Annotated in this window: 46 protein-coding genes and 4 tRNA genes (1 of these 50 cut by a window edge); 17 read left to right on the top strand and 33 right to left on the bottom strand. The window is 64.5% G+C overall.

Annotation, left to right across the window (positions count from 1 at the left end; translation table 11 throughout):
• Window positions 1–88: 88 nt before the first annotated feature.
• Window positions 89–1,396: a serine/threonine-protein kinase gene (locus ACNA0R_RS00515; protein ID WP_415823945.1), complete on the bottom strand. Its 1,308-nt coding sequence runs from the start codon at window positions 1,394–1,396 to the stop codon at window positions 89–91.
• A gap of 463 nt (window positions 1,397–1,859) precedes the next feature.
• On the opposite strand from ACNA0R_RS00515, the gene ACNA0R_RS00510 reads away from it, so the two are divergent.
• The 3 genes from ACNA0R_RS00510 (at window position 1,860) to ACNA0R_RS00500 (ending at window position 4,589) form a co-directional block, all read left to right on the top strand.
• Entirely contained in the window at window positions 1,860–2,258 is a 399-nt protein-coding gene (locus ACNA0R_RS00510; RefSeq protein WP_415823944.1) for a TssQ family T6SS-associated lipoprotein, read from the top strand.
• Window positions 2,259–2,276: 18 nt separating this feature from the next.
• Complete coding sequence (locus ACNA0R_RS00505; RefSeq protein WP_415823943.1) at window positions 2,277–2,738, top strand: MEKHLA domain-containing protein; 462 nt, start codon at window positions 2,277–2,279, stop codon at window positions 2,736–2,738.
• Window positions 2,739–2,960: 222 nt separating this feature from the next.
• Window positions 2,961–4,589, top strand: a complete 1,629-nt coding sequence (locus ACNA0R_RS00500; protein ID WP_415823942.1) for a hypothetical protein — start codon at window positions 2,961–2,963, stop codon at window positions 4,587–4,589.
• A gap of 171 nt (window positions 4,590–4,760) precedes the next feature.
• On the opposite strand, the gene rpoC is transcribed toward ACNA0R_RS00500, so the two are convergent.
• The 16 genes from rpoC to ACNA0R_RS00420 form a co-directional block, all read right to left on the bottom strand.
• Window positions 4,761–9,008 carry a DNA-directed RNA polymerase subunit beta' gene (gene rpoC, locus ACNA0R_RS00495; protein ID WP_415823941.1) on the bottom strand — a complete coding sequence of 1,416 codons (4,248 nt, stop codon included), beginning with the start codon at window positions 9,006–9,008 and terminating at the stop codon, window positions 4,761–4,763.
• Window positions 9,008–13,120 carry a DNA-directed RNA polymerase subunit beta gene (gene rpoB / locus ACNA0R_RS00490; protein WP_415823940.1) on the bottom strand — a complete coding sequence of 1,371 codons (4,113 nt, stop codon included), beginning with the start codon at window positions 13,118–13,120 and terminating at the stop codon, window positions 9,008–9,010. Before rpoB ends, rpoC begins: the two co-directional genes overlap by 1 nt.
• A 170-nt stretch (window positions 13,121–13,290) precedes the next feature.
• Window positions 13,291–13,674 (bottom strand): 50S ribosomal protein L7/L12, encoded by a 384-nt coding sequence (gene rplL / locus ACNA0R_RS00485; protein ID WP_415823939.1) that lies wholly within the window; start codon window positions 13,672–13,674, stop codon window positions 13,291–13,293.
• A 77-nt stretch (window positions 13,675–13,751) separates the two neighbouring features.
• Window positions 13,752–14,276 (bottom strand): 50S ribosomal protein L10, encoded by a 525-nt coding sequence (gene rplJ, locus ACNA0R_RS00480; protein ID WP_415823938.1) that lies wholly within the window; start codon window positions 14,274–14,276, stop codon window positions 13,752–13,754.
• Between the two features lie 310 nt (window positions 14,277–14,586).
• Window positions 14,587–15,291 (bottom strand): 50S ribosomal protein L1, encoded by a 705-nt coding sequence (gene rplA / locus ACNA0R_RS00475; protein ID WP_415823937.1) that lies wholly within the window; start codon window positions 15,289–15,291, stop codon window positions 14,587–14,589.
• A gap of 2 nt (window positions 15,292–15,293) precedes the next feature.
• Window positions 15,294–15,725 (bottom strand): 50S ribosomal protein L11, encoded by a 432-nt coding sequence (gene rplK, locus ACNA0R_RS00470; protein WP_066357453.1) that lies wholly within the window; start codon window positions 15,723–15,725, stop codon window positions 15,294–15,296.
• A gap of 76 nt (window positions 15,726–15,801) precedes the next feature.
• Entirely contained in the window at window positions 15,802–16,335 is a 534-nt protein-coding gene (gene nusG / locus ACNA0R_RS00465; RefSeq protein WP_086059100.1) for a transcription termination/antitermination protein NusG, read from the bottom strand.
• A 10-nt stretch (window positions 16,336–16,345) separates the two neighbouring features.
• Window positions 16,346–16,726, bottom strand: coding sequence for a preprotein translocase subunit SecE (gene secE / locus ACNA0R_RS00460; protein ID WP_415823936.1), 381 nt, complete (start codon window positions 16,724–16,726; stop codon window positions 16,346–16,348).
• 72 nt (window positions 16,727–16,798) lie between these two features.
• Window positions 16,799–16,874 (bottom strand) — tRNA-Trp (locus ACNA0R_RS00455).
• Between the two features lie 299 nt (window positions 16,875–17,173).
• Entirely contained in the window at window positions 17,174–18,364 is a 1,191-nt protein-coding gene (gene tuf / locus ACNA0R_RS00450) for an elongation factor Tu (RefSeq protein ID WP_066357411.1), read from the bottom strand.
• Window positions 18,365–18,415: 51 nt separating this feature from the next.
• Window positions 18,416–18,490: transfer RNA gene (locus ACNA0R_RS00445), tRNA-Thr, on the bottom strand.
• Between the two features lie 61 nt (window positions 18,491–18,551).
• Window positions 18,552–18,625: transfer RNA gene (locus ACNA0R_RS00440), tRNA-Gly, on the bottom strand.
• Window positions 18,626–18,885: 260 nt separating this feature from the next.
• Window positions 18,886–18,972 (bottom strand) — tRNA-Tyr (locus tag ACNA0R_RS00435).
• 88 nt (window positions 18,973–19,060) lie between these two features.
• A complete protein-coding gene (locus ACNA0R_RS00430) occupies window positions 19,061–20,251 on the bottom strand; it encodes an iron-containing alcohol dehydrogenase (protein WP_415823935.1) in 1,191 nt (396 codons plus the stop codon).
• A 68-nt stretch (window positions 20,252–20,319) separates the two neighbouring features.
• Entirely contained in the window at window positions 20,320–21,708 is a 1,389-nt protein-coding gene (locus ACNA0R_RS00425; RefSeq protein ID WP_415823934.1) for an aldehyde dehydrogenase family protein, read from the bottom strand.
• A gap of 18 nt (window positions 21,709–21,726) precedes the next feature.
• Complete coding sequence (locus ACNA0R_RS00420) at window positions 21,727–23,112, bottom strand: glutamine synthetase family protein (RefSeq protein WP_415823933.1); 1,386 nt, start codon at window positions 23,110–23,112, stop codon at window positions 21,727–21,729.
• 184 nt (window positions 23,113–23,296) lie between these two features.
• On the opposite strand from ACNA0R_RS00420, the gene ACNA0R_RS00415 reads away from it, so the two are divergent.
• Complete coding sequence (locus tag ACNA0R_RS00415) at window positions 23,297–24,082, top strand: DeoR/GlpR family DNA-binding transcription regulator (RefSeq protein WP_415823932.1); 786 nt, start codon at window positions 23,297–23,299, stop codon at window positions 24,080–24,082.
• A 13-nt stretch (window positions 24,083–24,095) separates the two neighbouring features.
• Here the strand turns inward: ACNA0R_RS00415 and ACNA0R_RS00410 are convergent, their stop codons facing one another.
• The 7 genes from ACNA0R_RS00410 to ACNA0R_RS00380 all read right to left on the bottom strand — a co-directional run bounded on the left by ACNA0R_RS00410 (window position 24,096) and on the right by ACNA0R_RS00380 (window position 31,969).
• Window positions 24,096–25,142, bottom strand: coding sequence for an asparaginase (locus ACNA0R_RS00410; RefSeq protein WP_415823931.1), 1,047 nt, complete (start codon window positions 25,140–25,142; stop codon window positions 24,096–24,098).
• Entirely contained in the window at window positions 25,135–26,052 is a 918-nt protein-coding gene (locus ACNA0R_RS00405; protein ID WP_415823930.1) for a ParB/RepB/Spo0J family partition protein, read from the bottom strand. Before ACNA0R_RS00405 ends, ACNA0R_RS00410 begins: the two co-directional genes overlap by 8 nt.
• 33 nt (window positions 26,053–26,085) lie before the next feature.
• Window positions 26,086–26,898 carry a GNAT family N-acetyltransferase gene (locus tag ACNA0R_RS00400; RefSeq protein WP_415823929.1) on the bottom strand — a complete coding sequence of 271 codons (813 nt, stop codon included), beginning with the start codon at window positions 26,896–26,898 and terminating at the stop codon, window positions 26,086–26,088.
• Window positions 26,899–26,902: 4 nt separating this feature from the next.
• Window positions 26,903–27,703 (bottom strand): ParA family protein, encoded by an 801-nt coding sequence (locus ACNA0R_RS00395; RefSeq protein ID WP_415823928.1) that lies wholly within the window; start codon window positions 27,701–27,703, stop codon window positions 26,903–26,905.
• The gene (gene rsmG, locus ACNA0R_RS00390; protein WP_415823927.1) at window positions 27,700–28,392 is read right to left on the bottom strand and encodes a 16S rRNA (guanine(527)-N(7))-methyltransferase RsmG; all 693 of its coding nucleotides are present in this window, start codon (window positions 28,390–28,392) and stop codon (window positions 27,700–27,702) included. The genes ACNA0R_RS00395 and rsmG overlap by 4 nt, the downstream gene beginning before the upstream one ends.
• Window positions 28,389–30,305 carry a tRNA uridine-5-carboxymethylaminomethyl(34) synthesis enzyme MnmG gene (mnmG, locus tag ACNA0R_RS00385; RefSeq protein WP_415823926.1) on the bottom strand — a complete coding sequence of 639 codons (1,917 nt, stop codon included), beginning with the start codon at window positions 30,303–30,305 and terminating at the stop codon, window positions 28,389–28,391. The genes rsmG and mnmG overlap by 4 nt, the downstream gene beginning before the upstream one ends.
• A gap of 1,457 nt (window positions 30,306–31,762) precedes the next feature.
• Window positions 31,763–31,969 carry a cold-shock protein gene (locus tag ACNA0R_RS00380; RefSeq protein ID WP_066357490.1) on the bottom strand — a complete coding sequence of 69 codons (207 nt, stop codon included), beginning with the start codon at window positions 31,967–31,969 and terminating at the stop codon, window positions 31,763–31,765.
• Between the two features lie 367 nt (window positions 31,970–32,336).
• Here ACNA0R_RS00380 and ACNA0R_RS00375 point away from each other — a divergent pair, with 367 nt between their 5' ends.
• Window positions 32,337–33,503, top strand: a complete 1,167-nt coding sequence (locus ACNA0R_RS00375) for a pyridoxal phosphate-dependent aminotransferase (protein WP_415823925.1) — start codon at window positions 32,337–32,339, stop codon at window positions 33,501–33,503.
• 1,173 nt (window positions 33,504–34,676) lie between these two features.
• Window positions 34,677–34,913 (top strand): hypothetical protein, encoded by a 237-nt coding sequence (locus ACNA0R_RS00370; RefSeq protein ID WP_415823924.1) that lies wholly within the window; start codon window positions 34,677–34,679, stop codon window positions 34,911–34,913.
• A gap of 32 nt (window positions 34,914–34,945) precedes the next feature.
• Here ACNA0R_RS00370 and ACNA0R_RS00365 read toward each other — a convergent pair whose 3' ends face one another.
• Window positions 34,946–35,404, bottom strand: a complete 459-nt coding sequence (locus ACNA0R_RS00365; RefSeq protein WP_415823922.1) for a MarR family winged helix-turn-helix transcriptional regulator — start codon at window positions 35,402–35,404, stop codon at window positions 34,946–34,948.
• A gap of 193 nt (window positions 35,405–35,597) precedes the next feature.
• Here ACNA0R_RS00365 and ACNA0R_RS00360 point away from each other — a divergent pair, with 193 nt between their 5' ends.
• A complete protein-coding gene (locus ACNA0R_RS00360; RefSeq protein WP_415823921.1) occupies window positions 35,598–36,971 on the top strand; it encodes an MATE family efflux transporter in 1,374 nt (457 codons plus the stop codon).
• A gap of 16 nt (window positions 36,972–36,987) precedes the next feature.
• Here the strand turns inward: ACNA0R_RS00360 and ACNA0R_RS00355 are convergent, their stop codons facing one another.
• Window positions 36,988–38,193, bottom strand: coding sequence for an MFS transporter (locus tag ACNA0R_RS00355; RefSeq protein WP_415823920.1), 1,206 nt, complete (start codon window positions 38,191–38,193; stop codon window positions 36,988–36,990).
• A gap of 77 nt (window positions 38,194–38,270) precedes the next feature.
• Here ACNA0R_RS00355 and ACNA0R_RS00350 point away from each other — a divergent pair, with 77 nt between their 5' ends.
• Window positions 38,271–39,257, top strand: coding sequence for an AraC family transcriptional regulator (locus ACNA0R_RS00350; RefSeq protein ID WP_415823919.1), 987 nt, complete (start codon window positions 38,271–38,273; stop codon window positions 39,255–39,257).
• 123 nt (window positions 39,258–39,380) lie between these two features.
• Window positions 39,381–40,109: a FimV/HubP family polar landmark protein gene (locus ACNA0R_RS00345; protein WP_415823918.1), complete on the top strand. Its 729-nt coding sequence runs from the start codon at window positions 39,381–39,383 to the stop codon at window positions 40,107–40,109.
• A 26-nt stretch (window positions 40,110–40,135) separates the two neighbouring features.
• Here ACNA0R_RS00345 and mnmE read toward each other — a convergent pair whose 3' ends face one another.
• A complete protein-coding gene (gene mnmE / locus ACNA0R_RS00340; RefSeq protein ID WP_415823917.1) occupies window positions 40,136–41,494 on the bottom strand; it encodes a tRNA uridine-5-carboxymethylaminomethyl(34) synthesis GTPase MnmE in 1,359 nt (452 codons plus the stop codon).
• 105 nt (window positions 41,495–41,599) lie between these two features.
• On the opposite strand from mnmE, the gene ACNA0R_RS00335 reads away from it, so the two are divergent.
• The 7 genes from ACNA0R_RS00335 (at window position 41,600) to ACNA0R_RS00305 (ending at window position 49,346) form a co-directional block, all read left to right on the top strand.
• The gene (locus ACNA0R_RS00335; protein WP_415823916.1) at window positions 41,600–43,201 is read left to right on the top strand and encodes an ABC transporter substrate-binding protein; all 1,602 of its coding nucleotides are present in this window, start codon (window positions 41,600–41,602) and stop codon (window positions 43,199–43,201) included.
• A 77-nt stretch (window positions 43,202–43,278) separates the two neighbouring features.
• On the top strand, window positions 43,279–44,253 hold the full coding sequence (locus ACNA0R_RS00330; RefSeq protein WP_415823915.1) for an ABC transporter permease: 975 nt from the start codon (window positions 43,279–43,281) through the stop codon (window positions 44,251–44,253).
• Window positions 44,250–45,182 (top strand): ABC transporter permease, encoded by a 933-nt coding sequence (locus ACNA0R_RS00325; protein WP_415823914.1) that lies wholly within the window; start codon window positions 44,250–44,252, stop codon window positions 45,180–45,182. The genes ACNA0R_RS00330 and ACNA0R_RS00325 overlap by 4 nt, the downstream gene beginning before the upstream one ends.
• Before the next feature lie 9 nt (window positions 45,183–45,191).
• On the top strand, window positions 45,192–46,223 hold the full coding sequence (locus ACNA0R_RS00320) for an ABC transporter ATP-binding protein (protein WP_415823913.1): 1,032 nt from the start codon (window positions 45,192–45,194) through the stop codon (window positions 46,221–46,223).
• Window positions 46,220–47,281 (top strand): ABC transporter ATP-binding protein, encoded by a 1,062-nt coding sequence (locus ACNA0R_RS00315; protein ID WP_415823912.1) that lies wholly within the window; start codon window positions 46,220–46,222, stop codon window positions 47,279–47,281. Before ACNA0R_RS00320 ends, ACNA0R_RS00315 begins: the two co-directional genes overlap by 4 nt.
• 5 nt (window positions 47,282–47,286) lie before the next feature.
• Entirely contained in the window at window positions 47,287–48,147 is an 861-nt protein-coding gene (locus ACNA0R_RS00310) for an N-formylglutamate amidohydrolase (protein ID WP_415823911.1), read from the top strand.
• On the top strand, window positions 48,144–49,346 hold the full coding sequence (locus ACNA0R_RS00305) for a M20 aminoacylase family protein (RefSeq protein ID WP_415823910.1): 1,203 nt from the start codon (window positions 48,144–48,146) through the stop codon (window positions 49,344–49,346). Before ACNA0R_RS00310 ends, ACNA0R_RS00305 begins: the two co-directional genes overlap by 4 nt.
• An 8-nt stretch (window positions 49,347–49,354) precedes the next feature.
• On the opposite strand, the gene ACNA0R_RS00300 is transcribed toward ACNA0R_RS00305, so the two are convergent.
• Window positions 49,355–49,858 (bottom strand): winged helix-turn-helix transcriptional regulator, encoded by a 504-nt coding sequence (locus ACNA0R_RS00300; RefSeq protein ID WP_415823909.1) that lies wholly within the window; start codon window positions 49,856–49,858, stop codon window positions 49,355–49,357.
• An 81-nt stretch (window positions 49,859–49,939) separates the two neighbouring features.
• Between ACNA0R_RS00300 and ACNA0R_RS00295 the strand changes: the two genes are divergently transcribed.
• Window positions 49,940–50,785, top strand: coding sequence for an SDR family oxidoreductase (locus ACNA0R_RS00295; protein ID WP_415823908.1), 846 nt, complete (start codon window positions 49,940–49,942; stop codon window positions 50,783–50,785).
• Between the two features lie 13 nt (window positions 50,786–50,798).
• Here the strand turns inward: ACNA0R_RS00295 and ACNA0R_RS00290 are convergent, their stop codons facing one another.
• From ACNA0R_RS00290 to yidC, 5 genes are all read right to left on the bottom strand, one after another.
• The gene (locus tag ACNA0R_RS00290; RefSeq protein WP_415823907.1) at window positions 50,799–51,956 is read right to left on the bottom strand and encodes an acyl-CoA dehydrogenase family protein; all 1,158 of its coding nucleotides are present in this window, start codon (window positions 51,954–51,956) and stop codon (window positions 50,799–50,801) included.
• A gap of 47 nt (window positions 51,957–52,003) precedes the next feature.
• A complete protein-coding gene (locus ACNA0R_RS00285) occupies window positions 52,004–54,082 on the bottom strand; it encodes an acetate--CoA ligase family protein (RefSeq protein ID WP_415823906.1) in 2,079 nt (692 codons plus the stop codon).
• A gap of 15 nt (window positions 54,083–54,097) precedes the next feature.
• On the bottom strand, window positions 54,098–55,453 hold the full coding sequence (locus tag ACNA0R_RS00280; RefSeq protein ID WP_415823905.1) for an MmgE/PrpD family protein: 1,356 nt from the start codon (window positions 55,451–55,453) through the stop codon (window positions 54,098–54,100).
• 177 nt (window positions 55,454–55,630) lie between these two features.
• Complete coding sequence (locus ACNA0R_RS00275) at window positions 55,631–56,515, bottom strand: LysR family transcriptional regulator (RefSeq protein ID WP_415823904.1); 885 nt, start codon at window positions 56,513–56,515, stop codon at window positions 55,631–55,633.
• A 22-nt stretch (window positions 56,516–56,537) separates the two neighbouring features.
• A protein-coding gene (gene yidC, locus ACNA0R_RS00270; RefSeq protein WP_415823903.1) for a membrane protein insertase YidC crosses the window boundary here: on the bottom strand, window positions 56,538–57,671 show its 3' portion. It continues 570 nt past the right edge of the window; the window shows 1,134 of its 1,704 coding nt (coding positions 571–1,704); its start codon lies off the right edge, out of view; its stop codon occupies window positions 56,538–56,540.

Here is a 57,671-nt window from a genome sequence, read left to right as displayed (position 1 = left end):
ATCAGTGAGCCCATGAATTTAGCGTAGTTTCGGGCGCCTGTCAAAAGCTTTCCAGGGAAAACCCCAGGGCCGGGCGCCGCGCCGCCGCCTACTGGAAAACATGCCGGATCGCGGCGGGCTGGCCGGGCTTCAGATCGAGCGACAACCGGTAAGGCGCCAGGTCGGCATTGCGCACCTCGACCGTATGCCGTCCGGCAGGCAGGTTCAAGGTTTTGACGGGCGGGCTGATGCCGCGCGAAACGCCATCGACGAAGATTTCGCCCCAGGGCTGTATGTCCACCTTGACCGCCACCGTCGGCGGCCTGGCCGGACGGACCGCCGGCGTGCCGGCTTCGGGCGACGCCGGACTGGTCGCGCCGGCGGACGCTGCCGACGTGCCCGGAACGGCAGGCAGCGAGGATCCCGCGCCGCCATCCGCGGCGTCGGTTGGCACGGACGCCGATTGCGCGCCAGCCGCGCGGCCCGCCTCGTCGCTGCCCGGACGGCCCGGGCCCTGCTGGCCGGTGCTCCCCGCGGGCGCGCCCTTGGCGGCATCGCTCGATCCCTGCGCGAATGGCGATGGCGCCGGGGTCGCGGAAGACGACCGCGACGACAGCACCACGGGCCCCGCCACCCGATCGCCGGCCCCTGGGGCAGGCCCTTCATCCCGGTTCAACCACGCCCACACGCCCGCGGCGACCAGGGCGCCGGCCAGGATGGCGGCCACACCACCCGCACCGCGCCGCCGGGCGCTGCCCTGACCCGCGGCGCCGGCGCCGCCGCCGGCCGGCCCGGCACCCGCGCCGCGCGCGTCCGTGGAGGCGTCTTCCTGGGTTTCGGGCACGCAGGAGACGCCCAGCATTCCGCACAGGTCCGCGACGGATTGCGGCCGCAGGGCCGGCGTCAGCGACAGGCCCTGGTCGATCACCGCCAGGAAGGCGGCGTCGTAGCCGCGCGGCGCGCGCTCGGTAAGGGGAACATATTGGTCGCTGGACCGGCGCGCCAGCGCGTGGGGCGGCTGCGATCCGCTGACCAGCGAGCACATGACCGCGCACAGCGCATAAACGTCGGTCCAAGGCCCGCAGGCCTGCACGGGGTCGGGGTCGAACTGCTCCACCGCGGCAAAGCAGGACGCCGGCTCCATCGATCCCGGGTGATCCGGATAGAGCGCGGGAACCATGAGATGGGCATAGCCGAATTCGTCCAGCCCGACGGTATGGACGGAGATGGCGCCATGCACCTTGCCTTGCCGGTGTGCCGCCATGAGTTCCGGTGCAATTTCCGAAATCACCCGGCCGATGCGCTTCTGCGGCACGCCGCCCGCCGAGGCGGCCGCGATCGCCGCCAGGGGTCTATACCCGAAAGGCTCGGGCGCGGGATGTTCCGCCCCGGGCATGAAGGCCGGCGATACAGACATCGTTTTGACTCCGAAACCCATCTCCCGCATCCCCCGCGGCCCGCCGAGCGCCGCGCTTCCATTGCTCTCGTACCTCGCCCACGAACTCCGCCGCCCGCGTTAAACCTTTGGTCGGGCGCGCCATCATTTGGATGAGGGAAGAAATGGATTGAATCATGAAGCAGCCAGGCTGGCACCATGGCGCGCGCGATTTGGCCCGCCGCATCGGGCGTTCCCGGGCGACCCATTAACATTCAATATCATCTTTTACTTTTGCCGCAGCAATCCGTGGCGCCGACGCACGGGGCGCGATCAGCAATGCGGCGGAAACGCCCACCTCAAGGCTGAGGTAAAAATGCCATTCATTCGTCCACCTGCTTGTTCTTTAGGCGGACCTCAAGACACAATATGTCGCGGTTTAAACATCCCGCGCGCGGCGCCCGGGCTATCGGGAGCCGCGAGTCCACCCGCATCAGGCTCCGACATGCATACCCTCGTTCGTTTATTGTTGACCGGCATGGCGGCAACGCTTGCCGCGTGTGCCGCCCCTTCCGCGCCTCCCCCGCCGCCGCCCGCCCCGAGCCAGGCAGCCATCGACGCCCTGGCGCAGGTGCGCGACCGCTACCAGGCAGGCGCCTACGGCGACGTCATCCGCACCGTGGCGACCTCCGACGTACTGGCGACGGCGCCCGCCGATATGCGCGTGGAATCGCTCAAACTGCAGGCGTTCAGCTACTGCGTGACAGGCTACCGCGCGCTGTGCGAGGATGACTTCAAGCGCATCCTGGAACTGGAACCGGCTTTCACGCTCGGTCCCGCGGAAATCGGGCACCCTCTCTGGGGCCCCGCCTTCCAGCGAGCCAAGGCCGCGCAAGGCGGCTGAAACCAGAAGGAATATGCAGTGGATTTGCCTTTGTACAAGGACCCGGCCTTTATCCAGCTATTGAGCGAAAGCCATGAACGGTTGCTGGGGCAGCCCTTGCTGCCCCAGCCCATGCAAGCCGTGGAAGCGGCGCACTGGCTATACGAAGAAGCGCCGTTCGCGGTGCTGGCGCACAACACCGATGCCGATCCGCGGTTCATTTACGGCAACAAGGCGGCGCAGCGCCGCTTCGAGTACAGCTGGGACGAACTCACCCGATTGCCTTCGCGGCTGTCGGCCGAAGCGCCGAATCGCGAAGAGCGTGAACGCTTTCTGGAACGGGTGCGGCGCGCCGGCTTCGAAAGCGGCTATCGCGGCATCCGCATCACCAAGACCGGCAAAAGGTTCCTGATCGAGCAGGCAACGCTTTGGGAATTGCGCGATGAGGCCGGTCAGGTCCATGGACAGGCTGTCGTGATTCCGCGCACCATGGATCTTTGAGCGCGGACGGAACTGATTCGCCGACACCGCGGCGCCGATCCGCACACGGAATATTCCCACGTACCGGCGGAAGGCGCGGCGGGGCTGGAAGCGCACCGCGCCGACAGACCCGCGCGGTGGGCCCACATAGACTCGGCCTGTTCCCAGCAACCTTCCGCCGATCCTGGCGACGCGTATCGCCGGCTGGATGCGGGCGGCATGGCGCCGCGGCGCATCCCGACGATGACAGACGTCCCAACCAAGAGTCGTGGCGCCGGTACCCCAGCGACACGCCAGCCCGCCCCTATCGGCAAGGTGGGCGACAAACGCTTTACCGCCCAACCCGAATCCGGACACCGTACCGCGGCGCTGACGGGCGCCAAGGCCAAGAGCGTCCTGGGTGGCGTTCGCCGGCTGCTGCGCACGGCAATGCACGGCTCTCTGCCGCGCGCCGGCAATCCGCTACGGCATGCACGCCTGAATTTGGATGCCGCCTACGAATGCCTCTTGAAGACGCTGTTGAGCGGCGCGGAACCGCATGGTCCGCGCATGGCCTTCGCCCTGGCGGAAACGCTCGCTACGGAAGCGGCCTACGTCGCCGCGGGCGGCCGCCTGGCCATGCCCAATTCGGCCTATCCCATGCCTGGTCCGCATGCGGACCAGGCGAGCGCGCCATATACGCCGCCGCTGGCGCCCTACGCGTTCACCGAACTGCTTCTTCTGCGCGAGTATCTCCCGCGCGTCGCCATGTCCGGCCCTGACCGGATAGCGCCCGGACCCTGCGGCCGCCTGACCATAGAGCGTAGCTGCGGCGCCGTCGACCGGGAAATTTCCGCGCGCGAGCAGCCTTTCGCGGCGGTGTTGCGGGTACTGGCGCAGGACGGCATATCCCCGGAAGACCTGGAAACGCCGCTGCGCAACCTGGCGACCGCCGTGAGCATGCGGGAACGGCGCGGTGAAAGTCCGATCCGCTTCCTGAGCGACCTGGCCGACAGCCGTGGCAACGCCGAACTGGAGAACGCCGCGGCGGCGCTGGCCTCGGCGCCGTTGCGCGTCGCATTCGACACGGCGTCCATTCCCGGCACGCAGGGCCGGCTGACCCTATCCGCCTACGACGGCGGCGTAAAAACCTGCGCCCGCGTCCTGAAGAACGCGCTGGATCAATGCATGCGCGCGCGGCTAATCATCCGCGCGCGCCTCATGCTCAAGCTGGGCGCCGATGAAAACCGCGCGGCCTCGGACACGCTGCGCGGCGTGTCCGACATGCTGTCGCAAGGCGTGGCCGCGATGAATGGCGACGCGCCATGGACGCGCAGCCAGCGCGATGCGCAGGTCACCACGCTGCTGGCGAAAGCCCTGGTCGGCGCGGACGGGCTGGATGTCCAGCGCTATGTGGCGGGGATGTCGGATACCACCCTGCGCGTCTTCGAACGCCACCTGCCGTTCCTGCCGGCGCCACGGCGCAAGGCCGTGCTGCAGATCATCGAGCACGAACGCCGCCAGCGCGGCGACGGCGATCCGGCCAACCGCGCCGGCGAAAGATCCGCCGGGCATCTGTTCTCCCGCACCATGGGCCGCGTCGGCATGCAGGCGACGCCCATACTGGCGCGGCTGTTCGCCCGCGTGCAGCTGGACCTGCGCCGCCAGGCCGCGACGGACAGCGTCGCGCCGGATCGTGATCCGCCGCCGTCCGCCGATGCACTGACCCGCATGTCATTCGACGTCACGGCCCGCACCAATGGCGACTACGAGGTTTCCGTGACGGCCAACCTGACGCCCCATCGCGGCGACGATCCCGTGTCGCTGATCTACAAAAGCCGCATCGCACCGGACTTCAAACCGTTGCACGGTTCGTTCCGCCAGACGCGCTGAGCACACGGCCAGGCGACACGGACAGGCGCGGCGAGGCATAAAAAAAGCCCCGGAGGGCAGGACGGATGTCCTTTCCTCCGGGGCTTTGTCGCGCCAGCGCGCAAAGTCGGCTTTGAAGCGGCCTGGAAGACGGCCCTGAAAGAGCCGCCTCGCTGCCGCCTCGCCGCGGCCTTACTCGCTGGCCGGCTCCTGGCCGCCTTCCGGCGCCACATCGCCTTCGCTGTCCGAACCGACGGTAACGGGCGCTTCCTCGAAAGGATTCGCCAGCTGGCGGGCCGCTTCGCGTTCCGCCGCTTCCAGCGCTTCCTTGTCCTTGCGGGCAAGGTGATACGCCAGGCCGGTACCCGCGGGAATCAGGCGACCCACGATGACGTTTTCCTTCAGGCCGCGCAGGTCGTCGCGCTTGCCCATGATGGCGGCTTCGGTCAGGACACGCGTGGTCTCCTGGAACGAGGCAGCCGAAATGAAGGAATCCGTGGACAACGAGGCCTTCGTGATACCCAGCAGGACGTTGTCGTAGCTGGCCGGACGCTTATCCTCGGCAACCACGCGATCGTTCTCGTTCAACAACTCGGAACGCTCGACCTGTTCGCCAGGGATGAACGCCGTATCGCCCGCATCGACGATGTTCACACGACGCAGCATCTGGCGAACGATCACCTCGATGTGCTTGTCGTTGATCTTCACGCCCTGCAGACGGTACACGTCCTGCACTTCGTCCACGATGTAGGTAGCCAGCTTCTCGATGCCCTGCAGGCGCAGGATGTCGTGCGGATCCGCCGGACCGTCGACGATCATTTCGCCCTTGTTCACCACCTGGCCGTCGTGCACAAGTACCTGCTTTTCCTTCGGAATCAGGAACTCGTGGCTGACGCCTTCCAGGTCGGTGATGACCAGACGCTGCTTGCCCTTGGTGTCCTTGCCGAACGAAACCGTACCCGTGACGTCGGCCAGCATGCCGGCATCCTTGGGCGAACGGGCTTCGAACAGCTCGGCCACGCGCGGCAGACCGCCGGTAATGTCGCGAGTCTTTTGCGATTCCTGCGGAATACGCGCGAGCACCTCGCCGACCGTCACCTGCTGGCCGTCGCGCACCGTGATCAGCGCGCCCACCGGGAACGAGATGTTCACCGAGTGATCGGTGCCGGCAATCTTGACCTCTTCGCCGGACTCGTTGACCAGCTTGATCTGCGGACGCATGACGATCTTGCCGCCGCGCGTCTTGGGCGTGATGACGACCAGCGTCGACAGGCCGGTGACTTCGTCCACCTGCTTGGCGACGGTAACGCCTTCCTCGATGTTCTCGAAGCGCACCTGGCCGGCATACTCCGACACGATAGGACGGGTCAGCGGATCCCAGCTTGCCAGGCGGGCGCCGGCCTTGACGGCTTCGCCGTCGCCGACCAGCACCGTGGCGCCGTAGGGAATCTTGTGGCGTTCGCGTTCACGGCCGTTGTCGTCATGGATGACGATTTCACCGGAGCGCGAGATCGCCACGCGTTCGCCCTTGGCGTTGGTGACGTAGCGCATCGTGCTGGCGAAGCCCACCGTACCGTTGGACTTGGTCTCCACCGCGCTGGCCAGGGCCGAACGGGAAGCCGCGCCACCGATGTGGAAGGTACGCATCGTAAGCTGCGTGCCCGGTTCGCCGATGGACTGCGCGGCGATGACACCGACCGCTTCGCCGACGTTGACCATATAGCCGCGGCCCAGGTCGCGGCCATAGCAATGCGCGCACAGGCCGTGACGCGTTTCGCAGGTCAGCGGCGTGCGGACCTTGACTTCGTCCACGCCGATGCGGTCGATCAGGTCGACCAGGTCTTCGTCCAGCAGCGTGCCAGCCTCGATCGCCGTTTCCTGCGTATCGGGATTGACGATATCGATCGCCGCCACACGGCCCAGGATGCGGTCGCGCAGCGGTTCGATGACTTCACCGCCTTCGACCAGCGCCTTCATCGAATAGCCCTGCGAGGTGCCGCAATCGTCTTCGATGATGACCAGATCCTGCGTCACGTCGACCAGACGACGGGTCAGGTAACCCGAGTTCGCGGTCTTCAGCGCCGTATCCGCCAGACCCTTACGCGCGCCGTGCGTCGAGATGAAGTACTGCAGCACGTTCAGGCCTTCACGGAAGTTCGCCGTGATGGGCGTTTCAATGATCGAGCCGTCCGGCTTGGCCATCAGGCCGCGCATGCCCGCCAGCTGGCGGATCTGGGCGGCCGAACCGCGGGCGCCGGAGTCGGCCATCATGTAGATGGAGTTGAAGGATTCCTGGCGCACTTCTTCGCCGTGACGGTTGATCACGGGCTCGGTGGCCAGTTGCTCCATCATCGCCTTGCCGACCTTGTCGCCGGCCTTGCCCCAGATGTCCACAACGTTGTTGTAGCGCTCCTGGGACGTGACCAGACCCGACGAGTACTGCTTGTCGATTTCCTTGACTTCACGGCTCGCCTCGCCAAGGATGCTTTCCTTGGCGGAGGGGATCAGCATGTCGTTCATGGCGATCGAGATGCCGCCGCGCGTGGCCAGGCGGAAGCCCGACTGCATCAGCTTGTCGGCGAAGATCACCGTGTCGCGCAGGCCGCAGCGACGGAACGACTGGTTGATCAGGCGCGAGATTTCCTTCTTCTTCAGGGCCTTGTTCAGGACCGTGAAGGGCAGGCCGCGCGGCAGGATTTCCGACAGCAGCGCACGGCCGACGGTGGTTTCGTAGCGACGGACCACGGGCTGCCATTCGCCCTGTTCGTCCTTGTCGAATTCCGTCAGGCGCACGGTGATGCGGCTTTGCAGCTCGACTTCGCCGTTGTCGTAGGCGCGCTGCACTTCGGCCACGTCGGTGAAGAAGATGCCTTCGCCGCGGCCGTTGATACGCTCGCGCGTCGTGTAGTACAGACCCAGCACGATATCCTGGGACGGCACGATGGACGGTTCGCCGTTGGCCGGGAACAGCACATTGTTGGACGCCAGCATCAGGGTGCGGGCTTCCAGCTGCGCTTCCAGCGACAACGGGACGTGCACGGCCATCTGGTCACCGTCGAAGTCGGCGTTGAACGCCGCGCAGACGAGCGGATGCAGCTGGATCGCCTTGCCTTCGATCAGCACCGGTTCGAAGGCCTGGATGCCCAGGCGGTGCAGCGTCGGCGCGCGGTTCAGCATCACCGGGTGTTCGCGGATGACCTCTTCGAGGATATCCCACACCACCGGTTCCTGGCTTTCGACCAGCTTCTTCGCCGCCTTGATGGTCGTGGCCAGACCCATCATTTCCAGACGGTTGAAGATGAAGGGCTTGAACAGCTCCAGCGCCATCAGCTTGGGCAGGCCGCACTGATGCAGCTTGAGCTGCGGACCCACCACGATGACCGAACGGCCCGAGTAGTCCACGCGCTTGCCCAGCAGGTTCTGACGGAAGCGGCCGCTCTTGCCCTTGATCATGTCGGCCAGGGACTTCAGCTGGCGCTTGTTGGCGCCCGTCATGGCCTTGCCGCGGCGGCCGTTGTCGAGCAGCGAGTCGACGGCTTCCTGCAGCATGCGCTTTTCGTTGCGCAGAATGATTTCGGGCGCCTTCAGTTCGAGCAGGCGCTTCAGGCGGTTGTTCCGGTTGATGACGCGGCGATACAGGTCATTCAGATCGGAGGTCGCGAAGCGGCCGCCGTCCAGCGGCACCAGCGGACGCAGGTCCGGCGGGAGCACGGGCAGCACTTCCATGACCATCCACTCGGGCTTGATGCCCGACTTCTGGAAGCCTTCCAGCACCTTCAGGCGCTTGGAGATCTTCTTGATCTTGGCTTCCGAACCGGTGGCCTTGAGCTCGCCGCGCAGCGTTTCCACTTCGCGGTCGATGTCGATGGTGCGCAGCAGTTCGCGCACGGCTTCCGCGCCCATCAGCGCGCGGAAGTCATCGCCGTACTCTTCGGTCTTGGCCAGGAAGTCGTCGTCCGACATGATCTGGCCGCGCTTGAGCGGGGTCATGCCCGGCTCGATCACGCACCAGGCTTCGAAGTACAGGACACGCTCGATATCGCGCAGCGTCATGTCCAGCACCATGCCCAGGCGCGACGGCAGGCTCTTCAGGAACCAGATGTGCGCGACGGGGCTGGCCAGTTCGATATGGCCCATGCGCTCGCGGCGCACCTTGGCGACGGTGACTTCAACGCCGCACTTTTCGCAGATCACGCCACGGTGCTTCAGGCGCTTGTACTTGCCGCACAGGCACTCGTAGTCCTTGATCGGCCCGAAGATCTTCGAGCAGAACAGGCCATCGCGTTCCGGCTTGAACGTGCGGTAGTTGATGGTTTCGGGCTTGCGGACTTCGCCGTAAGACCACGAACGGATTTTCTCGGGCGAGGCGATGCCGATCTTGATGGCATCGAACTGCTCGTCTTGCGAGACTTGCTTGAAAAGGTCGAGTAGCGCTTTCATTAGTTACGCTCCAAATCCATGTCCAGGGCCAGCGAGCGGATTTCCTTCACCAGCACGTTGAAGGATTCCGGCATACCGGCGTCGATGACGTGATCGCCCTTGACGATGTTCTCGTATACCTTGGTACGGCCCGTGATGTCGTCGGACTTGACCGTGAGCATTTCCTGCAGGGTGTAGGAAGCGCCGTAGGCTTCGAGGGCCCACACTTCCATTTCCCCGAAACGCTGGCCGCCGAACTGCGCCTTGCCGCCCAGCGGCTGCTGGGTAACGAGCGAGTACGGACCGGTCGAACGCGCATGCATCTTGTCGTCGACAAGGTGATGCAGCTTCAGGTAATGCATATAGCCAACGGTGACCGGACGCTCGAATTTCTCGCCGGTGCGGCCGTCGAACAGCCAGGCCTGCGTGCGGATATCGGTCAGCTGCATGCGCTGGGCCACCTCATCGGGGTAGGCCAGCTCCAGCATCTTGCCGATTTCCTCTTCGGTCGCGCCGTCGAACACCGGGGTCGCGAACGGCACGCCACGCTTGAGGTTGCGCGCCATTTCGATGACTTCGTCGTCCGTCAGGTCGGTGATGCGGGCACCGGTGCCGGTCGTGTTGTAGACCTTCTCCAGGTAGCCGCGCAGCGACTTGGCCTGCGCCGTGCGTTCGTCGCGCAGCAGCTCTTCGATGCGTTGGCCCACGCCCTTGGCGGCCCAGCCCAGATGCACTTCGAGCACCTGCCCGACGTTCATCCGCGAAGGCACGCCCAGCGGATTCAGCACGATGTCGACGGGAGTACCGTCGGCCATGTGCGGCATGTCCTCGACCGGGGTGATACGCGACACCACGCCCTTGTTGCCGTGACGGCCGGCCATCTTGTCGCCAGGCTGCAGGCGGCGCTTGACGGCCAGGTACACCTTGATCATCTTCAGCACGCCCGGCGGCAGTTCGTCGCCCTGCGTCAGCTTCTTGCGCTTTTCCTCGAAGGCCAGGTCGAACTGGTGACGCTTCTGCTCCAGCGATTCCTTGGCCTGTTCCAGCACCAGCGCATGCTGTTCGTCGGCCAGGCGGATATCGAACCACTGCCAGCGGTCCAGATCGGACAGATAGGCCTTGGTGATGGTCGCGCCCTTGGCCAGCTTGCGCGGGCCGCCGTTGACGGCCTTGTTCACCAGCATCTTTTCGATACGGTCGAACTGGTCGTTCTCGACGATGCGCAGCTGGTCGTTCAGGTCCTGGCGATAGCGGCGCAGTTCATCGTCGATGATGGACTGGGCGCGCTTGTCGCGCACGATGCCTTCACGCGTGAACACCTGCACGTCGATCACCGTGCCGGTCATGCCGGACGGCACGCGCAGCGAGGTGTCCTTAACGTCCGAAGCTTTTTCGCCGAAGATGGCGCGCAGCAGCTTTTCTTCCGGCGTCAGCTGGGTTTCGCCCTTGGGCGTGACCTTGCCGACCAGCACGTCGTCGGGGCCGACTTCGGCGCCGATGTAGGTGATGCCGGAGTCGTCCAGGCGGTTCAGCTGCGTTTCGGCCAGGTTGCTGATGTCGCGCGTGATTTCCTCGGGTCCCAGCTTGGTATCGCGGGCGACGACCGTCAGTTCCTCGATGTGGATCGAGGTATAGCGATCATCGGCGACGACCTTTTCGGAGATCAGGATCGAGTCTTCGAAGTTGTAGCCGTTCCAGGGCATGAACGCGATCAGCATGTTCTGGCCCAGGGCGAGTTCGCCCAGGTCCGTCGATGCGCCATCGGCCAGCACGTCGCCCTTGGCGACCTTGTCGCCGCGAGCCACGATGGGACGCTGGTTGATGTTCGTGTTCTGGTTCGAACGCGTGTACTTGATCAGGTTGTAGATGTCCACGCCGACTTCGCCGGCGACGTTTTCCTCATCATTGACGCGGATCACGATGCGGTCCGCATCGACGTGATCGACCACGCCGCCACGCAGCGCCTGCACGGTGGTGCCGGAGTCGACGGCCACGGTGCGTTCGATGCCGGTGCCGACCAGCGGCTTTTCCGGACGCAGGCAAGGCACGGCCTGGCGCTGCATGTTGGCGCCCATCAGCGCGCGGTTCGCGTCATCGTGCTCCAGGAACGGAATCAGCGATGCGGCGACCGACACGATCTGCGACGGGGCGACGTCCATGTAGTGCACGTTGGTCGGCGACGTCAGCATGGTTTCGCCGGCTTCACGGCAAGCCACCAGGTCGTCGACGAAACGGCCTTCATCGTCCAGCGCCGCGTTCGCCTGCGCGATCACGTAGTGGCTTTCCTCGATGGCCGACAGGTAGTCGATCTGGTCGCTGACCTTGCCGTCGATAACCTTGCGATACGGCGTTTCCAGGAAGCCGTATTCGTTCAGGCGGGCATACAGCGCCATGGAGTTGATCAGGCCGATGTTCGGGCCTTCCGGCGTTTCGATCGGGCAGACGCGGCCATAGTGCGTGGGATGCACGTCGCGCACTTCGAAGCCGGCGCGCTCGCGCGTCAGGCCGCCCGGGCCCAGTGCGGAAACACGACGCTTGTGCGTGATTTCCGACAGCGGGTTGGTCTGGTCCATGAACTGCGACAGCTGGCTCGAACCGAAGAACTCCTTGATGGCCGCGGAAATCGGCTTGGAGTTGATCAGGTCGTGCGGCATCAGGTTTTCGGTCTCGGCCTGGCCCAGGCGTTCCTTGACCGCGCGTTCCACGCGCACCAGGCCGGCGCGGAACTGGTTTTCCGCCAGTTCGCCGACGCAACGCACGCGGCGGTTGCCCAGGTGGTCGATATCGTCGATCTGGCCGCGGCCGTTACGCAGCTCGACCAGCACCTTGATGGTGGCGAGGATGTCCTCGTTGGTCAGCGTCATCGGACCGGTGATGTCGTCGCCGCGACCCAGGCGGCTGTTGACCTTCATGCGGCCCACGCGCGACAGATCGTAGGTTTCCTCGCTGTAGAACAGGCGCTGGAACAGCGCTTCGACGGCTTCTTCCGTGGGCGGTTCGCCGGGACGCATCATGCGGTAGATGGCCACGCGCGCCGCCATCTGGTCGGCGGTTTCGTCGGTGCGCAGGGTCTGCGAGATGTACGGGCCACGATCCAGGTCGTTGGTGTACAGCGTCTGGAATTCCTTGATGTTGGCGGCGCGCAGCGCGCTGAGCACGCTTTCCGTGATCTCGTCATTGGCGTGCGCGACGACCTCGCCGGTGTCGCCATCGACGATGTTCTTGGCCAGCACGCGGCCATACAGGAATTCTTCCGGCACGGAGATGCGTTCGATACCGCCGGCGGCCAGGTCGCGCAGGTGCTTGGCGTTGATGCGCTTGTCCTTTTCGACGATGACCTTGCCCGACTTGTCATTGATGTCGAAGCGGGCCATTTCGCCCTTCCAGCGCTCGGGAATGAATTCCATCATCGCGCCTTCGGGCTGCAGATCGAAGCGATCGAAGTCGAAGAACTCGCTGAGGATGCCTTCCGGCGTCATGCCGATGGCCTTCAGCAGGATGGTCACCGGCATCTTGCGGCGACGGTCCACGCGGAAGAACAGCACGTCCTTGGGGTCGAATTCGAAATCCAGCCAGGAACCACGGTAGGGAATCACACGGGCCGAGAACAGCAGCTTGCCCGAGCTGTGCGTCTTGCCGCGATCGTGTTCGAAGAACACGCCGGGCGAGCGGTGCAGCTGGGACACGATGACGCGTTCGGTACCGTTGATGACGAACGAACCGGTGCCCGTCATGAGCGGAATCTCGCCCATGTAGACTTCCTGTTCCTTCACTTCCTTGACCGTGGGCTTGCTGACTTCGCGATCGAGCAGGACGAGACGAACCTTCGCGCGCAGGGGCGACGCGTAGGTCAGGCCACGTTGCTGACATTCCTTGACATCGAACACCGGTTCGCCCAGCACATAGCTGACGAACTCCAGCCGCGCCATTCCGTTATGGCTGACGATGGGGAAGATCGACGAAAACGCCGCTTGTAAACCATCGTTGGCCCGCTGCGACGGAGGCGTATCCGCCTGCAGAAAAGTTAGGTAGGATTGAAGCTGTGTCGCCAGCAGAAAAGGAACGTTTTGCACGTCCTCACGCTTGGCGAAACTTTTGCGGATGCGCTTTTTTTCGGTGTACGAGTAAGGCATGAGCACTCCGACTCGAGGTTACTTGGGCCGTAAACCACGGCCCGGGGTGATACGACGCTGATACGACTCCAGGAAATCCCGCTGAACCCCACTGCCAACTAGGGTTTCCTGGAAACGCAAAAGCCCGGGGACGGCAAACTGCGCTGTCCCCGGGCAACTGGCAAAAGGTCTTACTTGACTTCGACCTTGGCGCCAGCTTCTTCCAGCTTCTTCTTCGCAGCTTCGGCGTCAGCCTTGGCGATGCCTTCCTTCACAGGCTTCGGCGCGCCGTCGACCAGGTCCTTCGCTTCCTTCAGGCCCAGGCCCGTCAGTTCGCGAACGGCCTTGATGACGCTGACCTTGTTCGCACCGGCTTCAGCCAGGATGACGGTGAACTCGGTCTGCTCTTCAGCAGCGGCGGCGCCGGCGCCACCAGCGGCGGGGGCAGCCACGGCCACGGCGGCGGCGGCAGCCGACACGCCAAACTTCTCTTCCATATCCTTGATCAGCTCGGACAGTTCGAGCACGGTCATGCCAGCGATGGCGTCAAGGATTTCAGCTTTGCTAAGTGCCATTTTTCAAGAACTCCAGATTTTGGTAATGCCAGGTTCGGTGTCGCTTCGTCGACAACGATTTTCCGTAAGGGCAGGCTTTAGGCCGCGGCCTTCTGATCGCGCACGGCGGCGAGGCCGCGAGCGAACTTGGTCGGAACTTCGTTGAGCGTACGTGCAAATTGCGCAATCGGGGCTTGCATGGTGCCCATCAACTTCGACAACAACTCGTCGCGCGAAGGCAGCGTGGCCAGAGCCTTGACGCCTTCCTGGTTCAACAGGTTGTTGGGCAGCGAGCCGCCCTTGATGACCAGCTTGTCGTTGGTCTTTGCGAAGTCGGAGAGCACCTTGGCCGGCGCGACCGGATCAGCGCTGATACCGTAGATCAGCGGACCGGTCAGCTGCTTGGACAGCGGCTCGAAAGCCGTGCCGTTCACAGCGCGACGAGCCAGCGTGTTCTTCAGAACACGCAGGTACACGCCCGATTGACGCGCAGTCTTGCGCAGTACGGTGACAGAGGCGACGTCCAGACCACGGTACTCGGCGATAACAATCGATTGCGCCTTGGCGACCTGCGCCGAGACTTCCTCGATTACCACCGCTTTCTCTTGGCGATTGAGACTCACGGTTTGAACACTCCATCAAAAGACGCTTCAGGCGGGGGGCCCGGAACGTCAACCGAATGCGGCGACCTGGTCGAGTTCTTATAAAGAAATCTTCCATGGGACGCCGTCTACGCTGGATCCGAACCATGCGGGCTTCGGGATTAAGCTCGTCGCCTGCGTTGGGGTTCTGCTTGCGCAGTACGCCATTGCACGGCGGCTTGCTCCAGCGGTCTTTGACAGCAACGTCCGGACGGATCCGGACGCAGCCCAAAGTTCTGTAATGCCTTTCCGGTCTCGGCCTTGTATGAAGGCCGGGTCCGGATGCCGGCTATCAGGCAGCCGGCGTGGTCAGCGAGGCGATTTCCACGCGCGCGCCGCCGCCCATCGTGGACGACACGGCCAGCTTGCGCAGATACACGCCCTTGGCGGCAGCGGGACGAGCCTTGTTCAAGGCGTCAACCAGGGCAGCCAGGTTGGTTTGCAGCTGTTCCACGCCGAAAGAGGCGCGGCCGATGGTGGCGTGGACGATACCCGCCTTGTCCGTACGGTATTGCACCTGGCCGGCCTTGGCGTTCTTCACCGCCGTCACGACGTCGGGCGTCACCGTGCCGACCTTGGGGTTCGGCATCAGGCCACGCGGACCCAGGATCTGGCCCAGGGCGCCGACGACGCGCATGGTGTCGGGCGAGGCGATGACCACGTCGAAATCCATCTGGCCACCCTTGATGCGCTCGGCCAGGTCTTCCAGGCCGACGATGTCGGCGCCGGCGGCCTTGGCGGCCTCGGCCTTGTCGCCTTGGGCGAACACGGCGACGCGCACGCTCTTGCCGGTACCGGCGGGCAGGACCACGGAGCCACGGACCAGTTGGTCGGACTTCTTGGGATCGATGCCCAGCTGCACGGCCACGTCGACGGATTCGTCAAACTTGGCGGTGGCGGTTTCCTTGATGAGGCTCAGCGCCTGGTCGACCGGGTACAGCTTGGTACGATCGATCTTTTCACGCAGGGCGGCGGCACGCTTGGACAGTTTTGCCATGATCAGATCCCCTCAACCGTGATGCCCATGCTGCGGGCGCTGCCGGCGATGGTGCGCACCGCGGCTTCCAGATCGCCCGCCGTCAGGTCGGGTTCCTTGGTCTTGGCGATTTCCTCGGCCTGGGCGCGCGTCAGCTTGCCCACCTTGTCGGTATGCGGCTTGGGCGAACCCTTCTGCACACCGGCCGCCTTCTTGATGAGGACCGTCGCGGGCGGGGTCTTCATGATGAAGGTGAAGCTCTTGTCCGCGAAGGCGGTGATCACCACCGGAATCGGCAGACCGGGCTCCATGCCCTGCGTCTTGGCGTTGAACGCCTTGCAGAATTCCATGATGTTCAGGCCGCGCTGACCCAGCGCCGGACCGATCGGGGGAGACGGGTTAGCCTTACCAGCCGGCACTTGCAGCTTGATAAAGCCGACGATCTTCTTCGCCATGCTTTGCTCCTTGCGGGTTCAAACGCCCGCGGTCAACACGGGCTCCCCGGGGGATTGAGGGTTGAAACAATAAAGGTCAGGTCTTTTCGACCTGACTGAAATCCAGTTCGACAGGCGTGGCGCGGCCAAAAATGGTCACCGACACGCGCACCTTGCTCTTTTCGTAATTGACTTCTTCGACATTGCCGTTGAAGTCCGCGAAGGGGCCTTCCTTCACGCGCACCATCTCGCCCACTTCGAACAGAATCTTGGGCCGCGGCTTTTCGACGCCTTCTTCCATCTGGGAAAGAATCTTTTCGACTTCTTTCTCGGAGATGGGCGAAGGACGATTGCCCGAGCCACCCAGGAAGCCGGTGACGCGATTGGTGTTCTTGACCAGATGCCAGGTTTCGTCCGTCAGGTCCATTTCCACCAGGACGTAGCCCGGGAAAATCCGACGTTCCGAAATCGACTTCTGGCCGCCTTTCATCTCGACGACTTCTTCGGACGGCACCAGAATGCGCCCGAAAGAGGTCTGCAGGCCGGCCCGCTCGATGCGTTCGAGCAGCGCCTTGTGCACGCTTTTTTCCATGCCGGAATAAACATGGACGACGTACCAACGTTTGCTCATGTGCCGTCCCTTATTTCCAGCCCAGCAGCAGGCCGTAAATGATCCACTCGATGCCCTTGTCGAGCACCCACATGAAGATGCCCATGATGGCCACGAAGGCGAAAACGATACCCGTCATCTGGGTCGTTTCCTTGCGCGTGGGCCATGAGACGCGCTTGACTTCGTTGTAGGACTCGCTGGCGAAGCTGAGGGTGCGACGCCCCGGCTCGCTGAACCAGGCAATGACGGCCGCCAGGATCAGGCCACCGACGAATACCCCGATGCGAGCGGCCATGGGCTGCGCGCTCAACACCGAGAACCCAACGATTCCAGCAATGATGACGAGTACCGCCAGGGCAAGCTTCAACCGATCGGCGGTACTGGTTACGGTTTCGACGCTGGTATTAGACATTTTGCGCAGCAAGCCCGCCGTAGATGCGCAGCTTGCAAAGATTTCCGGCAGGCTGGGGAGAGGAAGGCGGGCTGGCAGGGGCAGTAGGAATCGAACCTACAACCTTCGGTTTTGGAGACCGACGCTCTGCCAATTGAGCTATACCCCTCTAGTCACGCGCCACTGTAGACATCCGCACGATGGTGACGGTTGCAACACAGCCAGCTAGAGACCCTGACCTTCACTTCGCCGTCTGGCTTACCGGTTTAGCTTTACCGAATTCGATCTCTCGATTTCGACCTCGGGTTTGGCTTCGGTTTGGCTTGTTCAGCCAAAACAGACCGGCGAACCAAAAACGAAGGATGGAACCTTGCGGAACCATCCATAATACTACTTTTTTCGCTGGCGTGTCCAGCGAATTTTCGGGGCTGGGAACACGAGATGCTCCCGGCCCCGCGGCGTCGAGAATTACTTGATGATCTTGGCAACCACGCCGGCGCCCACGGTACGGCCGCCTTCGCGGATCGCGAAGCGCAGGCCTTCTTCCATGGCGATCGGCGCCAGCAGCGCGACCTTCATCGACACGTTGTCGCCCGGCAGGACCATTTCCTTGTCCTTGGGCAGCTCGATCGTGCCCGTCACGTCCGTCGTACGGAAGTAGAACTGCGGACGATAGCCGTTGAAGAACGGCGTGTGACGGCCACCTTCTTCCTTGGACAGGATGTACACCTCGGCGTCGAAATCCGTGTGCGGCGTGATCGAGCCCGGCTTGGCCAGCACCTGGCCACGCTCGACTTCCTCACGCTTGGTGCCGCGCAGCAGAATACCCACGTTGTCACCGGCCTGGCCCTGGTCCAGCAGCTTGCGGAACATTTCCACGCCCGTGCAGGTCGTCTTCAGCGTCGGCTTGATACCGACGATTTCGATTTCCTCGCCAACCTTGATCACGCCACGCTCGATACGGCCGGTCACCACCGTGCCGCGACCCGAGATCGAGAACACGTCTTCCACCGGCATCAGGAACGTACCGTCGACCGCGCGCTCCGGCGTCGGGATGTACGTGTCCAGCGCTTCGGCCAGCTTCAGAATCGCCTGCTCGCCCAGCTCGCCCTTGTCGCCTTCCAGCGCCAGCTTGGCCGAACCCTTCACGATCGGCGTATCGTCGCCCGGGAAGTCGTACTTCGACAGCAGCTCCCGAACTTCCATTTCCACCAGCTCCAGCAGCTCGGCGTCATCCACCATGTCCGCCTTGTTCAGGAACACGATGATGTACGGCACGCCCACCTGGCGGCTCAGCAGAATGTGTTCGCGCGTCTGCGGCATCGGGCCGTCGGCGGCCGACACCACCAGGATCGCACCGTCCATCTGCGCCGCGCCCGTGATCATGTTCTTCACATAGTCAGCGTGGCCCGGGCAGTCAACGTGCGCGTAGTGACGCGATTCCGTCTCGTATTCCACGTGCGCCGTGTTGATCGTGATACCGCGCGCCTTCTCTTCCGGCGCCGCGTCGATCTGGTCGTACGCCTTCGCTTCGCCGCCGAACTTGTTCGACAGCACCGTCGTGATCGCCGCCGTCAACGTCGTTTTGCCGTGGTCCACGTGACCGATCGTACCCACGTTCACGTGCGGCTTGGTACGTTCAAACTTGCCTTTTGCCATGGCTGACTCCTGACTGGATGTGCGGATCTGACTAAAGTGAAGACAAATGCGTGGTGCCCATGACGCGGATCGAACGCGTGACCTCTCCCTTACCAAGGGAGTGCTCTACCACTGAGCCACATGGGCGATAAAAACTGGTCCTGCAAATGCGCGGCCGAACTGCAAGAACCGCGCACCGTAAAAAACCTGGAGCGGGTGAAGGGAATCGAACCCTCGTCGTAAGCTTGGAAGGCTTCTGCTCTACCATTGAGCTACACCCGCGGCGTACCGTTTCCCAACCTGCTCCCCGCTGAAACACCAGACCGCCGCGACTTGCGCGCACCTGCCAGCCGATGTGTAACGACGCCCCCCAGACACTGCAAATCCAGGCAGACTTCGCCTGGATTTTCCGGAGCCGCCTGTATCGCCGGAGCCGACATCGGCTCTGGGCCAGGCACATGAGAATCGCGTTACACGCGCCGGGCTGACAACGCCCGACTGACTATCACAGGCGATTTGCCGATCCTTGATCGCGCGGTCTCTGGTGGAGGGGATTGGATTCGAACCAATGTAGGCGCAAGGCCAACAGATTTACAGTCTGCCCCCTTTAACCACTCGGGCACCCCTCCAGCGGAGAACTTGAAATTATGGTGACTTTCGGCGCGGGTGTCAAATCGCTCGCGGCAAGAAACGGGCCAGGATGCGGAAGGCGGGCCCTCATGCCGCCATGGGGGCGCCCTTCTCATCCAGGCGGCCGGCGACCGCCGCTCGAAACAGGGCGGCGTACTGGCCCGCGTCCAGGCGAACCGGATTGGTAGCGGCCGAAGGATCCGCCGCGGCCATGCGCCCCACCCGCTCCGCCTCGTGGTCGTCCAGCCCGATTTCGGACAGTGCGTGCGGGATGCCGAGGCGCTCCCGCAGCGAAAGGATCCAGGCCTGCACGCCTTCGGCCGATGCCGCCGGCAGTGCCAGATAGCGCGCCAGGGCGGCCAGCGGCGCGCGGATGGCATGGGCGTTGGCCTGGACGACGTACGGCATCAGGATCGCGTTGAGCAGCCCATGATGCGCGTCGTACAGCGCGCCCAGGGGATGGGCCAGGGCATGCATGGCGCCCAGGCCGCGCTGGAATGCGGTGGCGCCCATGCAGGAAGCCACCAGCATGTGGTGGCGCGCGGCGAGATCTTCACCATCGGCGACCGCGCGCGGCAGATGATGATGGATCAGGCGCATACCCTCCAGCGCGATGCCGGCGGCCATCGGGTGGTACATCGGCGAACAGTAGGCCTCCAGGCAATGGGACAAGGCGTCCATGCCGGTCGCCGCGGTCACCTTGGCAGGCAGCCCGGTCGTGAGCTCGGCGTCGAGGATGACCGCGCCGGGCATCATGCGGGGATGAAATATCAGGCGTTTGAGCCGGGCTTCCTCGTCCGTGATGACGGCGACGCGGCCTACTTCGGAACCCGTGCCCGCGGTCGTGGGCACGGCCACGACGGGCACCATGCCATCCACCTTGACGCGCTGGTAGTTGTCGCCTTCATCCTCGAAATCCCATAGCGGGCGGTCCTGTCCGGCCATCAGCGCGACGGCCTTGCCCGCATCCAGCGCCGAGCCGCCACCGAAAGCGATGACCCCGTCATGGCCGCCGCTACGGAACGCCTTCACCCCGGCGTCGACATTGCGTCCGGTGGGGTTGCCTTTGATGTCGTGGAACACGCCGCACCGCAGGCCCGCATCCGCACAGGCCGCGCGCACGCGCTCCAGCATGGGCAACGCGGCGATGCCAGGATCGGTGACGATCAGCGGGCTGCGCATGCCCAGCCCGGAACACAGCTGGGGCAACTCGGCGATACGTCCCGGGCCGGCCTTGATCGCCGTCGGGTAATTCCAGTTCACGTGGGGCAGATCCATGGTTGACCTCTCGTGCCGATGGCGCGCTCATGCGGGCATCGGCATATGGCGCGGGGAGTTGGCGCGCTTCAAAGCGCGCGCAGGTGAAACGATTTGGGTTGCGTCAATTGCTCATAGCCCAGCCGCGACAGCGACACGCCGCGGCCGCTGTCCTTGACGCCGGTCCAGGCCAGGCCGGGGTCCAGGTAATCGCAGCGATTCATGAAGATGGTGCCCGCCTGCACCTGCCGGCCGATGGCCACCGCGGCATCGCGATCGCGCGTGTATATCGCGGCGGTCAGCCCGTAATCGCTGTCATTCATCAACGCTACGGCGTCTTCGTCGCTGTCCACCGGCATGACGCCGACGACGGGGCCGAAGCATTCTTCGCGCATCACGCGCATCGTATGGTCGACGTCGGTCAGCACAGCGGGCGCGACATAAGCGGTGTCCTCGCGCGCGGCAGGGAAGTAGGCCGGATCGGCCACATTGCGTGCGCCCATGGCCAGCGCTTCGGCGATCACTTCGCGCACCGACGCCGCGGCGGACCGGCGCACGACCGGACCCAGCGTGGTTTCCGCCATGCGCGGATCGCCCAGTACATAGCGGTTCGTCAGATCGGCCGCCTGCTCGACAAAAGCCTGGTACAAGCGCCGCGCGACGTAGACGCGCTGTATGCCGCAACACGATTGCCCGGCATTGAAGAAAGCGCCATCGACCAGCGATTCCACGGCGGCTTCGATGTCGGCATCGCCGCGCACATAAGCGGCGTCATTGCCGCCGAGCTCCAGGCCCACGCCGATGAAGCGGCCACAGGCGCTCTCTTCCACCGCCCGGCCGCCGCGCACCGATCCCGTGAAGGACACGAAGCGGACGGCCGGCGCGCGCACCAGCCGCTGCGTGGTGTCGTGGTCGGCATGCACATACGCGAAGAGGCCTTCAGGCAGGTCCGCATGCGCAAAGGCCTGCTGCAACAGCTCCGCGCACAGCGGCGTCTGGTCGGAGTGCTTCAGCACCACCGCATTGCCCGCCATAAGGGCGGGAACGATGCTGTTGACGGCCGTGAGCAAGGGATAGTTCCAGGGCGCGATGGTCAGGGTCACGCCCAAAGGCTCACGGCGGATGAAGCGATCGTGTTCGGTGCCCGCCTCCGCGGCGATGGGTTGCAGGGCGTCCGCCGCGATGGCGATCATATGGCGGGCGCGCTGCGCGAAGCCGTCCACTTCCGACGGCGCATGTCGCGCGGGCCGGCCCATTTGCAAGGTAATCGCCTGCGCGATGTCCTGCCTGGCGACAAGGACGTGGTCGACGGCGGCGCTCAGCAGGCGCGCCCGTTCCGCCAGATCCGTATCGCGCCATCGTCTTTGCGCTGCCTGCGCATCTTGCAGGGTGCGCTGTATCTGGGATTCCGTGGCATAAGGCCTGCATACCACTTCGCGGCCGTCGATGGGGCTGATGGTGATAAGTTCGCTGGACATGCCTGCGGCTCCATGGGCCTAGATGATTTCGAAATACCGGGCAAGCTCCCAGTCCGTGACATGACGCCGGAACATGCGTTCTTCCCATTCGCGCGTGGCCGCGTAGTGCTCGACGAAGGCATCGCCGAAGCAGGCGCGCGCCGCCTCGGATTGCTTCAGCCGTTGCGCGGCTTCCCACAGCGTCGTGGGCAGCTTCAGCGCGTCGGGAAACTGCCGTTCATAAGCATTGCCCGTTACGGGCGCCTCGGCCTGCAATTGCAGTTCGACGCCGCGCAAGCCGGATGCGAGCGCCGCGGCCAGGGCCAGATACGGATTGGCGTCGGCCGCGCCGATACGTACTTCCACGCGCTGCGATTTGTCGCTGCCCGGAATCACGCGCAATGCCGTCGTGCGGTTTTCGATGCCCCAGGTCGCGTCCAGCGGCGCCCAGAATCCCGGTACCAAGCGCGAGTAGCTGTTGATGGTCGGCGCATACATCGCCATGAACTCCGGCAGATAGCGCTGCAGGCCCGCGACAAAGGCGCTTTGCGTGGCGCTCATGCCATGCGGATGCGTGCCATCGTGGAACGCCGACTTGCCGGTGACACGGTCACGCAGCGAAAGATGGATATGTCCGCTCTGCCCCGAATGATGATGCGACCACTTGGCCATGAACGTCGCCATCAGCCCGTTCTGCTGGGCCAGCGCCTTGGTGAAGGTCTTGAACAGAAAGCCCTTGTCCGCCGCGGCCGCCGCACGATCCACGGCGAGGGCGGCTTCCAGCACCCCCGGTCCTGTTTCCGTATGCAGGCCTTCGATGGGCATGTCCATGCGTTCGGACAGATCGAGCAACTGGCGATAGAAATCGCTGTTGACCGTGCTGCGGAGCATGGAATAGCCGAAGTTGCCCGGCGTCCAGGTCTGCAGGTCGCGATAACCTTTTTCACGCGCGGACTGCGGCGTTTCCCGGAACATGAAGAACTCGTATTCCAGCGCCGCATAGGGCTCATAGCCCATGTCTTCGGCGCGCTGGATGACCCGCTGCAGCAGTTGGCGTGGACAGACTTCCGCGGCGGATCCGGTGAAGTCCGCCAGAAACAGCAGCATGTCCTGTCCGGCGGGACCCTTTTCCAATGGCACCCGTCGGCAGCTTGCCGGATCGATGCGCATCTGGGCATCGGGATAGGCGGTATGCCACCCGGTGTAGCGGCCATTGTCGTAAAGCTGGTCGTCGACGTCCCAGCCGAACACGACATCGCAGAACGCCAGGCCGGAGTTCAGCGCCGACAGGAATTTTTCCTTGCGCAGATACTTGCCGAGCATGACGCCGTCGATGTCGGACAGGCCTACTTTGATGTGCGTCAGAGCGCTGGACTGGATCAGCCGCGCGGCATCGTCCGCGGTTCTTACCCCTTCTGCCTGCATGGTGCGACCATCCTTGGCTGAGTCAAAACCGTAAGCGTCGCGGCGCCGGCGTGGTACTTGTGTGGCCTTGTGTGAAGCTTTGTGTGTGGCCTTGTCCGTGCCTGTGAGCGGCCTGCGGCTCGCGCGCGTCTTGCAATCGAGTCTAGACACCTTGGCGCAAGTTTGCAAACATAGCCGCGGCGCAATGAAGCGGGTCATCATGTGGCAGGAAGAACGGTATCAGCGTATACGCAAAATGCTTGAAGCCATGCGCAGTGTGTCGACGGACCGCATCGTCGACGAACTGGGCGTATCGCGCGAAACCGTGCGGCGCGATCTGATCGCGCTGGAGGCCCTGGGCGCGCTGCGCCGTTCGCATGGCGGCGCGGTACTTCCGGAAGCCGGGCCGGCGGCCATGGGTACGCGTCCACCGGACGGCCGCCATGCGCGCAATATCGCCCGCGCGGCGGTCGCCAGGCTGTCCAACGACCTGACGGTATATATGGAGGCAGGCCTCATGGCGACGCATCTGGCCGACGCGCTGAGCGCCCTGCACGGCATTACGCTGATCACCAATTCCTTCGAGGCGGCCACGCGCGTCGCCACCAGCGACGAGCACGCGGCGCATGGCAACCGCGTATTCGTGCTGGGCGGCGCGGTACGCGCGCCACTGGCGGGGACGCAGGGGGATCGCGCTATCGCGGAAATCCACCGTTACACGGCCGACGCCGCCCTGCTCTTCCCTACCGGTTTCGATGCCCGCCATGGCGCCACCCATGCCGACCTGGCGCACGCCGAACTCGGACGCGCGATGGCGGCCAACGCCAGCCGCATCATGGTGATTGCGGACGACGCCAGCATCGCGGTCAACGCGCGGGCGTCCTATTGCGCGGCGGATCGCGTGGCCGTCCTGATCACGAATCGGAAATCCGAGGCCAAGGAAGGCTACGACATGCTTGCAGGCGCTGTCGGCAGCGTTGTGCTGGCGTGACGCTGTTCGGCCGTCAGGCGGTTTCGAAGCAGCGGCACAATGCCGCGCGGTCCATGCCGGACATCAGCGCCAGCGTCAGCAGGACGCGGGCTTTCTCGGGATTCAGGTCGCCCGCGGCAATGAAGCCCGAGGCGTCGTCGTTGACTTCGACATTGCGGGCCACGCGGCCACGCCGCGTACGAGACGCGCGTACGACCGCGACACCACGCGCGGCGGCCTTGGCCAGCGCCTGCAGTGCCGGTGCGTTGGCATTGCCGTCGCCCACGCCGGCCAGCACCAGACCCTGGTAGCGCTCGGCCATGAAGTCGATCAGGTCCGCCTGCATATCGGCATGCGCGTAGACGATGCCCACGCGCGGCCATAGTGCCGGTGCGGGCAAATCCGCGGCGCGCCAAGGCGCGTGTTCTTGCGGCGGGGTTGTATCCCGCAGGGACGTCATTTCCTGCGGAGACGCCGCGAGATCACGATGGAACCAGGGGCGGCCCGCCTGCATGACCCCGGCGGGCCCGCGATCCGGCGACGCGAACGCGGCCAGGCCGGCGGCCGCGACTTTCTGCACGCCGCGCGCTTCATGGATGTCTTCATTCATCACCACCAGCGCGCCGCGTCCGCGCGCCTGCTCGTGCCCGGCCAGGGTCACCGCGGCGTACAGATTGGCCGGGCCATCGGCGCCCAGCGCGGTCGCCGGACGCATGGCGCCGGTCAGCACGAGCGGTTTGCCCGGAGGAATGACGAGATCCAGAAAATACGCGGTTTCTTCAAGTGTGTCGGTGCCATGCGTGACCACGATGCCGTCGACCTCAGGATCGGCGCCCAGCGCGGCTATGCGCACCGCGAGCGCGTGCCAGACGGCGTGATTCATATCCTGGCTGCCCACGTTGGCGATCTGCTCGGCGCGCAGGTCGGCGATCCCGGCCAGGGCGGGCACGGCCGCCAATAAGGTAGCGATGTCGTAAGCCCCGGCAACGTAACCCACGCCCTGCTGCGGCGTTTGCGCGCCGGCGATGGTCCCGCCCGTGGCCAGCACCGCGATGACCGGTAGCCGCCCGCGATCAGGCATTGTCCAGGACCCCCGCCAGGCCCTGCTTTTCCAGCAGGGCGTTGAGATGATCCCAACCGTGGAAATCGATGACGATCTGGCCCCGCTCACGCGCGCCTATCTTCAGGCTGACGCGGGTACCCAGGAAGTCCGATATCGCTTCTTCCAGGCGGGCGACGTCGCGTGAATTGCCTACGTTCTTTTTGCGCGAGACGGGCTCGGATTCCTTTGCCGCCTTGGCAACGAGCTTCTCCGCGTCGCGCACGGACAACCGCTTGGCGATGACCTGGTTGGCGAGCTGTATCTGGGTCGCGCCGTCGACGGCCAGCAGCGCGCGCGCGTGGCCCATGTCGATATCGCCCGCCAGCAGCATGGTTTGCACCGCCGGCGCCAGGTTCAGCAGCCGCAGCAGGTTGCTGGTGGCGGAACGGGAGCGGCCGATGGACTGCGCGGCCTGCTCATGCGTCAGGCCGAACTCATCGAGCAGGCGCCGCACGCCCTGCGCTTCTTCCAGGGGGTTCAGGTCTTCGCGCTGGATGTTCTCGATCAGCGCCATGACCGCGGCGTTCTCGTCTGGCACCTCGCGCACCAGCACCGGAACTTCCTTCAGCCCCGCCAGTTGGGCCGCGCGAAAGCGCCGTTCACCGGCGATGATTTCATACTGGCCCATGGCGCCGTCGGTGAGCGGACGGACCAGGATGGGCTGCATGATGCCTTGCGTACGTATCGATTCCGCCAGCTCGTTCAGCGCGCCTTCATCCATGCGCGTGCGCGGCTGGTACTTGCCGGCACGCATCACCGTTACCGGCAGCACGTTGGGCGGTCCCTCCGCTTTCGGCGCGTTCTTGCCCAGCGTTTCTATGGCGGGCATGTCGGCGCCCAGCAAGGCGTCAAGTCCGCGCCCGAGTCCCTTTGGTTTTTTGGTGGCCATAACAAAATATTCCCAGCGTGCCGGTGGGGCCGCTCATGCGTGTTGATGCGTGCGGTACCAATACGTGTACCGGTCGGAGAAATCCAGCGATGCATAAAGCCGCCGCGCGGCAAAGTTACTTTGCTCGACCTGCAGATAGGCGCAGGCGGCGCCCGCGTCGCGAGCAACGTCGAACAGGCGATGCATGACCTGGCGTGCATAGCCGCGGCGCCGCATTCCTTCATCCACGGCCACGTCGAAGATTCCCGCCAGGTCGCCGTCAATGACCGCCATGCCGGTCGCCACGCAATGGCCGGCATCGTCGCGCGCCACCAGCCTGATGCAAGGCACCGCGATGGTGGCCAGACGACGCTGGTGTTCCGCCACATGTTCCGGCGCGGAACCGCGCAACGTCCCGGCGAGCTCCCCGAATTGGAAAGGGTCGGCCTGCTCGTATCGTAGCGTGCCCGGCGCGGCGGGGAACCGCTTCCCGCGCAGGGTGGCAACCATGACGACGTTCTCGCCGTATCGGTGCAATCCCCGCGCGCCCAGCTGCTCATCCAGGGTGGGGTCGAGGCTGGCGGACGTCAGCCGGAATATCAGCGGCAGCGACGCGCGCCGGTACAGATCGGCGCAGTACGCAAGCTTCTCTTCCAGGTCGCGATGCGGCGCGGCGATGACGTTGATGCTGCGCGCGCGCTTGGCGGCCGAAGGCGCCCATCGCACCAGCCAGCCATCGTAGAGCATTTGCTCGCGCACGGCCGTGGCGTTCAGCGCCGCTTCCTCTATGCGCAGCGCCAAGGCATCGAGGGTGTCGCGCGCCTTTGTGCTGGATTCGGATAACGGAATGGCGGCAGCATCGCGCACGGCTTCAATCCACCAAGGCCTGCACGCGCTCGATCATCTCCGCGCCGAAGGATATATAAGCCTGCGCGCCCCGCGAGGTCCGGTCGTACACGACACCGGGCATGCCATAACTGGGCGCTTCGGCAAGCCGCACGTTACGCGGCACCACCGTCGTGAAGACCTTGTCGCCGAAGTGCGCCTCAAGCTGCGCGGAAACCTGCTGCTGCAGTGTCATGCGCGGATCGAACATCACGCGCAGCAAGCCGATAACGCGCAGCTGCGGGTTGATGTTGCGGTGTACGCGCTTGATCGTGTTCACCAGATCGGACAGCCCTTCCAGGGCGAAGTACTCGCACTGCATCGGAATGATGACGCCGTGCGCGGCGGCAAGGCCGTTCAACGTAAGCAGCGATAAGGTGGGCGGGCAGTCGATCAGGATGAAGTCGTATTCCAGGGCCACCGTGTCCAGCGCGTTCCTGAGCTGGCGTTCGCGTTCTTCCATTTGCACCAGGTCGATCTCGGCGCCGGCCAGTTCGCGATTGGCGGGAAGTACGTCATAGCCGCCTACTTCGGACCGCACGCGCGCGTCGGCGATGGTCGTGTCGCCGATCAGCACCTCGTACAGATTCGATTGCAGTCCCGCCTTGTCGATGCCGCTGCCCATGGTAGCGTTGCCCTGCGGATCCAGGTCGACCAGCAATACGCGCTTGCCATGCGTGGCCAGGCCCGCCGCCAGATTGATGGCCGTGGTCGTCTTGCCGACACCGCCCTTCTGGTTCGCGATGCAGAAGACTCGGGCGGTTTTACTGGGCTCAGTTTGGTTCATGGATTTCCTTGACTACCTGCGCCAGCGCGGCGCATCCATATCAGGCATCGTTGCGCGTCGAGTTCGGGAACAGAAACCGGGTCGATACGAGTGACACGCCATTCCTGCTCGGCCTGCAACCGGTCGATTTCCTCATCCGGGACTTTCCCTTTCAGGGCCAGCAGGGTACCACCGGTGGCGACATGCTGTCCCGCAAGGCGTGCGAAGTCCTGCAGCGAGGCAAAAGCGCGCGACGTGACGACATCGCAGGCCCCTGGCGGCAACTGTTCCACCCTTTGGTGCAGGGTGGCCAGGTTGGGCAGCGCCAGCGCTCCGGACACCTGCCGGACGAAGGCGGTCTTTTTCTCAACCGCGTCGATGCAGGTGATCCGCCAGTCAGGCCGCATAATGGCCAGGACCACGCCGGGCAGGCCGGCGCCCGAGCCTACGTCGTACAGCTTGCCGTCCGCCGGCATCGCGCTGTCCAGCGGCGCGACCACCGCAAGGCTGTCGAAGATATGCTGCACCAGCATCTGCCCGGGGTCTCTGACCGCGGTCAGGTTGTAGGTGCGATTCCACCGCTGCAGCAATTGCAGATAGCCCAGCAGCTTGGCCGCCTGCTCGTCCGTGATCGCAAGGCCTAGCGCCGCGCAGGCCTGCCGAAGCCTGGCGTCGTACGCTGCCTGCGTCGATACCTGCGCCGGCGTCATGCGGCGCGTTTGCGCGAGCCGTAGTGCAGGCGCTTCAGATGGATAAGCAGCAGGGAAATGGCGGCGGGCGTGACACCGGAGATCCGTGCGGCCTGCCCTATGGTTTCCGGCCGGTGCGTCTTGAGCTTCTGCCGTACCTCGAACGACAGGCTCAGCACGGCGTCATAGTCGAGATCGTCCGGCAAGCGCTGCGCTTCGTGCGCCATGTGCTTCTGCACCTCGTCCTGCTGGCGGGCGATGTAGCCGGCATACTTCACCTGGATCTCTACCTGCTGGGCAGCGTCCTCATCCGCGAGTCCCGGTCCCGCCACCGGCGATCCATCGGGCAGCGTGGCCGTCATGAGACTTCGATAGTTCACGGTCGGACGCTTGAGCAGGTCTGATAGTGAGTACTCACGTTCGATCTGTTGTCCCAGGAGAGGCTCGGCCACTTCAGGCGGCAAACTTCTCGGCGTTACCCAGGTCGAGCGCAGCCGTTGAACCTCCGCTTCCACCGCGCCGCGTTTCCGCTGGAAAGCGTCCCAGCGAGCATCATCCACCAGGCCAAGCCTGCGGCCTGTTTCGGTCAAACGCATGTCCGCATTGTCCTCGCGCAAGCTGAGCCGATACTCGGCGCGCGAGGTGAACATGCGATAGGGTTCCGTGACGCCTCGGGTGATCAAGTCATCGACCAGCACGCCGAGATATGCCTCGTCGCGGCGGGGCGTCCATCCTTCCTTATCCTGTGCCGCCAGTGCGGCGTTCAGCCCGGCCAACAGGCCTTGGGCGGCCGCCTCTTCATATCCCGTGGTGCCGTTGATCTGGCCGGCGAAGTAAAGGCCCGCGATCGCCCGGGTTTCCAGAGTCGACTTCAATCCCCGGGGATCGAAGTAGTCATATTCGATCGCATAGCCGGGCCGCAGAATATGCGCGTTCTCCAACCCGGGCAGGGAATGGATCAATTCCAGCTGCACATCGAAAGGCAAGCTGGTGGACACACCGTTCGGGTAAACCTCGTGGGTATCCAGGCCTTCGGGCTCCAGGAAGACCTGGTGCGACGCCTTGTCGGCAAAACGATGAATCTTGTCTTCGATCGACGGGCAGTAACGAGGCCCGATGCCTTCGATCACGCCGCTGTACATGGGCGACCGGTCCAATCCGCCGCGAATGATGTCGTGTGTCCGCGCATTGGTATGGGTAATCCAGCAAGGCAGCTGCCGTGGATGCATCGCCGCCGAACCCATGAAGGAAAACACCGGGATGGGGTCGAGGTCTCCCGGCTGTTCCTCCAGGATGCTGTAGTCGATGGATCGCCCGTCGATACGGGGAGGCGTACCGGTCTTCAAACGGCCTTGGGGCAGCTTCAGTTCTTTCAGGCGTTGGCCCAGGGTAGTCGCCGGCGGATCACCCGCACGGCCGGCCGTGTAGTTCTGCAACCCGACATGGATCAGCCCGTTCAGGAACGTCCCGGCAGTCAGGACCACCTTGCGCGCGCGAAACCTCAGGCCGATCTGCGTCACGGCGCCAACCACGCGGTCGCCTTCCACCATCAGGTCATCGACGGCCTGCTGGAACAGCCAGAGGTTGGGCTGATTTTCCAGCCGCGAGCGGATAGCCCTGCGATAGAGGACACGATCCGCCTGGGCCCGTGTCGCCCGGACTGCCGGACCTTTGGAACCATTGAGAATACGGAACTGGATCCCCGCTTCGTCCGTGGCCAAGGCCATGGCACCGCCCAGGGCGTCGATTTCCTTTACCAAGTGCCCCTTGCCGATGCCGCCGATCGACGGATTGCAGGACATCTGGCCCAGGGTCTCGATATTGTGGGTCAGCAGGAGCGTCTTAGCGCCGATGCGGGCCGATGCCAATGCAGCTTCCGTGCCGGCGTGCCCACCACCCACCACTATGACGTCGAACTCGCGGGGATAATCCATGGTACTGATCAGGAGAAAGAGCTTTTAAGGCGCAATTATAGAGGCTGACGATGCTGCGAGTGTTTCACGTGAAACCTCCAGGGCAATCATAGTCATCGAGTGAGAACCGCCATGTTTCACGTGAAACAAGCCCCTCGGCCTTCCCGTTGCTGGGCGCACAGCAAACAACTCCGGAGCGCGCGACCAATGTAGAGACGCCCGCGGATGTTGCCGGTCAGCCGCCGACCTGCCGGAGCCGGCCGTTATAGGCCCGGGCATAATCGCTTGGCGAGGACTCCCTCTCGCGCGTATGAGAGCGCGCTCCCTTCACACCGAACGCGCCGCGCCCCGGGGCGCGGCGCCAATGAATGGATTCCCGACCAAGCGGGCGGCGTACTTGGCCGTTGGGATAGCCAAAAGGTATAGCAAACCCGAAACCGATGTTCCACGTGGAACATCGAGGCGATGCATGCCCGTGATCCAGGCAGTTCCACACGGTAGCAACGTTGACGCTCCGTCCGGGCATCTTTGTATTAGTGTAGGTACTTGGAGATGTCGACCGGCGAACCTGGATCACGGCGACTACAATCCCGCTACCTTGCGGCTCGGTCCATTGCGAGCTAAAGCAGTGCGCGAACCAAGAATATCGTCCAGCTGCAATGTTGGACCGGCACGGCAACACGTACGCCTTCGCCAGCCACGCCCCGTTTGGCGACCTGGGGAACCTGGAACGTTTAGCCGATGAACCCGCCAGCGGTTCACCGCACCGGATTTCTATTGCACGAGACGGATCGGCGTAGATGTTCCACGTGAAACGTAGGCCGGAATTCCTAGGCCATCAGAAGCAGGGTCTATCCAACCGGAACATACCGAGGAGCAGTGCATGCGCTGTAGCGCCACGGCCGAATCCGGCGGCCGTCCCCCCCCGCTCCAACCAGGAAACTCGGCCGCCAGAGCAGTGACCCTCGCGAATTGAAAAGGCGGGGCCACATCCCTCGGCTTACGAGCTATCCACAGATGTACCCACAAGGCGGCGACTCGTCGGGGCGAAATAGCGGAACTGGGGATAGTTTTGTGAACAACAACTGACGGATGGCTCGATGGTCGCGCGGCGCGACCAGCGCACTCGGCAAAAGACGCGCCAAAACTACAAAAAGGGCCGAAAAAAGGGGCGCGTATCTACAACGCGATATAAAAACTACCAGGAGCCGGCGAATTTGGCCGCAAGAAGGCGCTCACACTTATCCCCGCCAGGGAGCCGCTCCCTGTGTATAACTTATCTCCTGACTGGATAAACGGGGGCGCTCTTCAGGCCCAGGAGGCGCCGCCCGCGCCTCCACGGAGAACCTATCCTCAATTTATCCACAGGGTTATTCACGGCACAAAAACATAACGCCCCAGAAGCCGGTGGGCTACCAGGGCGATAAAAGGCCGGCGAGGCCGGCACCGCAAAGCAGGTCTAATAAAAATGGGTACTACTACAGCGGACGGATGTCGGCGGCTTGAGGACCTTTGGGGCCGTCCTTGACTTCGAACTCCACGTCCTGGCCTTCGTTCAAGCTGCGATAGCCGCGTCCCTGGATTGCCGAAAAATGCGCGAAGACGTCGACGCCGCCGGCGTCGGGGGTGATGAACCCATAGCCCTTGTCAGCGTTGAACCACTTCACTTTGCCCTTCTGAACCATTTCTATAACGTCCTATAAAAACACAATGCTGTGCGCAGATGTGATTCAAGGACGCTGACGCGAACGTGTTACGACCATCGGGGTCGCGCAGAACCCGTCCATGACGGGCCGGGCTGCAGCGAAACGAGACAGACACTCGACTTGAATACAACGGCGAGTCGAGCATACTCAGCCGTTACGACAGGGACAAATAGTTGTTTACCCCTATGTCGTTTTTTTTTAACTTGGCTCACAAGTTTCTGAGTTTGGCGCCCATGTAACACGCGGCCCGCTGACCGGGGCCGCACCACCCTATGCCGCCGGCGGTGGCTGGTGGGATACTTCCACACCTTGCGTACCCTCCCAACTTCTTACAGCCGCACCCACCATGATCCGTTCGAAGCTGCCCGACATTGGCACCACCATATTCACCGTGATGAGCCGTCTGGCGATAGAGCACAAGGCGATCAACCTGGGACAGGGGTTCCCGGATTTCAACCCCGACCCTGCCCTGCTGGACCTGGTGTCCAAGGCCATGGCCGACGGGCACAACCAATACCCCTATATGCCCGGGGTCGCGCCTCTGCGCCAGGCGATCGCCGAAAAGACCCAAAACCTCTACGGCCATGCCTATGATCCAGAGACCGAAATCACGGTCACCAGCGGGGCCACGGAGGCCTTGATGGCCACCATACTGGCCGCGGTGAACACCGGCGACGAAGTGGTGGTGATAGAGCCGTGCTACGACTCCTATTTGCCGGGGATCCGGCTGGCCGGCGGTACTGCCGTGCCGGTGCCGCTACGTGCTCCGACATCAGATGACCCCTACTACCGCATCGATTGGCAGCGGGTGCGCGACGCCATCACGCCCAAGACCCGTCTGCTCATGTTGAACTTTCCGCACAACCCCACCGGCGCGGTCCTCCAGGACACCGACCTGGACGCGCTGGAAGCCATTGTGCGTGAAACCGGTGTGCTGCTGGTGTCCGACGAGGTCTATGAACACATCGTGTTCGATGGCCACGAACACGCCAGCCTGTCGCGGCGACCTTTACTTGCCGAACATGCCTTCGTGATCTCTTCGTTCGGCAAGACGTATCACACGACTGGCTGGAAACTGGGCTACTGTTGCGCGCCGCGTCACCTGACCGCGGAGCTGCGCAAAGTCCACCAATTCATGGTGTTCACGGTCCCCTCGCCCATGCAATTCGCCTATGCGGAATACATGCGGGACCCGCAACCCTATCTTCAGTTGCCGGCCTTCTACCAAGCCAAGCGGGATCGCCTGCGTGCCGGGCTGGCGCGGACGCGTTTCCGGCCGCTGCCCAGTCCGGGCACCTTCTTCATGATGGCCGACTACAGCGCGATATCGGATCTCCCCGAGGCTGAATTCGCCCGCTGGCTGACTACCGAGCACGGCGTGGCGGTAATTCCCATCTCGGCCTTCTACCAAAGCCCTGACGCGCCGGAATCGAATCACAAGCTGATTCGATTCTGCTTTGCCAAGCGCGATGAAACGCTCGACCAGGCGCTGGAGCGATTGCAGACGGTCTGACCCACCCCTTTCGGGTGAATAGCGTACGCGTCGTACAAACCAGGCAGCCCGTAGGGCTGCCTTTTTTATTTCCGCTGCCCGACCTTTGTCCTGGTGGACCGTGAGGGTCCTTCCATGGGGCTATAGCGGGAGCCGCGGTTCTGATGTGAGTATGGGCGCCATCTCTTTTTCTCTTCTTTTCTTTTATATAAAAAGAATGGTGGTGATGGGTGTCTGTGGATAACTGGACAACTTCCGATTCCTGAACGCCATCAGGCATTTACGCGCGTTTTACGGTGTGCGGTAACGATGTTCTGTGACAAGGCCAAAGTTGAACAACTTTGACGTCGCCAATAAATAGTGCCTTTGTTCGTAGGCCATCCACACCGTGTACACAGGGCGGCTTCATAGCTGTTATGCACAGCCGGGCGCGTCCGTGAGCGCGAGGGGCGCCGATACATCGCGGCTAGCACGGGCAGGACCGCGTCCCTCACCAGCCGTTGCCACACGCCATCTTGGGCACCCGAGCCGGGAAAGGAAGCTCGCCAAGGCTGCGCGGGTGTAGGACCAGGGTCGGGGCCACGCCGTCGCGACGTGAACGCGTTGGGAGCCGTCTGTAGGGCTCCAGGGCCTGGTTTCGTGTCGGACCTCAATCGGGCGACACACACGCGGGTTGCAAAGGTTCCGTCCAGGGCGGAAGCGAAGCGCCGCGTACCGCGCTGGAGAAGGAAGAATGTTTTCATATCTTTTGTTCTATATATAAAGACTAATAATGATGGGTGTCTGTGGATAACTGCACAACCCATGGAAAACCTTGCGCCGGCAAAGACTTACAGCGTTTTTTTTCTGTGCAGGAGTTCTGTTTGGCGGCAGGGGAAAACATGAGCAACTTTCTGGATGCGTCCCCAGCCGCTGCTTGTGCCCAAATGATCCACATCGTTTGCACACGCGTTCTCCATAGAGGCTATCCACAAGGGCGGCAACGTGGCCTGACCATCCCCATTTATTAGGGACAAAAGAAAGCCGACGGCCCCTCTTCGACGAGGAAACGGGAGGGGCCAGCGCCATTAATAATGGCTATGGGATAGAGTTTCCTGATTTAAGGGTTTACCCTAGTCAGCCATTGCGCAAGAATCTTCACATCCCAGCGGCCATGGGCCGCGGCTCCTCAGGGAGCTTCCTTCGGAGAATGTCATGAAGAAGATCTTTGCGTTTTCGCTCTTTGTCGCCCTGGCGTTGGCGGGCGGCGTGGCGCAGGCGGACGGCGGCGATTCAGGCGCCGAGCCAGGACAAATCCTGCTGGCGGACGGTGATGGTTCCAACGACGCGGGGCAGACGATGCTCGCCGCGGGCGACGATTCCAGCACCCCTGCGCAAACCTCGCTCGCCGGCGGCGATGGATCCGACGATCAGCCCATCCAATTTGCCTGACCTGAACTACGGCGTCCCGCCTAGCCTGGCGATCAGGCTCGGTTGAATGCGTCGGCGAACTCGTCCGAGAAAATATCGGCGAGCGCAACCCGCAGCGCCGCGGCGCGTTCCGCGCCGTAAGCGGTTTCGAACCGGTTCTGCGCCTGGCGCCAAAGCCGCGTGGATTCGGCCAATTTACGTCGCCCTTCCGTGGTCAACCGCACGCGACGGCTGCGGCCGTCACGTTCGTCGCGGATCTGCACCAGATAACCGTCGCGTTCCAGCGGCTTCAGGTTATGGGCCAGGGCCGAACGATCCAGCACCATCGCATGCGCCAACTCCGTCATGGTGGGCGTGCCGGCGCGATCCACATGAAGCAGGATCGATCGCTGGGACACTTTCAGCCCGCAGGGCGCGAGCACGCTGTCATAGAGCTGCGTCACCCGACGCGTCGCCTTGCGCAAGGCGGCGCCGTTGCAAACGCCAGGATCTTTGGAATCTGGTTTAGGCATAACGGTAATAAACGGAACGCGCCGCGTTGCGACGACCGCGCCGGTGGCTACGCGTACGTCTATTCTATTCCCGCTTTATCGCGATAGCGGAAGCACCGGCACGGTCTCTTTGACCTTATCGGCATATGCAAGTAAATTGCGGAAGTAGTTGCATATGCCAGTATAGGTTCACCATCGCCGTCGCCGTGCACACATGACATCCGCTACTTCCAGCACGACCATTCCAGCCGCGAATCCTCGCCTGCAGGCCATGTTGCACGCGCCGGTCGCCGCGACGCTGATACGCCTGAGCTGGCCGAATATGTTGATGATGCTGGCCCAGTCGTCGACCGGCTTGATAGAAACCTGGTTCCTGGCAAAGCTGGGAACCAACGTGCTGGCAGGCGTCGCCGTGGTCGTGCCGGTGCTAATGCTGATGCAGAACATGTCGCAGGGCGCGATGGGCGGCGGGATATCTTCCGCGATCGCCCGCGCACTGGGAGCGGGTCGGCGGGACGATGCCAATCACCTGGTGCGGCACGCCCTGGCGCTGAACGGGGGCATCGGCCTGGTGTTTACATTGCTGCTGCTGGTATTCGGCAGGCAGCTGTATCACCTGCTCGGCGCGGAAGGGCCCGCGCTGGACGCCGCCACCGCATACGGCCATGTGGTGTTCGCGGGCCTGCCCTTGATGTGGATGATGAACGCACTGGCAAGCGCGATACGGGGCACGGGCAATATGCTGGTGCCGGGTGCCGTGATCTGTGGCGGCGCGGTCCTGCTGATCCCACTTTCACCGTGTTTGATATTCGGCCTCGGTCCCCTGCCCCCGCTGGGCGTGGTCGGCGGCGCATGGGCGCTGGTGGCGTACTATGCCGCGGGCATGCTGATCCTGGGCGCTTATTGTGTGAGCGGCCGCAACGCCGCAAGACTGGTCCGCGGCGCCCTGCATTGGCGCATGATGCGCGGCATTCTTGCGGTCGGCGGCTACGCCTGCCTGAATCCCGTACTGACTAACGCCATTATCGCGATAACCGGCGCGCTGGTTGGCGCCTACGGCGGCACGGCGGCATTGGCGGGCTATGCAACCGCCGCGCGTCTGGAATATCTGTTGATGCCACTTGCTTTCGGATTGGGCGCGCCGATGGTGGCCATGGTCGGCTCGAATATCGGCGCGGGGCAAAAGGAAAGGGCCAGACATATCGCGCTGGCCGGCGGCGCCATGGCGTTCGCGCTGGCGGAGATTGTCGGCTTGCTGGCCGCTGCCTTCCCCTATGCGTGGCTGCGCCTGTTCGGCACTGACGCCCGTTTGCTGGAGGCGGGCGCGGCCTACCTGCGACTGGTAGGGCCCTTCTACGGTTTCTTCGCGCTGGGATTTTCGCTGTATTTCGCGTCGCAGGGCGCGGGCAAACTGAAATGGCCGTTGACCGCGGGCGGGCTGCGTCTGGTCCTGTATGTGGGCGTGGGCGGCGCGGTGCTCGCGCTGACCCGGTCGCTGACGGCCTTTTACATCCTGGGTGCCACTGCCATGGTGACCTATGGACTGGTGGTGGTCTGGTCGGTGGCCGCGCGTACCTGGTTTCGCTAGCCTGGGCCGCTCGCCGTCAAGCGGCGGCGGCGACCGTGCGCGGTCGCAGTCCCAGGAGCACGAGCAGTGTGGCCGATAGCAGGGCCAGGCCGCTACTGGTAAAGACGCCCAGCGCGCCCGTCATATCGAAGACGGCGCCGCCCGCCGCCGCGCCCAGCGTGATCGCCAACTGCACGGCCGCCACGATCAATCCGCCGGCGCTTTCAGCTTCGTCGGGCACGCGCTGCGTGATCCAGGTGGACCAGCCCACCGGCACCGTGCCGAAGGCGAAGCCCCAGAGCGCCACCATGGCGGAATCCAGGAAAGGCGAGCTGCCCAGGGCCGCCAGGGCGAGGCCCAGCCCGCCCATCAGCAGCGGCATAAGCGCCAGCGTCAGTCGCAGATTGCGCTCCAGCATGAAGCCCGCCGCCGAGGTGCCGACGAAGTTGGCCACGCCAAAGCCGAGCAGAATCGCCGACAGGCCATTGACGCCGACTCCGGTGACGGTTTCCAGGAACGGCCGCAAGTAGGTAAAGAAGGCGAAATGCCCCGTGAACACCAGAATAACGGCCAGCATACCCATACCGATGCCGGGTCGCTTCAGTACCTCGACCAGTGTGCCCAGCCGGGTGTGCCCCGACGGCGCCATGCGCGGCAGCGTCGCCACCTGCCACACCAGCGCCAGTACGCCGAGCGCGGTGGCGACCAGGAATACGTTGCGCCAGCCGATGAGGCCGCCCAGGTAGCTGCCGACCGGCGCGGCGGCCACGGTGGCGGCCGATACGCCGCTGAACATCACGGACAGCGCGCGCGGGATCAAGGCCACCGGGACCAGGCGCATCGCCGTTGCCGCCGACATGGTCCAGAAGCCGCCGATGGCGACACCCAGCAGCACCCGCCCGAACAGCAGGGTGGTCAAGCTAGACGCGCAGGCCACGAACAGGTTGGAGACGATCAGCAGCACCGAAAATGCCAGGAGTACGTAGCGGCGATCGATGCGGCGCGTGACGGTGGCGATGAGCAGGCTGGTGACCAGCGCCACCGCGGCCGTCGCGGTGACTGCCTGGCCGGCCATGCCTTCGGTGACGCGCAGGTCCGCGGCCATGGGGGTCAGCAGGCTGGCGGGCAGGAACTCCGCCGTGACCAGGCCGAATACCCCCAGGGTCATGGAGAACAAGGCCTGCCATGCCGGCTTGGCCGGCGCGCTGTCTGTTCCCAGGGTCCTTACTTCACCTGCATGCATGTCGGTTTCCCACGTACTTTTCAACGGTATGCAGAATAAGCTAGAGTTTCCGGACGATCCATGTCATGGAATCCGGAATGTTTGATCAAGAATCCGAGACGGCCGCGCAACCGCGCACCGAGTCCGCCAGCCCGGGCGATGTCGTCAGCGAACTGCTGCTGGGCATGCGCCTGTATGGCGTCCAGTATCGTCGCATGCAGTTCACGCCGCCTTTTGGCGTCCAGTTCGCGGCCGCCGCGGGGCGCGCTCAATTCCACTTTATCGCCCGCGGTTCCGCTTACCTGCGCACCGATAGCGGGATGCTGCATCGCCTGAAGGCGGGTGATGCCGTGCTGTTGCCGCACGGGCGCACCCATGAACTGCTATCCGAGCCGGCGCGCGCCACGCGCGACATTGCCAGCTTCGATACCCTGAAGCTGTGCGAAACCGTATGCGCGGTCCTGGCCAATGGCGAGACCTGCGATCACGCCAACGATGCGCTGGTCTTCAGCGGCTGCATGGCCTTCGACCTGGGAGGCATGCATACGCTGGTGGCTTCGATGCCGGAGATCATGCGCGTCGATACGCTGCTGGACCGCTATCCTGAAATCCTGCCCATGCTGGAAGCGATGGCGCGCGAATCGTGCGAGGAACGCGCGGGCTATGCGGGCATCCTGGCGCGGCTGGCGGATGTGGTCGCGGCCTTTATCGTGCGTGGCTGGGTCGAATGCGGCTGCGGCGACGCCAAGGGCTGGGTGGAAGCGTTGCGCGATCCGCGGCTGGGCCGCGCGATCGTGGCCATGCATCGCGAGCCCGGCCGCGATTGGACGGTGGCGGAGCTGGCGCAACGCATGGGGAGTTCGCGGTCGGTGTTCGCCGAACGTTTTCTGGCGGTCACCGGTATGACGCCGCTGCGCTACCTGACCGAGCTGCGCATGCGGCTGGCCGCGCAATGGCTGCGCGATGGCCGCATGTCCATCGAAGGGGCGGCGTATGAGCTGGGCTACGGCTCACAGGCGGCATTCAGCCGCGCGTTCAAGCGCATCGTCGGCCATACGCCCGGTGCGGCGCGCGGCGCGGGATGAATGGTCAATGGGGTCGGGCGCTGTCGGAATTGATGTCATAGGCGGACGGATGCCACGCAACCCGCGCTACGGATGCGGTACTGATGCACCGCATTTCCAACGACCTTTAATGGAGCCGTCGCCATGAATATCTCCCCGAACCAGACCCAGGCCGCCTTGGCACCCATGCAGCCCGTTCCCTCGGGCGAACAATCGAATCGTGTGGCAAGAACGACCGACGCCACGGTGGCGACGCATATCGCTTCGACGTCGCCGCTGCGGATCACGGTCGCCGCCGGCGATACGGTGTTCGGTTTGGCGCAACGCTACCGCGACACGCTGGGCGCGGGCATCTGCCAGATCGCCGCGGCCGTGTGGCGGCAGAATCCGCATGCGTTTCACCAGAACGATATGAACCGCCTGAAGGAAGGCGTGCATGTCCAACTGCCCGATGCCGACACCATACGCGCGATTCCCGCACTGGAAGCGGCGGAAATATGCGCCGCCCACATCGATCCCCAGCAGCAGCGGCGCCACGGTACCGTCGGTATGGCCATCCGGGAAAGCTTCGAAGATCAACGCAAGTTGCAAGCAGGCGATGTCGAACTGGTGTACTTCCGCGATACCTTGGGGCAGATCGCCAATCGTCTCGATGTCGCGGATGCAACGCTGCATCAAAAGCTGGTGGCCATCGCCAATGCCAATCCGGATGCCTTGCGCAACGGCAATATGAACGACCTGAAGACCGGCGTGTTGCTGCGCATGCCCAGCGCCGATCAAGTACTCGGCACAGATCACGCGCAGGCGAAAAACATTGTTCTGACGCAGTGGCAGGACTTCAAGCAATATACGGATCCGGCCAGGAAGTGCTGATTCGCCTGGTTCGGGGCAGGCTCGCATCACTTGCCGATGCAGAAGCGCGAAAAGATTTCGCCCAGCAGATCGTCGCTGGTGAATTCGCCGGTGATGGATGACAGGCTCTCGTGCGCCAGCCTCAGTTCTTCCGCGAACAAATCCAATACCCGGTCGTCCATCGCGGCGTGCGACGCCGCGATGGATAGATGTTCTTCGGCCTGGTTCAGCGCGCGCAGATGGCGTTCGCGCGCGAGCCAGGGTGATTCGGCGCCGGGGTTCCAGCCCGCGATGTCGAGCAACGCCTGGCGCAGTGTGTCCAGGCCCGCGCCGGTGCGGGCCGAGATGTGTAGCGCGGTACCGCTGACCGGCGCCGCTTCGATCAGATCGATCTTGTTCACGACCTTCAGCACCGGCGTTCCCGCCGGCAGCCTTGCCGCGATTCCCGCATCCAAGGCTTCTTCAGCGCCCGCTGTTGCATCCAGCAGATGCAGGATGACATCGGCGCGTTCGATCTCCTTCCATGTGCGCTGGATGCCTATGCTTTCCACCGGATCGTCCGTTTCGCGCAGACCGGCAGTGTCCACGATGTGAAGCGGCACGCCGTCCAGATGGATTTCCTGCACCACTTTGTCGCGCGTGGTGCCGGCGATGGGTGTGACGATGGCGACTTCATCGCCGGCGAGTGCGTTCAATAGACTGGATTTGCCCACATTGGGCCGGCCGGCCAACACCACGTGCAAGCCTTCGCGCAGGATCACGCCCTGGCGCGTCTGCGCGATGATGGCGCGCAGGTCGGCGGACAGGGCGTCCAGCATGGGCCTGGCCTGATACTTTTCCAGGAAGTCGATTTCTTCTTCGGGAAAATCCAGCGTGGCTTCCACCAGCATGCGCAGGTGGACGATGCGGTCCGCCAAGGCGTTTACCTTTTCGGAAAACACGCCGGACAGCGAAGCCATCGCGCCGCGCGCCGCGGCGTCGGAGGTGGCTTCGATCAGGTCCGCCACGGCCTCCGCCTGCGCCAGATCGATACGGCCATTCAGAAAGGCCCGCTGAGTGAACTCGCCGGGCTCGGCGATGCGCAAGCCCATATCGCGGCCGCTGTCCAGGCACAGCTGCAGCACGCGCCGCAGCACGGCGGGGCCGCCGTGTCCTTGCAGTTCCAGGACGTCTTCGCCCGTATAGGAATGCGGCGCCGGAAAGAACAGCGCGATGCCTTCATCCAGCGTCTCGCCCGCCGCGTTCTTGAAGGGCAGCAGGTGCGCATGGCGGGGCGTCAATTCGCGCTGAAAAAGGCGACGCACCAAGTCGGCGAGCGATGCACCGGAAATGCGCACGATGCCCACGCCACCTCTGCCGGGTGCCGTGGCGATCGCCGCTATGGGCACTGAAGGTATGAGGGACATATACGCGGATCGGCTAGGCAATAAGGGAATATAACCGTTGCGCGAGGCATCTTTGCTGGGTATGTTGCGCCGTGGAGTTCAAGTACAAATGATCAGGAGCTATTTATGTCTCGTTGGTTTACCCGCGCCGTCGCCGGAGGTTTTACCGCCATGGCGATCGCACTCGGCGCGCACGGCAGCGCCGTGGCCAGGGACCTGGTGATCGGTCTGAAGACCGAACCCAGCTCACTCGACCCTCAATATCACTCGTTGACGCCGAACACGCAGATCGCGTTGACCATTTTCGATCCGCTGGTGGCGGCCGACAATCAGCTCAAGCCGCGCCCGGCGCTGGCCGAATCGTGGACGGTGGATGGCAATGTATGGACGTTCAAGCTGCGTCCCAATGTGAAGTTCTCCGACGGCACGCCGTTCACCGCGGACGATGTGGTGTTCACCTTCGATCGCGTGCCCAAGGTGCCGAACAGTCCCTCGCCCTTCACGCTGTATTTGAAGGATGTCGCCAAGACCGAAGCCGTCGATCCCCTGACGGTGCGCATCACCACCAAGGGCCCTTCGCCGCTGCTGCTACCCAACCTGGGCCAGCTGCCCATCCTGTCGAAGAAGGCCGCATCGGGTGCCGCGCCGGAAGGCAAGACGACCACCGAACTGAATTCAGGCGACGGCCTGATCGGCACGGGTCCCTACAAATTCGTGTCGTGGAAACGCGGCGCGGAGCTTGTGCTGGCTCGCAACGATAACTATTGGGGCAAGAAGCCGGTGTGGGACAAGGTCGTCTACAAGCCCATGACCAACGCGGCCAGCCGCGTGGCGGCGCTGCTGGCGGGCGACGTGGACATGATCGAGGATCCTCCCACCGACGACCTGCCCAAGCTGAAGTCGGACAAGAACCTGTACGTACAGCAAACGCCGTCGGTGCGCGTGATGTACATCGCCATGGATCAGTTCAATGAAGTCAGTCCCGGCATCACGGATGCCGAAGGCAAGCCGCTGGCCAAGAACCCGCTGAAGGACAAGCGCGTGCGTGAAGCACTGTCGCTGGCCATCGACCGCAAGGCCATCGAAGACCGCGTGATGGGCGGCGTCGCCAAGCCGGCGGGCAACCTGCTGCCTTATCCGATGTTCGGTGCGTCCAAGACCTATGCCGAGGCACCCAAGGCCGATGTCAACAAGGCCAAGAAGCTGCTGGCGGACGCCGGCTACGCGCAGGGTTTCAACATCACGCTGGGCGCGCCGTCGGGCCGCTATATCAACGACTCCAAGGTAGCGCAAGCCATTGCATCCATGTGGAGCCGCATCGGCGTCAAGACCAATGTGGAAGCCTCGGCGCCGCCGGTGTTCTTCAAGAACCGCGACTCGTACAAGTACAGCGCCTATCTGGCGGGCTGGTCGGTGACCAGCGGCGAGATGTCCAACGCGCTGGGTTCGCTGGCGGTGACGTCGGATCCGTCCAAGGGCCTGGGCACGACCAACCGGGGCCGCTATTCGAACCCCGAGATGGACAAGCTCTACATGGAAGCCGCGACCACCATGGACGACGCCAAGCGCGCCCAATTGCTGTCCAAGGCCGCCGACCTGGTGATGGCCGACTACGGTCTGCTGCCCATCCATTTCGAGCTGTCCGTGTGGGCGATGAAGAAGGACATACGCTACGCGGGGCGTTCCGACCAGATGACCGAAGCACAGGATGTCACGCTGAAGCAATAGCAGCCGGCAAGCGCGTCCGCGGCGCGGGCGCGCGGCCCTACTTTTGGGGAGGCATGGCATAGCGGCAGGAGAATTGTTTGTTAGCGACCATCATCCGCAGGCTGCTGCAGACCGTCGTCGTCATGCTCGTCATGTCGGCGCTGGTATTCGGCGGCATTTATCTGGTCGGCGATCCGGTATCCATGATGGCCAGTCCGGATGCCACCGAAATCGAACGCGCGGCCATACGCCAATCGCTGGGGCTGGACCAGCCGCTGTGGCATCAGTATCTGATCTTCGTCGGCAAGGCGATCCACGGCGATTTCGGCAATAGCTTTCTGACCGGCGAACCCGCCATGCGGCTGATCCTGGACCGCATGCCGGCCACCATGGAGCTGGCGGTAGTGGCGATGCTGATGTCGCTGCTGATCGGCATACCGCTGGGCATACGCGCCGGGCTCAAGCCCAATGCGGCCGGCTCGCGCGCCATCATGACGGGGTCGGTGCTGGGCTTTTCCCTGCCCAATTTCTGGGTCGGCCTGATGCTGATCATGATCTTCGCGGTGACGCTGGGATGGCTGCCGGCCAGTGGACGTGGTCCTACGGTGTCATTGGGCGGATTGCGCCTGAGTGTGTTGACGCCGGGCGGCTGGGCCAACCTGATCCTGCCGGCCGCGACCATTGCGCTGGCCAAGTGCGCGACCATCATACGGATCACGCGGGCCGCCACGCGCGAAGCGCTGCCCATGGACTACATCAAGTTCGCGCGCGCCAAGGGCCTGTCGGAATCGCGCGTCATGCGCGTGCATCTGCTGAAGAACATCCTGATCCCCATCGTGACGGTCGCGGGACTGGAATTCGGCCAGGTGGTGGCCTTCGCGGTGGTGACCGAATCGGTGTTCTCCTGGCCCGGCATGGGCAAGCTGCTGATCGATTCCATCATCAACCTGGACCGCCCCGTAGTGGTGGCCTATTTGCTGCTTATCGTGTTTTTCCTGGTCATGCTGAACCTGGTAGTGGACATCATCTACACCGTTCTGGACCCGCGCGTACGATTGGACGGAAGACGATGACGACAACGACGACCCCTCAAGGCACCGGCGCGCCCGCGACGCCGGCCGCCAAGGAAGCCGGACCCTGGCGCCGCTTCGCGGAAGACTTTTTCGCCAGCAAACTGGCCACGCTGGGCCTGGTGATCCTGGTGGCCCTGATATTGGCGGTCGTGCTGGCGCCGTGGATCGCGCCGCAGAACCCCTACGATATTGGCAACCTGGACATCATGGATTCCAAGCTGCCGCCGCTGAGCGAAAACGGCGCCGGCGATATGCGGTATTGGATGGGCACCGACGGCCAGGCGCGCGATATGTTGTCGGCCATCCTGTACGGCCTGCGCACCAGTTTGATGGTGGGCTGTATCTCGGTGTTCTTCGCCTTTGTCATCGGCGCCACGGTGGGGCTGGTGGCGGCGTATTTCGGCGGCCGCGTCGATGCGCTGCTGATGCGCATCGCCGATATCCAGCTGTCCTTTCCGTCCATCCTGGTGGCGCTGATCCTGCTGTCCATATTGGGCACGGGCGTGGACAAGGTCATCATCGCGCTGATCGTCGTGCAATGGGCCTACTTCGCGCGTACGGCGCGCGGCGCGGCCCTGGTCGAACGCGGCAAGGAATACGTGGAGGCCGCGCGCTGCATGTCGCTGGGGTCGTGGCGCATCCTGCGGCGGCATCTGCTGCCGAACTGCATGCCGCCGCTGATCGTGGTCGCCACCATCGACCTGGCCCACGCCATCGCGCTGGAAGCCACCTTGTCCTTCCTGGGCGTGGGCGTGCCGGTGACCGAGCCGTCGCTGGGCATGCTGATCTCCAATGGCTTCGAGTTCCTGATGTCCGGCCGCTACTGGATATCGTTTTTCCCAGGCGTGGCGCTGGCCATCGCGATCATCGCCATCAATCTGGTCGGCGATCATCTGCGCGACGTGCTGAACCCGCGCAACGCGAACTAGGGAGCATCGATGACGACGACGATGAACGAGCGCCCGCTGGCGGCTATCGACGGCGCACGCGATGCTTCGGCGCCGGTGCTGGACGTCGCGGGACTGCGCACGTACTTCTACACCCGCGCCGGCGTGGTCAAGGCGGTCGACGGTGTGGACCTGCGGTTGGGCCAGGGCGAGATCCTGGGCCTGGTCGGCGAATCGGGCTCGGGCAAGAGCATTACCGGCTTTTCATTGATCGGCCTGATCGATGAGCCGGGGCGCATTGTGGATGGATCGATACGCTTCGACGGCCGCGAACTGCGCGGCGCGCCGCCCGCGCAGATGCGTGCGCTGCGCGGCAACGATATCGCGATGATCTTTCAGGATCCGATGATGACGCTGAACCCGGTCCTGCGCGTCGACACGCAGATGATCGAGGCTATCCAGGCGCATCGCAAAATGGATCGCGCGGCGGCGCGCACGCGTGCGCGCGACGTTCTTGCCATGGTCGGCATACCCTCGCCGGAAGAACGGCTGCGCGCCTATCCGCACCAGCTATCGGGCGGCATGCGTCAGCGCGTGGCCATCGCCATCGCGTTGCTCAACGCGCCGCGCGTGATCATCGCCGACGAACCCACCACCGCGCTGGACGTGACCATACAGGGGCAGATCCTGTATGAGGTACAGAAGCTCTGCCGCGAGACCGGCACGGCGCTGCTGTGGATCACGCATGACCTGGCCGTGGTCTCCGGCCTGGCGGACCGCATCGCGGTCATGTACGCGGGCCGTGTGGTGGAAACAGGCTCCACGGCCGACGTCATCGGCCGTCCGCTGCATCCTTATACCCACGGCTTGATGATGTCCATCCCGACGCCGGAAACCCGCGGGCATGATCTGGCGTCCATACCCGGCATGACGCCGTCGCTGCTTAAACTGCCGCAAGGCTGTGCCTTTCGCACGCGCTGTCCGCGCGCCACCGATATTTGTCTGCAGGAGCCGCAGTCCGTGGAATGGCGGCCCGCGCATTGGGTGCGCTGCTGGCATGCCGGCGAAGCGGAGGCGCGATGAGTAATCAATCCACACCCATCCTTTCGCTGCGCGACGCCGAGATGCGTTTCGTGCAGCCAGTCGATCTGGCCGGCCGCATCGCCAATCTGTTCGGCGCGGGCCTGCGCAAGACCGTGGTGCACGCCGTGGCCGGCGTCGACCTGGACGTGATGCCGGGTGAAGTGATCGGCGTGGTCGGCGAATCCGGTTGCGGCAAGTCGACGCTGGGCCGCATGATCAGCGGCATCCTGCCGCCCACGTCGGGCAGCATCGCCTATGCCGGCAAGCCGGTGGCGTCGATGGACGACAAGCAGCGTCGCGCGTACGAGCTTGGCGTGCAGATGATCTTCCAGGACCCCTATGCGTCGCTGAATCCACGCATGCGCGTGGAAGAGATCATCGGCGAGGCCCCCATGGTGCACGGCCTGGTCGGCCGCCGCGACCGCAAGGCCTACGTCGCCGAGTTGATGCGCCAGGTGGGTCTGGATCCCGCCTACGCGCAACGCTATCCGCACCAGTTTTCCGGCGGCCAGCGGCAGCGTATCGGTATCGCGCGAGCGCTGGCGCTCAAGCCCAAGGTGATCGTCTGCGATGAAGCCGTGGCCGCGCTGGACGTATCCATCCAGGCCCAGGTGCTGAATCTGTTCGCGCAGCTGCGACGCGAGCTGGACCTGACGTACCTGTTCATCAGCCACAACCTGGGCGTGGTGGGACATATATCCGACCGTGTGGCCATCATGTACCTGGGCCGCATCGTCGAACTGGCCTCTACCGATCAGGTGTTCAAGCGGGCCAATCATCCCTACACGCAGGCGCTGCTGAAGGAATTGCCCACGCTGAATCCCGAGCGGCGCAGCTTCAAGCCCATCCAGGGCGAACTGCCTTCGCCGCTGGCGCCGCCGCCGGGCTGCACCTTCCATCCGCGTTGTCCGCAGGCGATGGACCGTTGCCGCCGGGAACGGCCCGCGCTGCGCGAGATCGCGCCCGGACAGCTGAGCGCCTGCCATCTGAACGACCTGTCCGCCACCGCCGCGCGGCCGGTCGATTTTCACGCCGGCCCCGTCGCCATGCAGAGCTGAACCCCATGCGCACCACCGATATGCCTTTCGCGCCCTATATCCGCATCGAGCCGCGCGCGGCGCCCTTGCCGCTGGTGTGCGATTCGCCGCATAGCGGTGTGACGTATCCCGCGGATTTCGGTTATGCCGTCGATGCCAGGGTACTGCGCACCGGCGAAGACACGCACGTCGACGAGTTGTGGCGCAGCATCCCCGACGTGGGCGGCACCCTGATTCTGGCCCAGTTTCCACGTACCTATATCGATCCCAATCGTGAGCCCGACGATATTGATCCAACGCTGCTCGCCGGGCCTTGGCCGGATGCCATCCGCCCATCGGAGAAGAGCCGCATCGGCCATGGACTGATCTGGAGCAAGGCCGGCGGCCGGCCCATCTACGATCGCAAGCTGGCGGTGGAGGAAGTGCGGCATCGCATCCAGGCCTATCATCAGCCCTATCACGCGGCGCTCAACCGGGATATCGAGGCGGCCTACAAGCAGTTCGGCGCGGTGTGGCATCTGAACCTTCATTCCATGCCGTCGGATTCGTACGATGTGCTGCAGGTAGCGGGCGATCGTCAGCTGGCCGATTTCGTGCTGGGCGACCGCGACGGCACCACCTGCGAGCCGGCGCTGGTGGACGTGGTGGAGCAGTCGCTGCGTGAAAGCGGCTATACGGTGGCTCGCAACGATCCGTTCAAGGGCGTCGCGCTGATCGCCCGCCTGGGCAAGCCCGCGCAGCGGCGCCACAGTCTGCAGATCGAGATCCATCGCGGGCAATACATGAATGAACAGACGTTCGAAAAGAACGAGAAATTTCCGGCCATGCAGGCCGCACTGACCAAGGCGGCGCAGGACGTCGCGCAATACATTCAAAGGCAATTATGAAAACCCTGGACGAAATCGAGCGCGCGCATGGCGAGCTCACGGCGATACGCCGCGATATCCATGCCCATCCCGAATTGGCTTTCGAGGAAACCCGCACGTCATCGCTGGTCGCGGAAAAACTGCGTAGCTGGGGCATCGAAGTGCATACCGGCTTCGGCAAGACCGGCGTGGTCGGCGTGCTGCAAGGCAACGGCGGCAAGGGCAGGACCATCGGCCTGCGCGCCGATATGGACGCCTTGCCCATGCCGGAGAACAACCGCTTCGCCCATAAGTCCACCATCAGCGGGCGCATGCACGGCTGCGGCCATGACGGCCATACCGCCATGCTGCTGGGCGCCGCGCAATACCTGTCGGGCCATCGCGATTTCGCCGGCCGCGTAGTGTTCATCTTCCAGCCCGCGGAAGAAAACGGCAATGCCGGCGCGCGGGCGATGATGCAGGACGGCCTGTTCGACAAGTTCCCCTGCGACGCGGTGTTCGGCATCCACAATATGCCGGGCATGCCAGTCAACGAGTTCGGCATCCGTCCCGGTCCGACGATGGCGTCCAGCAATCGCTTCACCATCACCATCAAGGGCGTGGGCGGCCATGCCGCGCAGCCGCACAAGACGGTGGATACCATCGTTATCGCATCGGAGATGGTCGGCGTGCTGCAGAGCGTGGTATCGCGCACCAAGAACCCGCTGGATACCGCGGTGCTGACGGTGACGCAGATCCATGCGGGCGATTCCTTCAACGTGATTCCGGCGGAAGCCATCATCCGCGGTACGGTGCGCACCTATACCACCGAGGTCCTGGACCTGATCGAGGACACCATGCGCCGCATCGTCACGACGCTGCCGCAGGTGTACGGCGGCAGCGGCGAACTGGATTTCGTGCGGGCCTATCCGCCGCTGGTGAACTGGGAAAAGGAAACCGAGTTCGCCGCGCAGGTCGCGGAAGCCGCGTTCGGCAAGGAAAGCGTCAACCGCGCCGTGCCGCCTTTCATGGGCGCGGAGGATTTCTCTTTCTTCCTGCAGAAGGTGCCCGGCTGCTACATCTTCCTGGGCAATGGCGAAGGCGAGCATAGGCTGGAGTCGTACCACGGCATGGGTCCGTGCACGCTGCACAATCCCAATTACGACTTCAACGACGCCCTGCTGCCGGTGGGCGCGACGTATTGGGTCAAGATGGTGGAGACCTTCCTGAAGCAGGCGTAGCGTAGCGGCTACCTGGCTTCGATGCGGGCGCCGGCCGGGCCGCCGGCCATACGGGCGGCCTCGCCGGCCGCCTGTATCCGCGGCAGATTGAGCTCTATCCAATCCGCCAGCAGGCGCACTTTCTCCGCGCACTCGCGGCCCAGGGGCGTAAGCCGGTATTCGACGCGCGGCGGTACCACCTGATATGCCTTGCGGTCGACCAACCCGTCGGCTTCCAGCCATTGCAAGGTCTGCGCCAGCATTCTTTCGCTGACGCCGCCGATGGTGCGCTTCAGTTCGCTGAAGCGATGCATGCGCTGCTCCAGGCTGATCAACACCAGGACGCCCCAACGACTGGTGACGTGCTTCAGCACGTCACGGGAGGGACAGTCCGCCGCCAGCAGATCGCCGCGCAGCAGGCGTTCGGACAGCGAGGCGGAGGACTGCGCCGATGTGGATGGCGCGGGTGATTTCGGAGCTTTGGGGGCGGCGGACGGCGCAGTCCGCCCGGACGGCATATCCCGGGAAGTCATACTTACCTTTATGTACGTACTTACTAATCGTAAGTAATACTGCTAGATTGCCTCCGTCGTCAATCCGAACGGAGTTTCCTCATGACTATCGCCATCACCGGTGCCACCGGCCAGCTCGGCCGCCTGGTCGTCCGGCAATTGCTGCGTACGGTGCCCGCGGCGGATGTGCTTGCGCTGGTCCGCACGCCCGCCAAGGCCGCCGATCTGGGCGTTGCCGCGCGCCCGGCCGACTACACCAGGCCGGAAACCCTGCCGCCCGCGCTGGCGGGCGTCGACACGCTGTTGCTGATCTCGGGCAATGAAGTGGGACAGCGCATCGCGCAGCACCGCAATGTGGTGGAGGCCGCGCAGCGTGCCGGCGTGGGTCGCATCGTCTATACCAGCCTGCTGCATGCGGACACGTCGCCCCTGAGCCTGGCGCCCGAGCACCTGGAGACGGAAAACGCCATCAAGGCGTCCGGGCTGGCCTACACGCTGCTGCGCAATGGCTGGTACATCGAAAATCACACCGGCGCCATCCCGCCGGCTTTGTCCACCGGCGTCCTGGCCGGGGCCTCCGGCGAAGGCCGGTTCTCCGCCGCGGCGCGCGCCGACTATGCGCTGGCCGCGGCCACCGTGCTGACGGGCGACGGGCATGAGGGCAAAACCTATGAACTCGCCGGCGATGAATCCTATACGCGCGCGCAGTTCGCGGCCGAAGTCGCGCGCCAGGCCGGCAAGCCGGTGGTCTACCAGAACCTGTCGCAGGCCGAGTATGCAAAAGCCCTGGAAGGCGCCGGCCTGCCGCCACCGATCGCGCAAGCCGTGGCCAGTTGGGACGCCCTTGCCGCGAATGGCGCGCTGTTCGACGACAGCGGCGTGTTGTCGCGGCTGATCGGCCGTCCGACGACGCCGTTGTCGACGGTGATCGCCCAGGCCCTGGCCTGAGCGTACGCCGGCGCTATTCGGCGCGCGGGGCGCGTTGCGGAAACGTGCGTTCGAATACGCCTTCGGCGATGCGGTTCTTCAGGATCTCGATCGAGCCGCCCGCGATCATCCAGCCGCGGCAGCGCCGCACGCAATACTCGACCAGCGACTCGCGGCTATAGCCCATGCCGCCCAGCACTTGCAGCGCTTCATTGGCCACCTCGAAGCCGGCCTGGTTGCAATAGGCCTTGGCGATGGCGGTTTCGGTTGCCGACGGGAATCCGGTATCCGCGTTGGACGCCGCCCGGTACAGCAGCAGCTGGCCGGCGTCCAGCTTGATGCGCATGTCGGCGAACTTCCACTGCAGGCCTTGGAACTCGCAGAGCAGGCGGCCGAACTGCTTGCGCTGCAGGGCCCACTCGCGGGCTTCTTCGTACGCATAGCGGCCCAAGGCCAGCGAGCGCGAGGTATTGCCGATGCGTTCGACATTGAAGCCGGCGATCTGCTTCTTGAAGCCGCCTTCGCCCAGCACCACCATGTCGTCCGGCACGTACACATTGTCGAAGTAGATCTCGGCCCATTCTTCGTCGGACATGAAGGCCGAACGCTTGCCCAGCCTGACGCCTTCGCTCTTCGTGTCGATCAGCACGGAGCCGATGCCATGCGTACCCGGGCCGAAACGTACATAGGCCAGGATGACGGTGGCGTGGGGCCCGTGCGTGGTGAAGATCTTCGAACCGTTGATGCGCCAGCCATTGCCGTCGCGGGTGGCGCTGGTCTTCAATTCGGTGACGGCCGAGCCTGCTTCGGGTTCGGTCATGCCGACAGAGATCAGCATGTCGCCGGCCAACAGCGGGCGCAGGTATTTCTCCTTCTGCATGGCGTTGCCGTATTCACCCAGCACACGGATGGGGCCGAAGTTGCCGGCCTGCACGACGTCCGCGCTGCGCGGGCAGACGGACGCGATGGTCTGGATGGCGATGACGGCATCCATCAGCGAGCCGCCGATACCGCCGTTGGCTTCGCTGATGGTGATGCCCAGCAGGCCTTGCCGCGCCATGGAGCGGGCCACGTCCCAGGGATATTCCCTGGAATGCGCGCGGTCCCGCGCGCCGGCGCGCAACTCGTTTTCCGCATAGCGGCGCACGGCATCCTGGAAGTCGCGCTGTTCCGGTGTGAGATTGAAATCCATAGTGATGGGTCCTCGTTATCGTTGTCGCATCGTCTTCCCTGCGCGCGTCAAGCAAGGCGCAGCAAGCCATCCACCGCCACGACGCCATCGGCGCGCACGAACAGTGGGTTGATCTCCGCCTCCTCGACCCGGACGCCGTCCACCACCGCCAGTCGCGAGAAGGCGGCAATGGCTTGGGCCAGCGCCGCGCAATCCGCGCGCGGCAGGCCGCGGAAGCCGCGCACCAGGCGCGTCGCGCGCACCTCTTCGATCATCGCCTGCGCTTCCTGTACGCCGACCGGCGCCAGGCGGATGGCGAAGTCGGGATTCAGCTCGGCCGCGATGCCGCCGGCGCCCAGCACCACCGTCGGGCCGACCAGCGGGTCCAGGCGATAGCCCAGGATCAGCTCCAGCAGCCGCCCTTCCATCGCCTGCACCAGGATGCCGTCGATGGCGGCGCGGGGCGCATGGGCGCGCACGCTGTCCAGCATGGCGTCGACCGCGGCGCGCAGTTGCGCGTCATCGGCAATGCCGACCCGCACGGCGCCCGCATCGGTCTTGTGCGGCACCTCGCGCGACGACACCTTGGCGACGACGGGATAGGGCAAGCCGTGCGCGAGATCGTCGGCGGGCACCAGGCGCGACGGGGCGACCGGCACGCCCAAGGCCTGGAACAGGCCGCCGGCTTCGTATTCGGTCAGCGCGCCCGTGCGCGGCAGGCCGGCGGGCCATGGGAACCGCGCAGGTTGCGGCATGGGCGCCGGCTTGCGTTGGAACAGCACCGCCAGTGCGTCGGCGCAGGATTCGGGCGTGCGGAAAGCGGCGATGCCGTGCTTCCTGAGCAAGGCCAGCGATGCCGGCGCCTCGGGCGCGAGAAATGCCGCCATCGGTTTGTTGTCCGGCTTGCCGGCCTGTACCAGCGGGTTGACGGCGAAGTCGGGATGGAATTGCGCCGATGAACCGATCACGCTGAGCACGGCATCGCACCAGTCCGCCAGCAGCAGTTGTTCGAGCAGGTCCTTGTATTGCGCGGGCGTGGCGGCGAGCGTCAGGTCGATGACGGGCGTTTCGCGTATGCGCAAACCGCGCTTCGCCATGTGTTCGACGAAGGCCGCGGGCGGCGCGGCGGCCACCAGGCCGCGCATGCCCAGGTTGTCGACCACCGTGGCGGCGCCGCCGCCGGTGGTGGTGATTACGGCGACACGCGGCGTATCGCCGCGCAGGCACGCATCGCCATAGCGCGCCGCCAGCGGCACGATCTCGAACAGCGTCTCCAGTTGATGCACGCGCAGCACGCCGTGCGCGCGGAAGAACGCATCCACGGCCGCATCGTTGCCGGCCATCGCGCCGGTATGCGATTGCGCCAGTGCGTCGCCTTGCTCGGAGCGTCCCAGCTTGTAGGCCACGACGGGCTTGCCGGCCTGGCGCGCGCGCGCCAGCGCGGCGGCCAGCACGGGCGCTTCGCGCAAGGTTTCCAGGAACAGCAGGATGACGCGCGTGTTCGGATCGTCCACCAACGCATCGACCACTTCGCCGACGGTGATGTCGCTTTCATTGCCCACCGAAACGGAGCTCGCGAAGCCGAAGCCGCGCGCCGCCGCGCGCGACAGCAGCGAACCCATCATGGAGCCGCTCTGCGACACCATGCTGATATCGCCCGCGACCAGATCGTCGGCCTCGAAGGCCGCGTTCACCGATATGACGCCGCCCGTGTGCAGGTTGGCGCTGCCTATGCTGTTGGGACCGAGTATGCGCACGCCCAGTTCACGCGCGCGCGCCACCAGCGCCTGCTGGCGCGCCACGCCTTCCGGTCCGGCTTCCGCGAAGCCGTCGGAATAAACGGTCAGCACGCGCGCGCCCGCGGCGGGACATTGTTCGAGCACGGACAGCACCTGTTCGCCGGGGATCATGACGAAAACGTGGTCCACCGGTTCGGGCAGGTCCGCCAGCGAAGGATAGGCGCGTTCGCCCATGATCTCCGCGCGTCCGGCATTGATGGGATGGACGCGGCCGGCGTAGCGATGCTTGCGCATGAAGCGCAGCGGCCGCGCGGTGTTCTTGCGCTCGTCGCCGGACGCGCCGACCAGCGCGATGGCGCGGGGCGCGAGCAGCGCCTGCCCCAAGGACGTGGATGACTTCGCTGACATGATGTGCTCGTTTCTTCAGGCTATGGGACGGTCCGCCGCCAAGGCCAGATCGCTTACCTTGCCGCTGTCCAGTTTCCAGACGGCCGCGCGCAGTTGGCGCGTGCGCGCCACGCCCAGCACCGGTCCGGCCAGCTCGTCGAACTTGTCGTTCAGTTCGGCGTCCGACAAAGGCGCTTCCGGATCGCCCTTGCGATACGGCGCGTACTGTTCGTGCCGCATGCCATCGTCGGTGATGATGGCCACGCGCGCGGCGCGCATTTTTGGAAAACCGGCGGTCAGCTCCGGATCCTCGACGACCGTGATCTTGCGCATCAGCGCGCGCGTGTCGCCGTCGTTCAGCGCGTCCGGCTCGAAGGCGGCGAGCCGCACGGAACCTTGCCGCATCGCGTGTGCAAGCACATAGGGAAGGCTGAAGCGCGCCTCGAAAGCGGTCGTGGGCTCGGCATTGCCGGCGACGTCCAGCGTTGCGCGATAGGCCCTTACCTCGATGGCGCGCACACGGTCGGCTTGCACGCCTTTGTCGCGCAGCGCCAGCGCGGCGTCGATGGCCGCGAAGGTATGGCCGCAGCAGCCATGATTCTTCTGGGTCATGCGCGTAATGTTGTAGTGCTCGCCCAGGCCGTCGAGTACGGTGTCCCAGCGTACGTTCTCGGCCAGCGCGGCGCCGAAGCCGACCTCGCCTTCCAGGATGTCGGCCACGCCGGTCACGCCGTGCGCCGCGCCCTGTCCCGCGCGCACGCCGGCTTCCGCCGCGTGGCCGGCATGCAGGGCCTTGCTCATGGCGTCGGAGCGGAAGGCTTGCTGCAGCGCGGCGGCCATGGTGGCGGAGGTCGCGATGGCGTGCCCCATGACGTCGGCGCGACCGGGCGCGGCCAGTGCCGCGGCCGCCGCGGCGGCGCCCAGCGTGCCCACCGTGCCGGTGGTGTGGAAATACCGGTAGTGGGAAGGCTGCATCGCCGCGGCGATGCGGGTGGATATCTCATAGCCGACTACGACCGCGTTGAGCAGCTCGCGGCCGCTGGCGCGCTGGTGTTCCGCCATGGCCAGGGCCGCCGCGATCACCGGGCAGCCTGGGTGGTAGGCGCCGTCACGGAAGATGTCGTCGAATTCCGGCGCGTGCGATGCGCTGCCGTTGATCCAGGCCGCCGTGGCCGGAAACGCCGTGGTGCCGTTGCCAGGCAGGCTGGAGCGCCCGATGCCCAGTTCTTCCGCGTGCGCGGCCACCAGTTCGCGGCAGGGCGATATGCGGGTGCCGGGATAGAGGGCGGACAGCCAGTCCAGGACCGCGCGCTTGGCGTAGTGCAGGACCTCGTCAGGCAGGCGCGCGACGGTATCGCGCGCTCCATAGGCGGACAGGGATTCGAGCAGCATGGGCGTCTCCGATGTCGCGGCGCGTTGGCGCGCCGCTATGGTGTATCCGCCACTCTAGCCCGTGGGACGCCGGCCCGGTTTGAAAAAATGGCAAGCGACCGATCACTGATTCTGCAGGCCGCCGCGGGGCACGCGCCGATGACGGCGGCGCCGCGGCCCCGCGCGGCCGATGAGGTTTCAGGGACGCAGCGCCGCCAGCAGATCCGCCGTCAGCGGACTCATGGCCGCCGCATCCCGCACGCAGACGAAGAACTGCCGCTCCGCCCAGGCGTCTTCCAGGGCCAGCAGGACCAAGCCCATATCCGCCAGGTAATTGCGCGCGATGCCTTCGGGCACCACGGCGATCCCCAGCCCTTCGCGGATCATGCGGCAGCGTGTTTCGAAGTTGGAGACCTGCAGCTTGACCTTGGGCGGCCGCGATACCGTCTGGCCGATGTAGTCCAGGAATTGGTCCAGCGAATGGCGCGGAAAATAGCCCAGCAGTTCGTAGTCCAGGGCTTCTTCGAGGCGCAGCGAGGCGCGGCCCGCCAGCGGATGTCCGCGCGGCACCACCAGGCCCACGCGATCGCTGCGAAAGGGAAACGACGATACGCCGGCGGCGGCGCGCTCGGCGTGATAGATGCCCATGTCCACCGTGCCATCGGCCACCATGCGCGGGATGTCGTAGCTGTGGGCTTCCAGCAGGTCGACCGCGACGTTGTCGCGCCCCGCCAGAAAGCGCGCCATGGGCGCGGGCAGGAACTGCAGCAGGGTGGAAGGATTGGCCGCCAGCCGGATCTTGGCCTGGCCGTCGGCCGAATAGCTGTCGATGGCCTGTTCCGCCAGCTGGACGCTGCGCAGGATGGCCTTGGCGCGCTGGTAGAGCAGCACGCCGGCGGGGGTGGGTTCCACACCGCGGCCATGGCGATGCAGCAGCGTGCGATCCAGGTGGCGTTCCAGATCGGCGATCCGCCGGCTGGCGGCGGACGCCACGACATTTTCCCGTTCGGCGGCCCGGGTAAGGCTTTTTTCCTCGACGGCGGCGACGAAGATTTCCAGCGCCGGGACGTCGAGTTTCTTCACGGCAGGCCGCCTTGCGCCGCCATCAGCGCTTGGCGGCTTCGGTCTCGACGCGCAGCTTGCGCGTGATGTACCACTGCTGCAGGATGGACAGCGTGTTGTTGACGCACCAGTACAGCACCAGGCCGGCGGGGAACATGAACATCATGCCGCCGAACACCAGGGGCATGATCATCATGACCTTGGCCTGCACGGGATCGGGCGGCGTGGGGTTCAGCTTGATCTGCAGGAACATGGTGGCCATCATGATGGCGGGCAGGATGAAGTACGGATCATGCACGGAAAGATCGTGCACCCAGCCCAGCCAGGGCGCGCCGCGCATTTCCACGCTGGCCAGCAGCACCCAGTACAGCGAGATGAACACCGGGATCTGCACCACCATCGGCAGGCAGCCGCCCAGCGGATTGATCTTTTCGGTGCGATACATCTCCATCATGGCGGCGTTCAGCTTCTGCTTGTCGTCGCCGTACTTTTCCTTCAGCGCCTGCAGCCGCGGGGTGACCTGCTTCATGCGCGCCATGGAGCGGTAGCTGGTGGCCGCCAGCGGGTAGAACAGCAGCTTGATCAGCACGGTCAGCGCGACGATGGTCCAGCCCCAGTTGCCCAGGATGGAGTGCAGCCACGTCATCAGCGAGAACAGCGGCTTGGCGATGATGGTCAGCCAGCCGTAGTCGACCACGAGCTCCAGCCCGGGCGCCAGCGCGGCCATGGCCTTCTGGTCCTGCGGGCCGACCCACAGATGGGCGTCGACGCTGGCCGAGGCGCCGGGGGCGATGTCGCCCACGCCTTCGATGGTGCGCGCGGCATAGAGGTTGTCGCGCACCTGCAGCAGCTCATTGGTGCGCGCCTTGCCCTGCGGCGGAATCCAGGCGGTGGCGAAGTAATGCTGCACCACGGCAATCCAGCCGTTGTCGGCCTGCTTGATGTAGCTGGCCTTCTTCTTTTCGATATCCGAGAACGTGGCCTTCTGGAACTTGTCCTGGTCCGAATACACGGCCATGCCGGTGAAGGTGTGATAGAAGCTGGACGTATCCGGCGGGTTGTTGCCGTCGCGCTGCAGCTGCAGGTACAGCGACGGACGTTCCGGATTGGCGCTGGTGTTCGTCATGTCGTGACGGACATCGATGTCATAGCGGCCGCGATGCAGGGTGTAGGTCTT

Origin of the sequence: Bordetella sputigena, assembly GCF_965137885.1 — a bacterium.
GTDB lineage: Bacteria > Pseudomonadota > Gammaproteobacteria > Burkholderiales > Burkholderiaceae_B > Bordetella_C > Bordetella_C sputigena.
Note: the sequence above shows the minus strand (reverse complement) of the source record. Positions and strands in the feature narration are given on the sequence as shown.

Bases quoted from the DNA above. Each gene is read 5' to 3' on its own strand.
- ACNA0R_RS00515 (WP_415823945.1), bottom strand. From the start codon at position 1,396: ATGTCTGTATCGCCGGCCTTCATGCCCGGGGCGGAACATCCCGCGCCC.
- ACNA0R_RS00510 (WP_415823944.1), top strand. From the start codon at position 1,860: ATGCATACCCTCGTTCGTTTATTGTTGACCGGCATGGCGGCAACGCTT.
- ACNA0R_RS00500 (WP_415823942.1), top strand. From the start codon at position 2,961: ATGACAGACGTCCCAACCAAGAGTCGTGGCGCCGGTACCCCAGCGACA.
- rpoC (WP_415823941.1), bottom strand. From the start codon at position 9,008: ATGAAAGCGCTACTCGACCTTTTCAAGCAAGTCTCGCAAGACGAGCAG.
- rpoB (WP_415823940.1), bottom strand. From the start codon at position 13,120: ATGCCTTACTCGTACACCGAAAAAAAGCGCATCCGCAAAAGTTTCGCC.
- rplL (WP_415823939.1), bottom strand. From the start codon at position 13,674: ATGGCACTTAGCAAAGCTGAAATCCTTGACGCCATCGCTGGCATGACC.
- rplA (WP_415823937.1), bottom strand. From the start codon at position 15,291: ATGGCAAAACTGTCCAAGCGTGCCGCCGCCCTGCGTGAAAAGATCGAT.
- rplK (WP_066357453.1), bottom strand. From the start codon at position 15,725: ATGGCGAAGAAGATCGTCGGCTTTATCAAGCTGCAAGTGCCGGCTGGT.
- nusG (WP_086059100.1), bottom strand. From the start codon at position 16,335: ATGAGCAAACGTTGGTACGTCGTCCATGTTTATTCCGGCATGGAAAAA.
- secE (WP_415823936.1), bottom strand. From the start codon at position 16,726: ATGTCTAATACCAGCGTCGAAACCGTAACCAGTACCGCCGATCGGTTG.
- tuf (WP_066357411.1), bottom strand. From the start codon at position 18,364: ATGGCAAAAGGCAAGTTTGAACGTACCAAGCCGCACGTGAACGTGGGT.
- ACNA0R_RS00430 (WP_415823935.1), bottom strand. From the start codon at position 20,251: ATGGATCTGCCCCACGTGAACTGGAATTACCCGACGGCGATCAAGGCC.
- ACNA0R_RS00425 (WP_415823934.1), bottom strand. From the start codon at position 21,708: ATGTCCAGCGAACTTATCACCATCAGCCCCATCGACGGCCGCGAAGTG.
- ACNA0R_RS00420 (WP_415823933.1), bottom strand. From the start codon at position 23,112: ATGCAGGCAGAAGGGGTAAGAACCGCGGACGATGCCGCGCGGCTGATC.
- ACNA0R_RS00415 (WP_415823932.1), top strand. From the start codon at position 23,297: ATGAAGCGGGTCATCATGTGGCAGGAAGAACGGTATCAGCGTATACGC.
- ACNA0R_RS00410 (WP_415823931.1), bottom strand. From the start codon at position 25,142: ATGCCTGATCGCGGGCGGCTACCGGTCATCGCGGTGCTGGCCACGGGC.
- ACNA0R_RS00405 (WP_415823930.1), bottom strand. From the start codon at position 26,052: ATGGCCACCAAAAAACCAAAGGGACTCGGGCGCGGACTTGACGCCTTG.
- ACNA0R_RS00395 (WP_415823928.1), bottom strand. From the start codon at position 27,703: ATGAACCAAACTGAGCCCAGTAAAACCGCCCGAGTCTTCTGCATCGCG.
- rsmG (WP_415823927.1), bottom strand. From the start codon at position 28,392: ATGACGCCGGCGCAGGTATCGACGCAGGCAGCGTACGACGCCAGGCTT.
- mnmG (WP_415823926.1), bottom strand. From the start codon at position 30,305: ATGGATTATCCCCGCGAGTTCGACGTCATAGTGGTGGGTGGTGGGCAC.
- ACNA0R_RS00380 (WP_066357490.1), bottom strand. From the start codon at position 31,969: ATGGTTCAGAAGGGCAAAGTGAAGTGGTTCAACGCTGACAAGGGCTAT.
- ACNA0R_RS00375 (WP_415823925.1), top strand. From the start codon at position 32,337: ATGATCCGTTCGAAGCTGCCCGACATTGGCACCACCATATTCACCGTG.
- ACNA0R_RS00370 (WP_415823924.1), top strand. From the start codon at position 34,677: ATGAAGAAGATCTTTGCGTTTTCGCTCTTTGTCGCCCTGGCGTTGGCG.
- ACNA0R_RS00365 (WP_415823922.1), bottom strand. From the start codon at position 35,404: ATGCCTAAACCAGATTCCAAAGATCCTGGCGTTTGCAACGGCGCCGCC.
- ACNA0R_RS00360 (WP_415823921.1), top strand. From the start codon at position 35,598: ATGACATCCGCTACTTCCAGCACGACCATTCCAGCCGCGAATCCTCGC.
- ACNA0R_RS00355 (WP_415823920.1), bottom strand. From the start codon at position 38,193: ATGCATGCAGGTGAAGTAAGGACCCTGGGAACAGACAGCGCGCCGGCC.
- ACNA0R_RS00350 (WP_415823919.1), top strand. From the start codon at position 38,271: ATGTTTGATCAAGAATCCGAGACGGCCGCGCAACCGCGCACCGAGTCC.
- ACNA0R_RS00345 (WP_415823918.1), top strand. From the start codon at position 39,381: ATGAATATCTCCCCGAACCAGACCCAGGCCGCCTTGGCACCCATGCAG.
- mnmE (WP_415823917.1), bottom strand. From the start codon at position 41,494: ATGTCCCTCATACCTTCAGTGCCCATAGCGGCGATCGCCACGGCACCC.
- ACNA0R_RS00335 (WP_415823916.1), top strand. From the start codon at position 41,600: ATGTCTCGTTGGTTTACCCGCGCCGTCGCCGGAGGTTTTACCGCCATG.
- ACNA0R_RS00325 (WP_415823914.1), top strand. From the start codon at position 44,250: ATGACGACAACGACGACCCCTCAAGGCACCGGCGCGCCCGCGACGCCG.
- ACNA0R_RS00320 (WP_415823913.1), top strand. From the start codon at position 45,192: ATGACGACGACGATGAACGAGCGCCCGCTGGCGGCTATCGACGGCGCA.
- ACNA0R_RS00315 (WP_415823912.1), top strand. From the start codon at position 46,220: ATGAGTAATCAATCCACACCCATCCTTTCGCTGCGCGACGCCGAGATG.
- ACNA0R_RS00310 (WP_415823911.1), top strand. From the start codon at position 47,287: ATGCGCACCACCGATATGCCTTTCGCGCCCTATATCCGCATCGAGCCG.
- ACNA0R_RS00305 (WP_415823910.1), top strand. From the start codon at position 48,144: ATGAAAACCCTGGACGAAATCGAGCGCGCGCATGGCGAGCTCACGGCG.
- ACNA0R_RS00300 (WP_415823909.1), bottom strand. From the start codon at position 49,858: ATGACTTCCCGGGATATGCCGTCCGGGCGGACTGCGCCGTCCGCCGCC.
- ACNA0R_RS00295 (WP_415823908.1), top strand. From the start codon at position 49,940: ATGACTATCGCCATCACCGGTGCCACCGGCCAGCTCGGCCGCCTGGTC.
- ACNA0R_RS00290 (WP_415823907.1), bottom strand. From the start codon at position 51,956: ATGGATTTCAATCTCACACCGGAACAGCGCGACTTCCAGGATGCCGTG.
- ACNA0R_RS00285 (WP_415823906.1), bottom strand. From the start codon at position 54,082: ATGTCAGCGAAGTCATCCACGTCCTTGGGGCAGGCGCTGCTCGCGCCC.
- ACNA0R_RS00280 (WP_415823905.1), bottom strand. From the start codon at position 55,453: ATGCTGCTCGAATCCCTGTCCGCCTATGGAGCGCGCGATACCGTCGCG.